59 protein-coding genes and 1 pseudogene (2 of these 60 running past the window's edge) are annotated in these 53205 nt (G+C 68.0%); 34 read left to right on the forward strand and 26 right to left on the reverse strand.

What is annotated here, in order from left to right:
- A protein-coding gene (locus tag AC1RVW_RS05210; protein WP_493198423.1) for an ELWxxDGT repeat protein crosses the window boundary here: on the forward strand, positions 1–194 show its 3' end. The gene continues 1234 nt to the left of window position 1, outside the view; 194 of the gene's 1428 nt are visible here — the last part of the coding sequence; its start codon lies off the left edge, out of view; its stop codon occupies positions 192–194.
- A 74-nt stretch (positions 195–268) separates the two neighbouring features.
- Here the strand turns inward: AC1RVW_RS05210 and AC1RVW_RS05215 are convergent, their stop codons facing one another.
- The 3 genes from AC1RVW_RS05215 to AC1RVW_RS05225 form a co-directional block, all read right to left on the reverse strand.
- Positions 269–2494 carry an outer membrane protein assembly factor BamB family protein gene (locus tag AC1RVW_RS05215; protein ID WP_493198425.1) on the reverse strand — a complete coding sequence of 742 codons (2226 nt, stop codon included), beginning with the start codon at positions 2492–2494 and terminating at the stop codon, positions 269–271.
- 30 nt (positions 2495–2524) lie between these two features.
- Complete coding sequence (locus tag AC1RVW_RS05220; RefSeq protein WP_234383088.1) at positions 2525–3586, reverse strand: ThuA domain-containing protein; 1062 nt, start codon at positions 3584–3586, stop codon at positions 2525–2527.
- Positions 3587–3891: 305 nt separating this feature from the next.
- Positions 3892–4335: a universal stress protein gene (locus AC1RVW_RS05225; protein WP_493198427.1), complete on the reverse strand. Its 444-nt coding sequence runs from the start codon at positions 4333–4335 to the stop codon at positions 3892–3894.
- Between the two features lie 104 nt (positions 4336–4439).
- On the opposite strand from AC1RVW_RS05225, the gene AC1RVW_RS05230 reads away from it, so the two are divergent.
- The 11 genes from AC1RVW_RS05230 to AC1RVW_RS05280 all read left to right on the forward strand — a co-directional run bounded on the left by AC1RVW_RS05230 (position 4440) and on the right by AC1RVW_RS05280 (position 14265).
- Positions 4440–6767, forward strand: coding sequence for a heavy metal translocating P-type ATPase (locus AC1RVW_RS05230; protein WP_493198429.1), 2328 nt, complete (start codon positions 4440–4442; stop codon positions 6765–6767).
- Complete coding sequence (ccoS, locus tag AC1RVW_RS05235; protein WP_081267749.1) at positions 6767–6904, forward strand: cbb3-type cytochrome oxidase assembly protein CcoS; 138 nt, start codon at positions 6767–6769, stop codon at positions 6902–6904. The genes AC1RVW_RS05230 and ccoS overlap by 1 nt, the downstream gene beginning before the upstream one ends.
- 65 nt (positions 6905–6969) lie before the next feature.
- Complete coding sequence (gene ccoN, locus AC1RVW_RS05240; protein ID WP_493198431.1) at positions 6970–8406, forward strand: cytochrome-c oxidase, cbb3-type subunit I; 1437 nt, start codon at positions 6970–6972, stop codon at positions 8404–8406.
- 8 nt (positions 8407–8414) lie between these two features.
- Positions 8415–9047, forward strand: coding sequence for a cytochrome-c oxidase, cbb3-type subunit II (ccoO, locus tag AC1RVW_RS05245; protein ID WP_106938439.1), 633 nt, complete (start codon positions 8415–8417; stop codon positions 9045–9047).
- Positions 9048–9066: 19 nt separating this feature from the next.
- The gene (locus AC1RVW_RS05250; RefSeq protein ID WP_081267746.1) at positions 9067–9207 is read left to right on the forward strand and encodes a cbb3-type cytochrome oxidase subunit 3; all 141 of its coding nucleotides are present in this window, start codon (positions 9067–9069) and stop codon (positions 9205–9207) included.
- Between the two features lie 12 nt (positions 9208–9219).
- Positions 9220–10158: a cytochrome-c oxidase, cbb3-type subunit III gene (gene ccoP, locus AC1RVW_RS05255; RefSeq protein WP_106938438.1), complete on the forward strand. Its 939-nt coding sequence runs from the start codon at positions 9220–9222 to the stop codon at positions 10156–10158.
- 12 nt (positions 10159–10170) lie between these two features.
- A complete protein-coding gene (gene ccoG, locus AC1RVW_RS05260) occupies positions 10171–11586 on the forward strand; it encodes a cytochrome c oxidase accessory protein CcoG (RefSeq protein ID WP_493198434.1) in 1416 nt (471 codons plus the stop codon).
- An 18-nt stretch (positions 11587–11604) separates the two neighbouring features.
- Positions 11605–11889, forward strand: coding sequence for a FixH family protein (locus AC1RVW_RS05265; protein WP_442805205.1), 285 nt, complete (start codon positions 11605–11607; stop codon positions 11887–11889).
- Complete coding sequence (locus AC1RVW_RS05270; protein ID WP_081267742.1) at positions 11886–12152, forward strand: hypothetical protein; 267 nt, start codon at positions 11886–11888, stop codon at positions 12150–12152. The genes AC1RVW_RS05265 and AC1RVW_RS05270 overlap by 4 nt, the downstream gene beginning before the upstream one ends.
- Positions 12149–13558: an oxygen-independent coproporphyrinogen III oxidase gene (gene hemN / locus AC1RVW_RS05275; protein ID WP_493198437.1), complete on the forward strand. Its 1410-nt coding sequence runs from the start codon at positions 12149–12151 to the stop codon at positions 13556–13558. The genes AC1RVW_RS05270 and hemN overlap by 4 nt, the downstream gene beginning before the upstream one ends.
- Before the next feature lie 2 nt (positions 13559–13560).
- Positions 13561–14265 carry a sulfite exporter TauE/SafE family protein gene (locus tag AC1RVW_RS05280; protein WP_493198439.1) on the forward strand — a complete coding sequence of 235 codons (705 nt, stop codon included), beginning with the start codon at positions 13561–13563 and terminating at the stop codon, positions 14263–14265.
- Between the two features lie 14 nt (positions 14266–14279).
- On the opposite strand, the gene AC1RVW_RS05285 is transcribed toward AC1RVW_RS05280, so the two are convergent.
- Positions 14280–14516, reverse strand: coding sequence for a hypothetical protein (locus tag AC1RVW_RS05285; protein ID WP_106938434.1), 237 nt, complete (start codon positions 14514–14516; stop codon positions 14280–14282).
- Between the two features lie 221 nt (positions 14517–14737).
- Positions 14738–15355 (reverse strand): LexA family protein, encoded by a 618-nt coding sequence (locus tag AC1RVW_RS05290; protein WP_493198441.1) that lies wholly within the window; start codon positions 15353–15355, stop codon positions 14738–14740.
- A gap of 320 nt (positions 15356–15675) precedes the next feature.
- Between AC1RVW_RS05290 and AC1RVW_RS05295 the strand changes: the two genes are divergently transcribed.
- Positions 15676–16245, forward strand: coding sequence for a hypothetical protein (locus AC1RVW_RS05295; RefSeq protein ID WP_493198442.1), 570 nt, complete (start codon positions 15676–15678; stop codon positions 16243–16245).
- Positions 16246–16288: 43 nt separating this feature from the next.
- Positions 16289–16498: a hypothetical protein gene (locus tag AC1RVW_RS05300; protein ID WP_081267737.1), complete on the forward strand. Its 210-nt coding sequence runs from the start codon at positions 16289–16291 to the stop codon at positions 16496–16498.
- A 31-nt stretch (positions 16499–16529) separates the two neighbouring features.
- Here AC1RVW_RS05300 and AC1RVW_RS05305 read toward each other — a convergent pair whose 3' ends face one another.
- Positions 16530–16811, reverse strand: a complete 282-nt coding sequence (locus AC1RVW_RS05305) for a hypothetical protein (protein WP_493198444.1) — start codon at positions 16809–16811, stop codon at positions 16530–16532.
- Between the two features lie 236 nt (positions 16812–17047).
- Positions 17048–18667: an oleate hydratase gene (locus AC1RVW_RS05310; RefSeq protein WP_493198445.1), complete on the reverse strand. Its 1620-nt coding sequence runs from the start codon at positions 18665–18667 to the stop codon at positions 17048–17050.
- A 196-nt stretch (positions 18668–18863) separates the two neighbouring features.
- Between AC1RVW_RS05310 and AC1RVW_RS05315 the strand changes: the two genes are divergently transcribed.
- Positions 18864–19688 (forward strand): universal stress protein, encoded by an 825-nt coding sequence (locus tag AC1RVW_RS05315; protein ID WP_493198447.1) that lies wholly within the window; start codon positions 18864–18866, stop codon positions 19686–19688.
- 10 nt (positions 19689–19698) lie between these two features.
- Positions 19699–21051, forward strand: a complete 1353-nt coding sequence (locus AC1RVW_RS05320; RefSeq protein ID WP_493198449.1) for an MBL fold metallo-hydrolase RNA specificity domain-containing protein — start codon at positions 19699–19701, stop codon at positions 21049–21051.
- A gap of 16 nt (positions 21052–21067) precedes the next feature.
- Here the strand turns inward: AC1RVW_RS05320 and AC1RVW_RS05325 are convergent, their stop codons facing one another.
- The 3 genes from AC1RVW_RS05325 to AC1RVW_RS05335 all read right to left on the reverse strand — a co-directional run bounded on the left by AC1RVW_RS05325 (position 21068) and on the right by AC1RVW_RS05335 (position 23392).
- The gene (locus tag AC1RVW_RS05325) at positions 21068–22063 is read right to left on the reverse strand and encodes a zinc-dependent alcohol dehydrogenase family protein (protein WP_493198451.1); all 996 of its coding nucleotides are present in this window, start codon (positions 22061–22063) and stop codon (positions 21068–21070) included.
- A 34-nt stretch (positions 22064–22097) separates the two neighbouring features.
- Positions 22098–22751, reverse strand: coding sequence for a BON domain-containing protein (locus AC1RVW_RS05330; RefSeq protein ID WP_493198453.1), 654 nt, complete (start codon positions 22749–22751; stop codon positions 22098–22100).
- 137 nt (positions 22752–22888) lie between these two features.
- Positions 22889–23392: a Rossmann-fold NAD(P)-binding domain-containing protein gene (locus tag AC1RVW_RS05335; RefSeq protein WP_493198455.1), complete on the reverse strand. Its 504-nt coding sequence runs from the start codon at positions 23390–23392 to the stop codon at positions 22889–22891.
- A 207-nt stretch (positions 23393–23599) separates the two neighbouring features.
- Between AC1RVW_RS05335 and AC1RVW_RS05340 the strand changes: the two genes are divergently transcribed.
- Entirely contained in the window at positions 23600–24331 is a 732-nt protein-coding gene (locus AC1RVW_RS05340) for a Crp/Fnr family transcriptional regulator (RefSeq protein WP_081267730.1), read from the forward strand.
- A gap of 19 nt (positions 24332–24350) precedes the next feature.
- Here the strand turns inward: AC1RVW_RS05340 and AC1RVW_RS05345 are convergent, their stop codons facing one another.
- The 3 genes from AC1RVW_RS05345 to AC1RVW_RS05355 all read right to left on the reverse strand — a co-directional run bounded on the left by AC1RVW_RS05345 (position 24351) and on the right by AC1RVW_RS05355 (position 28297).
- Positions 24351–26471, reverse strand: coding sequence for a PAS domain S-box protein (locus tag AC1RVW_RS05345; RefSeq protein WP_493198457.1), 2121 nt, complete (start codon positions 26469–26471; stop codon positions 24351–24353).
- Positions 26464–27195, reverse strand: a complete 732-nt coding sequence (locus AC1RVW_RS05350; protein WP_081267728.1) for a winged helix-turn-helix domain-containing protein — start codon at positions 27193–27195, stop codon at positions 26464–26466. Before AC1RVW_RS05350 ends, AC1RVW_RS05345 begins: the two co-directional genes overlap by 8 nt.
- 100 nt (positions 27196–27295) lie before the next feature.
- Positions 27296–28297, reverse strand: a complete 1002-nt coding sequence (locus tag AC1RVW_RS05355; protein ID WP_155742475.1) for a helix-turn-helix transcriptional regulator — start codon at positions 28295–28297, stop codon at positions 27296–27298.
- Positions 28298–28445: 148 nt separating this feature from the next.
- On the opposite strand from AC1RVW_RS05355, the gene AC1RVW_RS05360 reads away from it, so the two are divergent.
- On the forward strand, positions 28446–30425 hold the full coding sequence (locus tag AC1RVW_RS05360; protein ID WP_493198460.1) for a YadA family autotransporter adhesin: 1980 nt from the start codon (positions 28446–28448) through the stop codon (positions 30423–30425).
- 21 nt (positions 30426–30446) lie between these two features.
- Here AC1RVW_RS05360 and AC1RVW_RS05365 read toward each other — a convergent pair whose 3' ends face one another.
- Positions 30447–32816, reverse strand: a complete 2370-nt coding sequence (locus AC1RVW_RS05365; protein ID WP_493198461.1) for a phosphoketolase family protein — start codon at positions 32814–32816, stop codon at positions 30447–30449.
- Between the two features lie 151 nt (positions 32817–32967).
- Between AC1RVW_RS05365 and AC1RVW_RS05370 the strand changes: the two genes are divergently transcribed.
- Both AC1RVW_RS05370 and AC1RVW_RS05375 read left to right on the forward strand, forming a co-directional pair.
- Complete coding sequence (locus AC1RVW_RS05370; protein ID WP_493198463.1) at positions 32968–33378, forward strand: hypothetical protein; 411 nt, start codon at positions 32968–32970, stop codon at positions 33376–33378.
- Positions 33375–34214, forward strand: a complete 840-nt coding sequence (locus AC1RVW_RS05375; protein WP_493198465.1) for a universal stress protein — start codon at positions 33375–33377, stop codon at positions 34212–34214. The genes AC1RVW_RS05370 and AC1RVW_RS05375 overlap by 4 nt, the downstream gene beginning before the upstream one ends.
- A 12-nt stretch (positions 34215–34226) precedes the next feature.
- Here AC1RVW_RS05375 and AC1RVW_RS05380 read toward each other — a convergent pair whose 3' ends face one another.
- The 4 genes from AC1RVW_RS05380 to AC1RVW_RS05395 form a co-directional block, all read right to left on the reverse strand.
- Complete coding sequence (locus tag AC1RVW_RS05380) at positions 34227–34874, reverse strand: response regulator (protein ID WP_493198467.1); 648 nt, start codon at positions 34872–34874, stop codon at positions 34227–34229.
- 217 nt (positions 34875–35091) lie between these two features.
- Complete coding sequence (locus AC1RVW_RS05385) at positions 35092–35343, reverse strand: BON domain-containing protein (protein WP_081267811.1); 252 nt, start codon at positions 35341–35343, stop codon at positions 35092–35094.
- Positions 35344–35376: 33 nt separating this feature from the next.
- Positions 35377–35994, reverse strand: a complete 618-nt coding sequence (locus AC1RVW_RS05390) for a hypothetical protein (protein ID WP_106938416.1) — start codon at positions 35992–35994, stop codon at positions 35377–35379.
- A 48-nt stretch (positions 35995–36042) separates the two neighbouring features.
- On the reverse strand, positions 36043–36279 hold the full coding sequence (locus AC1RVW_RS05395; protein WP_493198469.1) for a universal stress protein: 237 nt from the start codon (positions 36277–36279) through the stop codon (positions 36043–36045).
- 272 nt (positions 36280–36551) lie between these two features.
- Between AC1RVW_RS05395 and AC1RVW_RS05400 the strand changes: the two genes are divergently transcribed.
- Positions 36552–36851, forward strand: coding sequence for a universal stress protein (locus AC1RVW_RS05400; protein ID WP_493198471.1), 300 nt, complete (start codon positions 36552–36554; stop codon positions 36849–36851).
- Positions 36852–36871: 20 nt separating this feature from the next.
- On the opposite strand, the gene AC1RVW_RS05405 is transcribed toward AC1RVW_RS05400, so the two are convergent.
- The 3 genes from AC1RVW_RS05405 to AC1RVW_RS05415 are packed head-to-tail and all read right to left on the reverse strand — an operon-like array spanning position 36872 to position 38080.
- On the reverse strand, positions 36872–37309 hold the full coding sequence (locus tag AC1RVW_RS05405; protein ID WP_493198473.1) for a DUF6691 family protein: 438 nt from the start codon (positions 37307–37309) through the stop codon (positions 36872–36874).
- 10 nt (positions 37310–37319) lie between these two features.
- Positions 37320–37754: a YeeE/YedE family protein gene (locus AC1RVW_RS05410; protein WP_493198475.1), complete on the reverse strand. Its 435-nt coding sequence runs from the start codon at positions 37752–37754 to the stop codon at positions 37320–37322.
- Complete coding sequence (locus AC1RVW_RS05415) at positions 37754–38080, reverse strand: ArsR/SmtB family transcription factor (RefSeq protein ID WP_493198477.1); 327 nt, start codon at positions 38078–38080, stop codon at positions 37754–37756. The genes AC1RVW_RS05410 and AC1RVW_RS05415 overlap by 1 nt, the downstream gene beginning before the upstream one ends.
- An 86-nt stretch (positions 38081–38166) precedes the next feature.
- Between AC1RVW_RS05415 and AC1RVW_RS05420 the strand changes: the two genes are divergently transcribed.
- The 6 genes and pseudogenes from AC1RVW_RS05420 to AC1RVW_RS05445 all read left to right on the forward strand — a co-directional run bounded on the left by AC1RVW_RS05420 (position 38167) and on the right by AC1RVW_RS05445 (position 43797).
- Positions 38167–39042 (forward strand): MBL fold metallo-hydrolase, encoded by an 876-nt coding sequence (locus AC1RVW_RS05420; RefSeq protein ID WP_493198479.1) that lies wholly within the window; start codon positions 38167–38169, stop codon positions 39040–39042.
- A 63-nt stretch (positions 39043–39105) separates the two neighbouring features.
- On the forward strand, positions 39106–40290 hold the full coding sequence (locus AC1RVW_RS05425) for a DesA family fatty acid desaturase (RefSeq protein WP_493198481.1): 1185 nt from the start codon (positions 39106–39108) through the stop codon (positions 40288–40290).
- A 240-nt stretch (positions 40291–40530) separates the two neighbouring features.
- Positions 40531–40797, forward strand: coding sequence for a hypothetical protein (locus AC1RVW_RS05430; protein ID WP_493198483.1), 267 nt, complete (start codon positions 40531–40533; stop codon positions 40795–40797).
- A gap of 58 nt (positions 40798–40855) precedes the next feature.
- Positions 40856–41892: pseudogene (locus AC1RVW_RS05435) on the forward strand (zinc-dependent alcohol dehydrogenase family protein).
- 208 nt (positions 41893–42100) lie between these two features.
- Positions 42101–42808, forward strand: a complete 708-nt coding sequence (locus AC1RVW_RS05440) for a VIT1/CCC1 transporter family protein (RefSeq protein WP_081267715.1) — start codon at positions 42101–42103, stop codon at positions 42806–42808.
- Positions 42809–42954: 146 nt separating this feature from the next.
- A complete protein-coding gene (locus tag AC1RVW_RS05445; protein WP_081267714.1) occupies positions 42955–43797 on the forward strand; it encodes a universal stress protein in 843 nt (280 codons plus the stop codon).
- A gap of 97 nt (positions 43798–43894) precedes the next feature.
- On the opposite strand, the gene AC1RVW_RS05450 is transcribed toward AC1RVW_RS05445, so the two are convergent.
- Positions 43895–44401: a universal stress protein gene (locus AC1RVW_RS05450; RefSeq protein ID WP_493198485.1), complete on the reverse strand. Its 507-nt coding sequence runs from the start codon at positions 44399–44401 to the stop codon at positions 43895–43897.
- Between the two features lie 166 nt (positions 44402–44567).
- On the opposite strand from AC1RVW_RS05450, the gene AC1RVW_RS05455 reads away from it, so the two are divergent.
- The 3 genes from AC1RVW_RS05455 to AC1RVW_RS05465 all read left to right on the forward strand — a co-directional run bounded on the left by AC1RVW_RS05455 (position 44568) and on the right by AC1RVW_RS05465 (position 46598).
- A complete protein-coding gene (locus AC1RVW_RS05455) occupies positions 44568–45152 on the forward strand; it encodes a hemerythrin domain-containing protein (protein WP_081267712.1) in 585 nt (194 codons plus the stop codon).
- Positions 45153–45238: 86 nt separating this feature from the next.
- A complete protein-coding gene (locus AC1RVW_RS05460; protein WP_081267809.1) occupies positions 45239–45970 on the forward strand; it encodes a Crp/Fnr family transcriptional regulator in 732 nt (243 codons plus the stop codon).
- 76 nt (positions 45971–46046) lie between these two features.
- Positions 46047–46598 (forward strand): hypothetical protein, encoded by a 552-nt coding sequence (locus AC1RVW_RS05465; RefSeq protein ID WP_493198487.1) that lies wholly within the window; start codon positions 46047–46049, stop codon positions 46596–46598.
- A gap of 16 nt (positions 46599–46614) precedes the next feature.
- Here the strand turns inward: AC1RVW_RS05465 and AC1RVW_RS05470 are convergent, their stop codons facing one another.
- Genes AC1RVW_RS05470 through AC1RVW_RS05480 form a run of 3 tightly spaced genes read right to left on the reverse strand, consistent with a single transcriptional unit; the run spans position 46615 to position 49052 of the window.
- On the reverse strand, positions 46615–46980 hold the full coding sequence (locus AC1RVW_RS05470; RefSeq protein WP_493198489.1) for a TraR/DksA family transcriptional regulator: 366 nt from the start codon (positions 46978–46980) through the stop codon (positions 46615–46617).
- 56 nt (positions 46981–47036) lie between these two features.
- Positions 47037–48497 carry a trypsin-like peptidase domain-containing protein gene (locus tag AC1RVW_RS05475; RefSeq protein WP_493198491.1) on the reverse strand — a complete coding sequence of 487 codons (1461 nt, stop codon included), beginning with the start codon at positions 48495–48497 and terminating at the stop codon, positions 47037–47039.
- Between the two features lie 3 nt (positions 48498–48500).
- Positions 48501–49052, reverse strand: coding sequence for a flavodoxin family protein (locus tag AC1RVW_RS05480; protein ID WP_493198493.1), 552 nt, complete (start codon positions 49050–49052; stop codon positions 48501–48503).
- A 113-nt stretch (positions 49053–49165) separates the two neighbouring features.
- Between AC1RVW_RS05480 and AC1RVW_RS05485 the strand changes: the two genes are divergently transcribed.
- The 3 genes from AC1RVW_RS05485 to AC1RVW_RS05495 all read left to right on the forward strand — a co-directional run bounded on the left by AC1RVW_RS05485 (position 49166) and on the right by AC1RVW_RS05495 (position 51519).
- A complete protein-coding gene (locus tag AC1RVW_RS05485; protein WP_493198495.1) occupies positions 49166–50644 on the forward strand; it encodes a trypsin-like peptidase domain-containing protein in 1479 nt (492 codons plus the stop codon).
- A gap of 9 nt (positions 50645–50653) precedes the next feature.
- Positions 50654–51037, forward strand: coding sequence for an NUDIX domain-containing protein (locus AC1RVW_RS05490; RefSeq protein ID WP_493198496.1), 384 nt, complete (start codon positions 50654–50656; stop codon positions 51035–51037).
- A 230-nt stretch (positions 51038–51267) separates the two neighbouring features.
- Positions 51268–51519, forward strand: a complete 252-nt coding sequence (locus AC1RVW_RS05495) for a high-potential iron-sulfur protein (RefSeq protein ID WP_493198498.1) — start codon at positions 51268–51270, stop codon at positions 51517–51519.
- Between the two features lie 26 nt (positions 51520–51545).
- On the opposite strand, the gene AC1RVW_RS05500 is transcribed toward AC1RVW_RS05495, so the two are convergent.
- A complete protein-coding gene (locus tag AC1RVW_RS05500; RefSeq protein ID WP_493198500.1) occupies positions 51546–52442 on the reverse strand; it encodes a LysR family transcriptional regulator in 897 nt (298 codons plus the stop codon).
- 80 nt (positions 52443–52522) lie between these two features.
- Between AC1RVW_RS05500 and AC1RVW_RS05505 the strand changes: the two genes are divergently transcribed.
- A protein-coding gene (locus AC1RVW_RS05505; protein ID WP_493198502.1) for an alpha/beta hydrolase crosses the window boundary here: on the forward strand, positions 52523–53205 show its 5' portion. 262 nt of this gene lie beyond the right edge of the window; 683 of the gene's 945 nt are visible here — the first part of the coding sequence; the start codon lies at positions 52523–52525; the stop codon falls past the right edge of the window.

The following is a 53205-nucleotide window of genomic DNA, read 5'->3' on the forward strand; positions in this document are numbered from 1 at the left end:
CGTCGGCCGGGACCCGCGCCGTGGCCGATGTCGCGGCGGGTCCGCGCAATTCGATGCCGCTGGGCTTTCGCGCGCTCGCGGATGCGGTGCTCTTCGTGGCCGATGACGGCCATGGCAACGAGCGCCTGTGGATCCGCCGTCCCGATGGCCGGGTCGCATTGGTCGGAGACCCGCTCGAGCAGCGGTTGCGCTGATCGCACTGCGCTGCTCCAAAAAAACACCGGCAAATGCCGGTGTTTTTTTGCATGGAGCCTGCGAACGACGCAGCTCAGTACACGACGATCTTGCCGGTGGGGCGCGGACTGTGGCAGTCGTTGTAGAAGTACTCGCCGGGCGCGTCGAACGTGTGGTTCGCAGACTGTCCAGGCGCCAGCCTGAAGTTGAAGCGACCCTCGAAGAACTGGGTGGCGCAATGCGTGTTGGCGTTGTCGGCCGGGTTGGTGAAGGTCACGGTGGTGTTCACCGGCACGCGCATGAAGGTCGGGGTCATGGCGTTGACCGCCGTCGACTCGGCAGCCCCTGGCGCATTCCCGGCGGTCTGCACACGTGCCAGGAACACCGTGTTGGGTGTGGGCAGCGCCGCGCCTTCCACGGCCGACCCCGACACCGGGCGACGCACGACAGGCGGAATCGGCGTTGCTGGCGGCTGCACCGTGCCACCGACCTTGAACGCCCACAGGCGGTCGCCGCGAGGGGCCGAGTCGCCATACGGAATGCTCGTACCGCCAGAGAACACGGCGACGTACTGCTCGCCGTCGATCTCGTAGGTGATCGGGCTGGCGCTGATCGCGGCGCCGGTCTGGAAGCGCCACAACTCGCTGCCGTCGTTGGCATCCATGGCCAGCAGGTTGCCGTCGGGCTGGCCGATGAAGAGGAGGTTGGACGCCGTGGTCAGGATGCCGTTGCCGTGCGCAAGGGAGTACGGCATCTGCTTCTTCCACTTGACGAGGTTGGTGCCCGGATCGACGGCCACCACGGCGCCCGTCATGTAGGTGCCCGGCGGGCGCAGGCCGTTGCTCGCCTCGGTCAGCGAGTGTGCGGCGGACACGTAGCCCATGCCCGTGTAGACCAGGCCGGTGCGCTGGCTGTACGACTGGTGGTTCCAGTTGGCACCGCCCCCGTGCCCCGGAATGGAGAGGATGGGCACGTCCCAATGCGCGTCGTACAGGCAACCCTTCACATAGTTCGGCACCGCGCGGTTGGGGTCGCCCGGAATCGCCGTGCCCAGCGGCTGGTCCACGATGCAGGTCTCGGTCCAGGCGCCCTGGCGCGGCATGGGCTGCGTGGGCCAGCTGGCCTGGCGGGCATCCTGCTTGACCGGCACTTCGTCGATGCCCAGCGGCGCGCTGCCGTCCTTTCGGTCGAGGATGTAGTACATGCCGGTCTTGCTGCCGTAGATCACGACCTTGCGATCACGCCCGTCGATCTTCACGTCCGCGAGCACCGGCGACATGACGTTGTCCATGTCCCAGATGTCGTGGTGGACGGACTGGAAATGCCACTTGTACTCGCCGGTCTTGAGGTCGAGGGCGACGATCGAGTTGGCGAACAGGTTCTGCCCGGGACGTGCGGAACCGTTCTGCGACGAGCCGCCGCGCACGTTGCCGAAGGTCCAGTAGACGAGGCCCAGCTCCGGGTCCACGGCTGGATGGATCCAGGGTGTCGCGCCCGTGCGATCGGAGTCGGCGGCACCTCCCCAGGTGTCGTAGCCGATCTCGCCGGCGCGCGGCACGCCCCAGAACGACGTCAGCACCTTGCCGGTCAGTGCATCGGCGGAGAAGGCGGCACCGCGATTGCCGTCGTTGGTGCCCAGGTAGAGGCGCTTGTCGTGATAGACAAGAGCCACCTTCTGCAGGGCGCCCTGATAGTCGGGGTCGGTGGTGCTGCTCGGATACTGCTTGATCCAGGCGATGGCGCCCGTGTCGGTGCGCAGGGCCACCAGGCGGTTGCCGGTGGCCACGGTGAACACCAGGCCCAGGTCCTTCGCGACGGCCACGCCGCGGCGGGTGATGCCGCCGTAGGGCGTGGTCCATTTCCATTTGGTGAGACCGGTCTTGCCGTCCACCGCGATCACGTTGCCGAGGGCGGACTCGATGTAGATGACGCCATCGACCACCACCGTCGTGCTCTGGTTGTTGCCGGTGGTCATGCCGCCTTCGATCTGGTTGACCCAGGCGCCACCCAATCGGCCGATCGCGGCCTTGTCGATCTTGCGCAGGCTGGAGTAGTTCTGGTTGCCGAGGTTGCCTCCCACCTTGGGAAAGTCCTTGTCGCCGGCGGTGCAGCAGTCCGACAGGTCGGCCGCGGGCGCGCCGGCCGCCGGGGGCGGCGCTGGCGGCGGCGGCGCGCTGGATGACGGTGGCGGCGCGGGAGCCGGCGCTGTCGGCAGGAAGGGTGCGCCGTCGCCGCTCGAGCCGCCGCAGGCAGTGATCAGCAATGGCGATGCGAGCACGCCGCAGGAAATCAGCAACGTGACCAATGATTTTTGCTTCATGGATGTCTGTCCCGTGAACGGTTGCCGGCGTTACTCGGTGCAGAAAGGCGTGAGGCCCATGGCCGACTTGACGCCCTGGACGACGAGCTTCTGGAACTCGATGGCACCGACGCCCTGCAGGTCGGCGGTGAACGAGTGGGCGTTGTGGCCGAGGGTCGTGAGCCATGCGCGGCCGCCGTCGTAGTACTGGCACCAGGCGACCGGATGGAAGTCGGCGTGGCCCGGGTGCGGCGCCGAGGTGAGCGGTTTCAGGGTCGAGGTATCGACCTTGGCCAGGAACTTCACCTTGGTGGGGAAGGGCATCAGGTTGTACCACTCGTCCTGGAAGGAGAAGCGCTTGGGCACGTCCTTCGTCGACGGGTCGTCCGAGACGATTTCGACATCGCCGCCGCGGTTCGGACCGTGGTTGTAGAAGTTCGCGTTGCCGAGCAGGCCTTCGTAATAGGGCCAGTTGTATTCCGCGCCGAAAGCGTTGTGCAGCCCGACGAAGCCGCCTCCGCGGCGCATGTAGTTGCGCAGCGCGGTGCGCGCTGCGTCCTGGCTCGTGCTGACCGCGCCGTTCCACAAGGTGTCCCGGTTCGAGCTCGCGAAGATGATCGCCTTGTAGTTGTTGATGCGGCCGCTGAGGATCGCGACGTCTTCCGTCCAGTCGACGGTGATGCCCTCGGCCGACAGCATGCGCACCAGGCCCGCCTGCATCACGTTGTCCGGGTTCATCACGGGGTTCAGGCCGGCCGCCATCGGCGTGCCCAGCACTGCATGCCGCGGGCCCGCCGTGCGCGAATAAACGAGCACCCGGTCCGGCGTGGTGGCAAAGGCGCCCCAGTCGTTGTAGCACTTGGGGTTCGTGCCTCTGCACACGTTGTAGTAGGTGTCGAAGCTGTCGTCGGGCGCCTCCGCGACCGGGTCCGCCGGCGCGGGCGGCGCCTCCTGGACGGGCGCCGCCGGGCTGCTGGGTGCGGCCGGCGAAGCGGGCAGGGCCGTGAAGGGGATGCCGCCGCCACCGCCGTCTCCTCCTCCGCATGCGGTCACGGCCAGTGCCAGGGCCGCGGTCGATGCAAGCCTGAAAGTCAAAGATTTGCCAAATTCCAAGGGAGTCTCCTCGTTCTGATCGATGGCGCAGAGGTGCGAGCGCTCTGCTGGTGCTGGCCGGCTGCTCCGCTGTCACGGAGTCGGCCGGGGGCGATCATATGAATTTTGTGGAAATAATTTCCATTATGGAAATCCCTTCCTATTTTGAAAACGAGCGAAAACCGCCGCTTCAGATGAGTCGGAAGGTTAGGCTGCCGGACGGCCGGAACGGTCGCGCGCAATCCCCGCGGCCAGGTGAGCGGGGAGGCAGGTTCGGGAGATCGCGCGGACGCGCGACTCCCTGACTCTCTATCTCCGGAAACGCACTAGCGAACCACCAGCACGGGCAGCGTCGAGTGCGCCAGCACGTGCTGCGTCTCGCTGCCCAGCAGCAGGCGCTTGATGCCCTTGCGTCCGTGCGAGGCCATCACGATCAGGTCGCTCTTGTATTTCTTCGCCGCCGCGATGATCGATTCCGCCACCAGGTCGGAGTTGGCCGTCGCCGTCTTGATCCGCACGCCGCTTTCCTTGGCGCGCGCGCTCACGGTGTCGAGCATTGCCTGTGCCTTCTCGGCCCACTGTTTCTCGATGCGCCCGATGTCTTCCGCCGAAAAAGTCATGGCGCCCTCCAGGTAGCTCCTGGGATAGCGCGGAATCACGTTGAGCGCCACGAGGTCGGCGTCGTTCCGGGCGGCGAGTGCGATCGCGCTCGTCACGGCCTTCTTCGAGAGCGTGGAGCCGTCGGTGGCAACGAGGATGCGTTTGAACATGGGGGGTCTCCGGGGAAGGTGTTGCGCGAGCTTAGGCAGGCCCGCGCCCCGCGCGTTGATGCAGATCAACAAGCACAACTGAGTCCGGCCTTAGCCTCGCTGCGATGCAAGCCGCGCTCGCCTCGTTCTCTCCGCATCCATCCTCCGCACCCGCTGCAACGGCCGCAGCCGAGAGCTGGCGGCTGCTCGACGACCCGCTGGAGTGGCCGGCCTTCAGCCAGCTGGAGCAGGGGGATGCGGCCACGGGCCGATGGGCCTCGCAGGTGGCGGTCGAGGGCATGCACTGCGCCGCCTGCGCCTTCACCGTCGAAGATGCGCTGCGTAAAGTGCCGGGCGTGATCGACGCGCAGGTCAACGCCGCGAGCAGGCGCGCGCGCGTGGTGTGGTCTGCCGCGGCCACGCGGCCCTCGCGCTGGTTCGAGGCCGCGGCCGCGGCCGGCTACCCGCTGCTTCCCGCCGACAGCCAGCCGGCGAGCCGGCAGCGCGCGCGTGAACTGCGCATGGCGCTCTGGCGCTGGCTGGTCTCGGGCTTCTGCATGATGCAGGTCATGATGTACGCCTACCCGGCCTACATTGCCAGGCCCGGCGACATGACGGCCGACGCGGCGCAGCTGCTGCGCTGGGCCTCCTGGGTGCTCACGCTGCCCGTCTTGCTGTTCTCCTGCGGTCCATTCTTTCGCAGCGCCTGGCGCGACCTGCGCGCGGGGCGCATCGGCATGGACCTGCCCGTGGCCTTCGGTGTGCTCACGACCTTCGCCGTCAGCAGCGCCGCCACCTTCGACAGCGGCGGCCCGCTGGGCCACGAGGTCTATTTCGACTCGCTGACGATGTTCGTCTTCTTCCTTCTGACCGGCCGCTGGCTGGAGGCGCGCCTGCGCGAGCGCACCGCCGGATCGCTTGAGGCCCTGATGCACCGGCTTCCCGACAGCGTGGAGCGATTGGCCCGCGACGGCAGCTGGGTCCGCGTGGCCGCGCGCGGGCTCACCGCCGGCGACGTGATCCGGGTGCGCCCCGGCGAGGTGTTCCCGGCCGATGGCGTGGTGATCGACGGCGACACCAGCGCGGACGAGGCCCTGCTCACCGGCGAATCACGCCCAGTGCCGCGTCCTTGCGGCGACCGGGTACTGGCCGGCAGCCACAACCTGTCGGCGGTGGTCCAGGTGCGCATCGAATCGGTGGGCGAGGGCACGCGCTTTGCCCAGATCGCGCGACTGATGGAAAGCGCGGCGCTGAACAAGCCGCGCCTGGCGCTGCTGGCGGACCGGGTGGCGCGGCCATTCCTCGTCGTGGTGCTGGCCTGCGCGGTGGGCGCCGCGGCGCTCTGGTGGCGGGTGGACCCGGGCCGGGCGTTGATGGTGGCGGTGGCGGTGCTGATCGTGACTTGCCCGTGCGCGCTTTCGCTGGCGGCGCCGGCCGCCATGCTCGCGAGCGCCGGCGCGCTGGCGCGCGGCGGGGTGCTCACGTCCAAGCTGCAGGCGCTGGAGGCCCTGGCATCCGTCGACACCGTGGTGTTCGACAAGACCGGCACCTTGACCGGCGACGTGCCGCGCCTGGAGCGCATCTATTGCCGGCAGGGCCTGCGACCCGGCGATGCGCTGGAGATGGCGGCCGCGCTCGCGGCGCAATCGCTGCATCCGGTCGCGCAGGCACTGGTGAAGGCATGGCATGCGCAGTTCCGCACCCCGCCCGGCTGGAACGTGGCGCATGCCGGCGAGACCGCCGGCCTCGGGCTCGAAGGTCTGATGCAGCGCGTGCGCGATCGCTCGGGCGCTCCGCGGCACGTGCGCCTCGGGTCGGCCGCGTTCTGCGGCGTGCCACCGCTGCAGGTGGAATCGGCGCAGGTCCATCTGCGCGACGCACAGGGATGGGTCGCCAGCTTCGTGCTGGCCGAGGAACTGCGCGCGGATGCCGGTGCGGCCGTGGCGGCCCTGCGTGCGCAGGGCGTGACGGTGCGGCTGCTGTCGGGCGACCGCGACAGCGCGGCGAAGGACGTGGGCGCGCAGGCCGGCATTGCCTTCGCACAGGGCGACTGCACGCCGGAGGACAAGCTCGACGTGCTGTGGCGGCTGCAGGCCGAGGGCCGGCGAATCGCGATGGTGGGCGACGGGCTGAACGACGGCCCTTCGCTGGCACGCGCGGACGCCTCCTTCGCCTTCGGCCGCGCCGTGCCGCTGTCGCGGGCGCGCGCGGACTTCGTCGTGCTGGGGGACCGGCTGTGCGCCATTCCGCAGGCGATCGCGCAGGCACGCCGGACCGTGCGCGTGGTGCGCCAGAACCTCGCGTGGGCCGCGGGCTACAACGCGCTGTGCGTGCCGCTCGCCGTCGCCGGCTGGCTGCCGGCGTGGCTTGCCGGCCTCGGCATGGCCGCGAGCTCGCTCGTGGTGGTCCTCAACGCGGCGCGGCTCGCCGCCACCAGCCCGGCGGTGCGCTGATGGACATCCTCTTCCTGCTCATCCCGCTGTCCGTGGTGCTGGTGCTCGCGATCCTCGGCGGGCTCTGGTGGGCGATCGAACGCGGGCAGTTCGAGGACATCGAGGTCGAGGGCGACCGCATCCTGCACAACGATTGATTTGCATCAAGGCTCGCGAGCGGGGCCCCGGAGAGACTTCCCGTCATCCAACAAGAGGCCCGACGATGCAAGCAACGCACCCACCCGCCGCGACATACGACGACACGGTCGTGCGGCAGTTCGCTCTCATGTCCGTGGTCTGGGGGGTGGTCGGCATGCTGGTCGGCGTGATCATCGCCTCCCAGCTGACATGGCCCGAACTCAACCTCGGCATTCCATGGCTCGGCTACGGGCGGCTGCGGCCGCTGCATACCAACGCGGTGATCTTCGCGTTCGGCGGCTGCGCGCTGATGGCCACGAGCCTCCACGTGGTGCAGCGCACCTGCCAGGTCCGGCTGTTCGCGCCCGCGCTCGCTTCCTTCGTGTTCTGGGGTTGGCAACTGGTGATCGTGGCGGCCGCCATCAGCCTGCCGCTGGGCTACACCCGAGGCAAGGAATACGCCGAGCTCGAATGGCCCATCGGCATCCTGATCGCCGTGGTCTGGGTGGCCTATGCGATCGTGTTCTTCGGCACCATCGGCAGGCGCAAGGTCCGCCACATCTACGTGGCCAACTGGTTCTACGGCGCGTTCATCATCGCGGTGGCGCTGCTGCACATCGTGAACGGCGCGGTGGTTCCCGCCGGCTGGATGAAGAGCTACTCGGCCTATGCGGGCGTGCAGGATGCGATGGTGCAGTGGTGGTACGGCCACAACGCCGTCGGCTTCTTCCTCACGGCCGGCTTCCTGGGGATGATGTACTACTACATCCCCAAGCAGGCGGGCCGCCCGGTGTATTCGTACCGGCTGTCCATCGTGCACTTCTGGGCGCTGATCTTCACCTACATGTGGGCGGGGCCCCACCACCTGCACTACACCGCGCTGCCCGACTGGACCCAGTCGCTGGGCATGGTGTTCTCGCTGATCCTGCTGGCGCCGAGCTGGGGCGGCATGATCAACGGCGTGATGACGCTCTCGGGCGCCTGGCACAAGCTGCGCACCGATCCGATCCTGCGCTTCCTGATCGTGGCGCTGTCGTTCTACGGCATGTCGACCTTCGAAGGGCCGATGATGTCCATCAAGACGGTCAACGCCCTGAGCCACTACACCGACTGGACCGTCGGCCATGTGCACTCCGGCGCGCTCGGCTGGGTGGGCTTCATCACCATGGGCTCGCTGTACTACCTGATCCCGCGCATGTACGGCCGCACCACCATGTACAGCGTGAAGGCCATCGAGGCGCATTTCTGGATCGCCACCATCGGCATCGTGCTGTACATCGCGGCCATGTGGATCGCCGGCGTGATGCAGGGCCTGATGTGGCGAGCCATCAACCCCGACGGCACGCTCACCTATACCTTCGTGGAGAGCGTGAAGGCCACCTTCCCGTTCTACGTGGTGCGCCTGATCGGCGGCCTGCTCTACCTGAGCGGGATGCTGGTGATGGCCTGGAACGTCTGGATGACCGTCATCTCGGGCTTCTCGGTGCGCGCCAGTGTTCCGCCCGCCATCGCCCACGCCTGAGGACATCCATGAACAACCCCAAGACACCCGCGTCCACCGGCTTCTCCCACGAGAAGATCGAGACCAACAACCTGTTGATGATCGTCCTGATCCTGGTGGTCGTGGCCATTGGCGGCCTCGTCGAGATCGTGCCGCTGTTCTTCCAGAAGTCCACCACCGAAGCGGTGCAGGGCGTCAAGCCGCTCACGCCGCTGCAGCTCGCCGGGCGCGACATCTACCTGCGCGAGGGTTGCTACAACTGCCACTCGCAGATGATCCGCCCCTTCCGCTCGGAGACGCTGCGCTATGGCCACTACTCCGTGGCCGGCGAGTTCGTCTACGACCACCCGTTCCAGTGGGGCAGCAAGCGCACCGGCCCCGACCTGCAGCGCGTGGGCGGCAAGTACAGCGACGAATGGCATCGCATCCACCTGAACAATCCGCGCGACCTCGTGCCCGAGTCGAACATGCCGGCCTATACATGGCTTGAAAAGAGCCTGGTCGACGCAGAGTCCCTGCCGGCCCACATGCGCGCGCTGCGCGTCGCCGGCGTGCCCTACACCGACGCGGAGATCGCCAAGGCCCGCGAAGAGGTCACGGGCAAGACCGAGATGGAGGCCACCGTGGCCTACCTGCAGTCGCTGGGCCTGGCGCTCAAGTAGGCAGGGAAGGAGCGAAACCATGATCGACATCACCACCTTGCGCGTCGCCGCCACCGTCGTCTGCTTCGTGCTTTTCATCGGCATCGTGATCTGGGCGTACTCGCGGCGCAATGCGCGCGACTTCCAGGAAGCGGCCCGCCTGCCGTTCGAGCAGGACTGAAGGAGACCCCACATGAGCGATTTCATCAGCCATTTCTGGTCGAACTACGTTGCCGTGGCGTCGCTGCTGAGCATCCTCGGCTGCGTGCTGCTGCTATGGCTGACGGCGCGAAAGCGCGTGCCGGCCAGCGCCGACAACACCACCGGCCATGTCTGGGACGAAGACCTGCGCGAAGCCAACAACCCTCTCCCCATGTGGTGGATCGGGCTGTTCGTGCTGACCATCGTTTTTTCTCTGGGCTATCTGGCTGTCTTCCCCGGCCTGGGGAGCTTCGGGGGGCGGTCCGGCTGGAGCTCGCGCAGCGCCTATGACGCCGAGGTCGCCCAGGCCACGCAGGCCCTCGCCCCGGTCTATGCCCGCTTCACGGCCATGCCTGTCGAGGAGGTGGCGCGCGACCCGCAGGCCAGGGGCATCGGCGAGCGCCTGTTCATGAACAACTGCGCCCAGTGCCATGGCTCCGATGCGCGCGGGAGCAAGGGATTTCCCAATCTCACCGACAAGGACTGGCTGCACGGCGGCACGCCCGACAAGATCGTCGAGACCATCACCAACGGGCGCATCGGCGTCATGCCGCCCATGGCCGCGGCGGTCGGGACGACGGAGGACGTGAAGAATCTGGCCAACTACGTGCTGAGCCTGTCGGGTGAGCCGCATGATTCGGTGCGCGCCGGCCTTGGCAAGTCGAAGTTCACGGCCTGCGCGGCCTGCCATGGGATCGGCGGCGTCGGCAACCAGGCGCTGGGGGCACCCAACCTCAGCGACAAGATCTGGCTGCATGGCTACGGCGAGGCCGCCATCATCCAGATGATCAACGAGGGCAAGCGCAACGAGATGCCGGCGCAGCAGGGCCGGCTCACCGAGGCACAGATCAAGCTGCTGGCCTCGTATGTGTGGGGCTTCTCGAACACGAACGCCACCTCCGCCGCCGCGCCCGCGGCGGCCGGACCCTGAGGCCGCGCGTCCATGCCGCGCAAGATCATTCCCATTGCCAGCGCGCCGGCAGCCGAGGAGGTCGGCCTCTACGAGGCTTCGAAGAAGATCTATCCCCGCACCGTGCGCGGCGTGTTCGCGCGCTGGCGCTGGGCCATGGTCTTCCTGACCCAGCTCGTGTTCTACGGCATGCCCTGGGTGGAGTGGGGCGGGCGGCAGGTGGTGCTGTTCGACCTGGCCGCGCGCCGCTTCTTCATCTTCGGCTTGGTGCTGTACCCGCAGGACCTGATCTATCTGTCGGGCCTGCTGGTCATCAGCGCGCTGTCGCTGTTCCTGTTCACCGCGGTGGCGGGCCGCCTGTGGTGCGGCTACGCCTGCCCGCAGACGGTCTACACAGAGATCTTCATGTGGGTGGAGCACAGGATCGAGGGCAACCGCACCGCGCGCATGCGGCTGGACGCCGAGCCGATGTCGCTCGAGAAGCTGGTGAAGAAGTGGGCCAAGCACATCATCTGGATCGGCATCGCGCTGTGGACCGGTTTCACCTTCGTGGGGTACTTCACGCCCATCCGCGAGCTGGGCATGGCCTTCCTGCAGACGCAGATGGGCTCCTGGGAAGTGTTCTGGGTCTTCTTCTACGGCCTGGCCACCTACGGCAACGCCGGCTTCATGCGCGAGCAGGTCTGCAAGTACATGTGCCCCTATGCGCGGTTCCAGAGCGCCATGTTCGACCGCGACACGCTCATCGTCACCTACGACCCCGCACGCGGCGAGCCGCGCGCGCCGCGCCGCAAGGGGCCGGACCCCCGCACGCTGGCGCTGGGCGACTGCATCGACTGCGGCCTGTGCGTCCAGGTATGCCCGACCGGCATCGACATCCGCGAAGGCCTGCAGTACGAATGCATCGGCTGCGGCCTGTGCGTGGATGCCTGCGACACCGTCATGACGAAGATGGGCTATGCGCCGCGGCTGATCCGCTACGACACGCACAACGGCATGGAAGGCCGCTGGAGCCGCCGCCAGCTGCTGCGCCGCGTGCTGCGCCCGCGCGTGCTGGTCTACGCGTCGATCCTCGCGCTGCTGGTGACCGGTTTGCTGGCCAGCCTCGTCACGCGCACGCCGCTGAAGGTGGACGTGGTGCGCGACCGCGCCTCGCTCGCGCGGATCGTGGAAGGCGGGCGCCTAGAGAACGTCTACCGGCTCCAGATCATGAACGCCACCGAGCAGCCGCAGCGCTACCGGATCGCCGCGCACGGCATCGAGGGCCTCAGTGTCTCGCCGGAAGAAGCGGTTGCGGTCGAGCCGGCCCAGTCGCGCTGGGTCGCGGTGCGTCTGCAGGTGCCTTACGGCGCAGCGCCGGCCGGCTCCCACACGGTGCACTTCGACATCCGGGAAGAGGGTGGCGCGGTGCAGGTCTCCGAAAAAGCGGTCTTCCTGGTGCCGCGCTGAAAGGTCGAGATGAACACGATGGCAACAACAACACCCGAACCCGCGGCGCTCGCATGGTGGCGCTACCCGATGGTCTGGATGGTGATCGCGGGGCCCGCGGTGGTGGTGGTCGCGGGCTTCGTGACGCTCTGGCTCGCGCTCTCCCGCCCCGAAGCACTGGTGTCCGAGGACTACTACCGCGAGGGCATCGAGATCAACAAGACGCTGGGCGACAAGAAACTCATGCCCGCGCTCGCAGGGCGAAACCATGCGCTCACGCCCGCCGAGGATGTGCCGCCGCCGTCGGGGAGGCCCGGGTCATGAACGGGTGGCGCCAGCTGGCGACCATCCTCTGGCCCTCCTTCCTGGTGGCTTGCGGCATGGAGGTGCTGGTGTTCGCGCTGTTCGATCCGCTCAACACCTTCTGCGGCGCCGATGCGCTGCGGATGTCCCGCCAGAGCCTGTACACGGCGGCGTTCTTCGTCTTCTGGCTGATGGCGGCGGCATCGAGCGCCTGCACCGTGCTGCTCGCCAGGCCGCCGGCGGCCGAGCGCCGAGGCGCGCCACCTCAAACATTTTCGGGATGAACATGTCCTCAGCAGCTGTCCTCGACGTTCCCGCGCCTGCCTTGCCGATCGAACTGCTGCGGCAGTTCGACGTTCCCGGGCCGCGCTACACCTCCTATCCCACCGCCGACCGTTTCGTAGAGGCCTTCGGCGAAGACGACTATCTGCAGGCCCTGCGCGAGCGACGCGACGCCGGCGCGCAAGCGGCGCCGCTGTCGCTCTACGTGCACATCCCGTTCTGCGAATCGCTGTGCTACTACTGCGCCTGCAACAAGGTCGTCACGCGCCACAAGGAGCGGGGACGCCAGTACCTGGCTTACCTGGCGCGCGAGATCGAGCTGCAGGCGGCGCAGCTGGGGCGCGGCGCGACCGTGAGCCAGCTGCACCTGGGCGGCGGCTCGCCGACCTTCCTGGACGACCAGGAACTGGCCGAGCTCGCCGCGCTGCTGCACCGCTCCTTTTGCTTCGAGCGCGGCGGCGAGCGGTCGATAGAGATCGATCCGCGCACCGTCGACGCGCAGCGGCTGTCGGACCTGGCAGCGCTGGGGTTCAACCGCCTGAGTTTCGGCGTGCAGGACTTCGACCCCGCGGTGCAGCAAGCCGTGCACCGCGTTCAGCCGGCGTCGCAGGTCTTCTCTCTGATGGCGGCCGCGCGTGCACTGGGGTTCGAGTCGATCAACGTGGACCTGATCTACGGGTTGCCGCGGCAGAACGATGCCTCCTTCGAACGCACGCTGTCGCAGATCCGCGAACTGCGGCCCGATCGCATCGCGCTGTACGCCTACGCGCACCTGCCGGAGCGCTTCAAGCCGCAGCGTCGCATCCTGGCCGAGGAACTGCCGGATGCGGCCGGGCGCGTGCGCATGCTCGCGCGAGCGATCGACGTGCTCACGGCAGCCGGCTACGTGTACATCGGCATGGATCATTTCGCGTTGCCAGACGATCCGCTTGCCGTCGCGAAGCGGCACGGAACGCTGCAGCGCGACTTCCAGGGCTACGGCACGCGGCCCGATGGCGACCTCATAGCGCTGGGCGTCTCCGCCATCGGACGCGTGGGGGCCACTTACAGCCAGAACGCCAAGACGCTCGACGAGTACTACGACCTTCTCGATCGGGGGCATCTGCCCGTGGTGCGCGGCCTCGTACTGTCGCGCGACGACTTGCTGCGCCGCGCGGTGATCATGGCGCTGATGTGCCGCGGCCGGGTCGACTTCGATGCCATGGGCGAGGCCCACGCCGTCGATTTCCGGCACTACTTCGCCACCGAATTCGCGGCGCTCGGGCCGTTGGTCGCCTGCGGCATGGTGCGGTTGAGCGATCACGACATCACGGTCACCGAGCAAGGCTGGTTCCTGGTGCGTGCCATCGCGATGGTGTTCGACCGCTACGCCCGCGCGAACCGCACGCGCTTTTCGCGCGTGGTCTGACCATGCAGGGCGCGCTCGCCGGTGCCGCGTTTGTCATGGGCCTTGCCGGCGGTCCGCACTGCGTGGCGATGTGCGGTGCGGCTTCGTCGGCGGTCATTCGCATCGTGCCGCTCGCGTCCACGGCGCAGCACGGCGCGATGGCGACGTTCGCGGCGCCCGGCGCTTTCCAACTGGGGCGCTTCGCGAGCTACGCTGCGGCAGGCGCCGTCGCCGCCGCCAGCGTCGACAGCCTCGCACTGGCCAGCACACAGGTTGCCGCGCTGCGGCCGTTGTGGGTGCTGCTGCATGTGTTCGTGTTCGCCTGGGGCGCGATGCTGGCCGCCACGGGCCGGCAGCCGCTGTGGGCACAGCGCATCGGCCGCTCGCTCGAAACGCGTCTTCGCTCGCATGCCGGCGGCACGTGGCTGGGCGTGCTTGCAACCGGGCTGCTGTGGGTGGCGCTGCCTTGCGGGCTGCTGTACTCGGCATTGATGCTGGCAGGCCTGGCCAACGGCGCCCTGGAGGGCGCAGCGCTGATGGCATTGTTTGCTGCCGGCAGCGGCATCTCGCTGCTGGTCGGGCCGTGGCTCTGGCAGCGTTTGCGGCTGGCTGGCGGCAGGACGCGCCAGGCCTGGGGCGCGAGGTTGGCTGGCGTGCTGCTGGCCGCAGTGGCTGTGCAGGCGCTGTGGTCGGACCTCGTTCGCCAAATCGAGGCCTGGTGCCGCTAACGCAGAGAGATGAATCAGACGCCCGCTTCGTCCTGAATCCGGAGGTCCGCCCAGCGGATGCAGCGAACCAAGACTGCATCGACGACTTCGAGCCGCGTGCGCTTCGTGTCCACGATCTGCAGGACGGCTTTGAGGACGGAATGCTCGAAGATCTCGGCCCTGCACACGACTGTCCGGCTATCGAAGCTCTGGTCAACGTTGAACACGAATTCGAACCGGTCCCGGTACTGTGGCGGCAGGATCAGCTTCATTGCCGCCTGCTTCCGCCAGGATTGCGGCAACCATGGTTTTCGACCGGTTCTTTCGGCCATCGAAAACTCGCGCCGGGGTTGACCCGCTGCGGGGGATCCATGTTCGATCCTTTCCACCGCAGCCGTCTTGCCCGAATGAGCCAGGCGATTGCCGCGCCAGGATGGAAAATGTATCGCTTTGTAGAAAATCTATCTACATACTTGCGATTTTTTTGCGCCCGCTACCGAAAACGCTTGGTGAATTCGCGCACGACGCCGATGACCCGCGCATTGCCGAGCGGCTTGATGGGATATCGGCTGTTCAACGGCTTGAGATACAGGTCTCCGCCGTCTTTCACGAGCTGCTTGAACGTGGTCTCGCTGGCATGGTTCACCGCGATGACATAGTCGCCGGGGAGGGCCTCCATCTCGGGTTCGACGATCAGGATGGATCCGGCGGGAAAGGAGTCGCCGCTTTCGCTGACCATGCTGTCGCCATGGACCCGCAGTGCGTAGGTGTGCCGCTTGACCGGCACGCTCACAGGGATGGCGTCGAATTGCGTCGTCGGCTTGAAGTTGTCGATGACGGTGTAGTTGCCCGCCTCGACCTCGGAGACCAGGGGAACTTCAGCACGCACGTCGACCCCTCGTGCGCCCGCCGACACACCCGAGACCAGTTCGGCGACGGAAATCCCAAGCAGCTTCGCCACGCGTGCCTGATTGGCCCGCTTCGGAGCTGTGCCGCCTTGCTTTTCCCATTGCTGTACTGCGCCACGGCTAACCCCCAGCGCATCAGCAAATTGCTGCTCGCTCATCTGGAGGCGCTTGCGTCCTTCGCGAATTAGTTGACGGCTATTCACAGCCCTAGGGTAGGCGCTGTTTGAGATAGAAAGAAAATCGATGATAGCTCTTCCATCACCTGGACAGGGGCTATCGGCGATGGTTCATGTGACCAGATGAGTCGTTCCGACTCTTGAGGCACTCCACCCATCCGACGCGGATAGTCTTGTGTCCACCAGACGAAATTTCTATCCTGGATTTAGTCGTTGCGCAGTCTTAGGATGAGTTCGCGCCGGCCCCCCAAAAAATCATTCGCTGCCGGCAGTTCTCGAGGGAATCCCATGCCAATGCCGTTGTTGCATCGTCTGGTCAGTGGCGCCGTGCGCGTCCGCTGACGGCCGTGTACCGCTATCTGCGCCTGGCAACCGTCAGCGAATTCGCTGCGGGCAGAACGCTCGGCGAGCGTGTGAGGGCCGCCTGCCTGGCCTCGCGTGCGTGGAAGTCCAACGGGTACGGGATCGCCTGGGTTCAGGACCGTGTCGACCGTCAGTTCCGGTATTTCGAGGCACTCGGGGAGTTCCGCATGTTCGCGCCCGGCGCGGTTTTCGTCGGAGCCCGCGTGACCTCCGTCGACGACACGAAGGCGCGCATTCGCTGGACGTCCGCTTTCTATCCCGGACCGCGTCATCGGCAAGTCGTCCGCGGGGGGCAGGGTGAATTGCTGCCGCTCGGTTTTCATGGACGCTTCGACCTGTACCTGCGGCGAGCGACCGAGATGCCGGTCGATGCGCATCAAGCCATCGGGGATGTTTCACCGAACGCCGAGAGCGACGTCATCGTCGTGCGATCGGATGAGGGCGAGACAACGACCTTCGACTTTCGACAAGCGGGCGGCATGCCTGCCGATGTTGTCGATGCGTTGCGCGAAGGCATGCTGCGCGCAAGGCTCCTGGCTGCCGGACCTTCGTAAGGGAACGGTTGGATTCATCGGGGATACGCAAGGGAAGTGAACCATGCAAAAGCAGACGATCCACAGTGCGACCATCACACTGAAACTGCCGCTCGACCTGAGCCTGCGCGATGAAATCGCGGCCTTGCGCGCCGCAGGCATTCCAGTCGACTCGCTGGGCAATGCGCAGTTCGGCTTCCTGTTCATCCGGACGGGAGGAAACTCGCAGAACCGGAAGAACACCTTTCGATGGTTCGCCTCCAGCATCCAGTAGTTTCGCGGGAGGCGCGGCGATGAGCCCGGCCTCAGTCTCCTGACCGGGCGGTCAAGGCATGACGCCTGTGCATGGCGGGCAATGGCGTTTCCTCTTCGATCGTCCCCGTGCTCAGGACCCTGCGCCCCCGAGGCGTGATCTCGAGCACGGTTGCCGGAGGCTGGCGCATGCAGTGATCGCAGTCCACATGCACGGGCGGGATCAGCACCCTGATATGGCCGGCGGCCTCGAGCACACGCAGCCTGTCGATCATCGCGGGATCGGCTTCGGTGCAGGGAAGCCGCACGCTGGCGAGCTTCCTCAGCAAGGCCATGCACATGAGCGTTTCTCCGCGCAGGGCTCAGTCGAGCGTGAGCCGAATGATGAGCAGCCGCAATGCCCACCACAGGATGGCCGCGCCCAGTGCAATGCACAGCGCAATGCGTAGCCAGAAGAAGAAGGCCATGGGAGTTTCTCGTTGAGCCAGATGAAGAAACATCTTGCGCGGTCGCACGGCCAAGCGCTTGAGATGGATCAATCTTCGCGCGCCGACGCGTGCCGTCCCCGGTGTCAGCCCATCAGCGTGCGAAGGCTGACCAACGCCACCTTCGGGTCGGCGATCCCGTGGTAGATGGCGGGCACCTCCGTGTCCAGGCCCATGAGCCCGTAGACACCGTGCATCGCGCCGCGCACCGAATACTCGACGGTGAAGACCACGTCCTCGGGAATTTCCACGTACTGGCCCAGCAAGGCGAAGTTGCGTGCGCCGGCGGGTATTACCGAAGGCCGGTCCGACGCGCTCCTGCATTCGAACTCGCTGGTGATGTAGGGCATCATCACCGGCACCACGGTCGTGGTGCGCCGGACTTCTTCGAGGATGTCCTCGAAGCCCAGGTGGTGCATGAGCTCCGTCAATATGTCCTGGCCGCCGGCTTGGGACATCGTCTTCTCGATGTAGTTGCCCTGCGTGTCCAGCAGCAGGCCGTAGCCCCACAAGGTGAAGACGCTTTCAGGCTGGTCCTCGAAATGCGGGGCGTGCGGCACCACGATCGACATCAGCCAGCTCGAGTCCTTGAAGGTCATGAGCCCGCCGGTGCCGGGGGCGTTGCCTGAGAAGGCCTGGATGCGCCGGATCAGCAGAGGGCTGTGCATCGTGAGGGTGAACGACTCCCACTTGCTCTCGTCGACATTGCCGCAGAAAACCTCGGGCCGGCCGAAGCACGGTGCCTTGCGCGCCATGTTCCGCCACAGGGTCCAGGCGCCGTCGCGCTGGTCGCGTACCAGCTCCGGTGCCTGGTGATCGTTGCCGTTGCGCGAGTCGGCCACCATCGACCCGATGGTGATCAAGGCGCACTCGTGCGCGCCCAGGCTGTAGGTGAACGGGCGTCCCTCCCGCAGGCAATGCAGCGTGTCGAGCCGCAGGCCCTGCGCGCCGGCGGTGAAGTCCGCATCGGACACGCGCGTTCCGTAGTCGAAGCGCACGCCGTGTTCCAGCAGCCACTTCACCATCGGGCGCACGATGGCGTCGTACTGGTTGAACTCGGTGCGCCGCACGCCGCCCAGCGTGTGGATGCGCGGCAGCTCCTGCAGGAAGCGCAGCATGTAGCGCTTGAGCTCGACCGCGCCGTGCCAGTTCTGGAACGCGAAGGTGGTGCGCCACATGGCCCAGAAATGGGTGTCCAGGAAGTGCGTGGAAAAGCACTCCTCGATGCGCTTCGTTCCCAGGGCGCGCTCGGGTGTGGCGAGCAGGCGCATGAGCTCCAGCCGGTCCTGGAAGTTGAAACCCAGGTCGCTGGCATCGAGTATGCGGCGGTTGCGGTCGATCAGCCGGGCATGCGCGTCGGAGCGCCACAGCGCGTTGAAGGCCAGGATCTCGTCGCGCACCGTGCGGTTCGGCGTGCCGGGCGAGGGAATGCTCTCCAGCACATTCCACAGGCAGGTGTAGGTCTCGTCGGTGAACATGCGCCCGCCGCGCGTCACGTAACCCTGGCGCGCATCGCCGCCGCCGTCGAGCGCGCCACCGGGCAGCGTGGACTCCTCGAGGATGCGGATGTGCGAGCCCGGCATGCCGGCATCGCGGATCAGCAGGACCGCAGCGGACAGCGCGCCGATGCCGCTACCCACGATGCAGGCTTGTTGGAAGGAGGTCATTTCGTCGTTCCTTTGGTGATACCGGCGGCGCCACGGCAAGCGCGATATCCGGATGCGGCTTCGAGGCCAAGCCGGGCACTCGCCCGAGGCTAGGCTGGAGTCCACGGTGCGGGTTTGCGCCCGATCAAGCATCACCGCGGTCACGCCTGAGCGCGCGGTTGATGCAGCGCAATGCCGCACCGCGAGCCACGGCCTAAGGTCTGCGCATCACAGGCCGCCGACCAAAGGAGCTTTCATGCAAACGCCCGGATCCATCCTGCTTCACCTCGACGGCTCCGCCCGCACGGTGGAGCGAATCAAGCTGGCGCGCCAGCTGGCCGAGACCTTCGATGCCGAGGTCACGGCCCGCCCGTGCACCCTGTCCGCGCTCATGCGCTATCCGTACGCCATCGAGGGTGCGGCCGAAGCCGTCGCGATCATGCAGGAGATCGACAAGGCGGCGCGCGACAAGATGCACGCCACGTTCATGGCCAACACTGCGGGCTCGCAGCGCCTTCATTGGGCGGAGCCCGAAAGCGATGGGCCCTGGGGGTTCGCGCGGCGCGCGCTCTATGCGGACCTGATGATCCTGGGCCAGCGCGACCGCGACGACCCGATGGACGGCGAGCTGCCCGGCGACTTCCTGCCCAGCGTGCTGGTGCAAAGCGGCCGGCCGGCGCTGGTGCTGCCCTATGCGGGGCCCGTCGGCCCCATCGGCCGCAACGTGCTGGTGGCATGGAAGGAGACCCGCGAAGCCGCGCGCGCGGTGACCGCGGCGCTGCCATGGCTGCGCACCGCAGCTCGCGTGCACGTGGTCACCTATGGCGAGGACGCCGAGGGCGCCATGCAGCGCCTGCAGGAGTACCTGCGGGCCCAGGGTGTCGCCAATGCCACCCTGCACCCGGGCGGCAACAAGGAGGACGACGCCGGCAACAAGCTGCTGTCCTTCGCGGCCGACCTGAGCGCGGACCTGCTGGTCATGGGCTGCTACGGCCACAGCCGGGCACGCGAATGGGTGATGGGCGGGGCGACGCTGTCGATCCTTCATTGGATGACGCTGCCGGTGCTGATGTCGCATTGAGCCGGACCCCATGCGCATCGATTTCCTCGGTGCCACCGGCACCGTCACGGGCTCGAAATACCTGCTGACGCATCAGGGCCGGCGCCTGCTGGTCGACTGCGGGCTCTTCCAGGGGCTCAAGCAATTGCGCCTGCGCAACTGGGAGCCGCTGGCCGTCGATGTGGCGAGCATCGATGCGGTGCTGCTGACGCATGCGCACATGGACCACAGCGGTTTCGTGCCGCGACTCGTCCAGCTCGGATTCAAGGGCAAGGTGTATGCCACGGCGGCCACGCGCGAACTCTGCGAACTGCTGTTGCCCGACTCGGGCCGGTTGCAGGAAGAGGAGGCCGCCTTTGCCAACCGCCACGGCCATTCGAAGCACAAGCCGGCGCTGCCGCTGTACACGGAGCAGGATGCGCGCACGGCGCTCAGGCGCCTCGAGGTTGTCCCCTTCGGCGCGGAATGCGCGCCTTGGCCTGGTTGGTCCTGGCGATTGCGCCGCGCGGGGCACATACTCGGCGCCGCCAGCGTACGGATCGGATGGGAAGGCGCAAGCTTGCTGTTCTCGGGCGACGTCGGGCGCACCGACGACCTGCTGATGCGCTCGCCCGAGGTCGCCGAACCGACCGACTACGTGGTGATCGAGTCGACCTACGGCAATCGCCGGCACCCCGAGGGCGACACCCTGACCACGCTCGCCGGCGTCATCAACAGGACGGCGGCGCGCGGCGGCATCGTGGTGGTGCCGGCCTTCGCCGTGGGCCGGGCCCAGACGCTGCTGTATGCGATTCAGCTGCTCAGGCAGGCGCGGCGCATTCCCGACATGCCCGTGTACCTGAACAGCCCCATGGCGGCGGACGCGACACGCCTGTACCAGCGCCACGCCGACGAGCACCGGCTGAGCGCACAGGAGTGCGCCGCCATGCAGCGGCAGACCATCATCGTCAATACCGAGGAGGAGTCCAGGCGACTGAACACGCTGGGCTTTCCTTCGATCATCGTGTCCGCCAGCGGCATGGCCACCGGCGGGCGGGTGCTGCATCACCTGAAGGCCTACGCGCCCGATGCGAGGAACACCATCCTGTTTGCAGGTTTCCAGGCCGCAGGCACGCGCGGTGCTTCCATGGTGGCGGGGGCCGACGCGGTCAAGATCCACGGTGCCTACGTGCCCGTGCGCGCGGAGGTTGCGAACATCGAGACGCTCTCGGCCCACGCCGACCGCGACCAGTTGCTCGACTGGCTCGATGTCCAGCGCGCGCCGCGCCGCGTGTTTGTCACCCACGGCGAGCCCGTGGCCGCCGACGCGCTGCGCCTGGCCATCGAGGAGCGGCACGGCTGGGCGTGCACCGTGCCCGACTACAGGGAGTCGCGGGAACTTTGAGAGCCGCCGTGCCGGCTCACGGCACCAGCACCGCCGCGCCCTCGATCCGCCCCGCGCGCAGATCGGCCAGGGCCTCGTTGGCCTGGGTGAGCGCATAGGTCTTCACGTGCACGCGCAGCGGGTGGGACCGGGCGAAATCCAGGAACTCGCGCGCATCGTCGCGCGTCAGGTTCGCCACGGAGGCCACGCTGCGCTCTTCCCAGAGCAAGCGGTAGGCGAAGGACGGGATGTCGCTCATGTGGATGCCGCCGCAGACGACCCGGCCGCCCTTGCGCACGGCACGCAAAGCGGCCGGCACGAGCTCGCCGGCAGGCGCGAACAGGATGGCCGCATCCAGCGGTTCGGGCGGGCGCTGGTCCGAGCCGCCAGACCATGCCGCACCCAGGCTGCGCGCAAAGGCCTGGGTGGCATGGTCGCCGGGCCGCGAGAAGGCGTACACCTCGCGCCCCTGGGCGACGGCCACCTGCGTCATGAGATGCGCGGCGGCGCCGAAACCGTAGAGGCCCAGCCGGCGCGCATGCGCGACCTCGCCCGCGGCCTTGAGGCTGCGCCAGCCGATCAGGCCCGCGCAAAGCAGGGGAGCGATGCGCGCTGCGTCGGTTTCAGGCAGCTCCAGCGGCAGGCAGAACGCCGCCTCCGCGATCACGTGGCTCGCGAAGCCGCCGTCGCGGTGGTAGCCGGTGAAGCGCGGCGCATCGCACAGGTTCTCGTGCGCGTCCAGGCAGAAGGCGCAGCAGCCGCAGCTGTGGCCCAGCCAGGGCACACCCACCCGCTCGCCGATGGCAAAGCCCTCGACGCCCGCTCCGAGCGCATCCACCACCCCGACGATTTCATGCCCCGGCACGATCGGCAGCACGGGCAGCGGCAATTCGCCGTCGACGATGTGCAGGTCGGTACGGCAGACCGCGCAGGCCAGCACGCGCAGGCGCAGTTCGCCGGGACCGGGCTGCGGAGTCGCGCGGCACTCCAGTTCGAGGGGAAGCCACGCCGCGCCGAGCACCATTGCACGCATGATGTTCAGGCGCTCACGAGCGCGACGCGCATGCTCAGGCGTCCACGAGCAGGTCGTTCACCACGACCGAGACGCCGGGCGTGGCCCACGCGGCGCCTTGCACCGCGTCGCGCTCGGCCCAGGAATGCACGACGCCGCGCAACGTGACCTGCGAACCGTCGACGCTGATGGAGAGCCGGCGGGCCTCGCGGTCGGCCTGGCGGGAAAGCGCGTCGTGGATCTTCTTTTCCACGTCGGCGGGGCTCAGCTTCGGCTTGACCTTCACGAGATTGGAAACGCCGGTCACGCCCATGAGGTCGCGCACCGCGGCTTCGGCGGCGCTGCGCTGGTAGCCCCACTCGACTTCGCCCTGGAGCGTGAGCCAGCCCTTTTCGACCATGGGGCGGATCCTGCCGTCCGGCACCAGCACGTTCCATTCGAGCGCGCGCTCGGCCGCCATGGCGATGTCGGCGTCGGTGCGCTCATTGCCGAACGGCAGCTTCACCGTCATTTCGACGGCCACCGCCTTCACGCCGTGCACGCGCTGCACGGCGCGCTCCGCGGCGTACTTCTCCGCATGGCTGGAGAGGTGGCCGGTGAGGGTCACCACGCCATCCTTGACGATCACGCCGATGTCGGACGCCTTGAAAGCCGGGTCCCAGCTCAGTTCGGCCTGGACATCGTCGCGCAATTGGGTATCGGTCTTCATGGGAATTCCTTGCGGTCAGTGGTTGGAAAGTCGGCGCGTCGCGCTGTCATCGAAACGGCCGTGCAATCCACTGTAGGAAGCAGCCCGCCCGGGTGCATTGCGCTGGATCAAGGCCGGCGCGGAATGCGCCAGGCGGCTCAGCCGATGTGCTCCAGCAGCAGGGCCTGCACCATGAAGCGCCGGTTGTCGGCCAGGGAGGTCCCGTCGCCGAGCAGTTCGGCAAGCCGGACGGCCGGATGGTCTTCCATGGCGGCGCCGTCGAACACCGGAATGCCCGCGTGCTCGCCGATCTGCCGCACCAGGGCCGGGTCCATGTCCTGGCACTCCACGGCCTCGTAGAGGCGCCCGAGCATGCGGGCGGTGTGCCGTACCTCCTGCGGCGGTGTGTCGAGCGACAGGCTCGAGCGCATCGTGGCAACGCGCGCTCCCAACCGCTCCGCGGCATCGCAGAACAGCGCCTGCGCCGCATCGCAGGGTGTTTCGTACAGCAGCCCCAGATTCTTGCCGCGCAGCGGTTTGGGCGTGGTTCCCTCCAACGCGGCGCGCTGCAGCATGCGCGCCCGGCACAGCAGGCTCGCCACGTCCAGCGGGGAAAGCTGGGGCCCGGCCTCGGGCTCGCGGAGTCGGTTCGGAAGGCGCATGGGAATGATCGGTATGTGACCCGTCGAGGCTAGTCAGACTGCTCGCACCGAACTTGATTCAGGTCAAGGCCGCGGCGCTGATACACGCCGGACACATTCGGTTCACCGAGCGTTACGCACCGATTCCGAACGTTGTCTCTGCATTGCCGTCGGCTTCCTAGCATCCATCCATCGAAAGACACGCGACAGACAACCCAGGAGTTCCAGATGCTCACGATCGCCACCAACGAGAAGACAGCAACGGCCATGACGGGCCAGCAGACGTCCGACAACCTCAGGCTGTTGGCCGAGCAGCTGAAGCCGCAGCGGCGTGTCGTGCATACGGGCGATGTGATCTACCAGGCCGGCGAGCGCTTCGGCAATCTCTACATCCTGAACTCGGGTTTCTTCAAGATCGTGAACCTCACGGCGGACGGCCGCGAACAGGTGGTCGGCCTGAAGTTCCGCGGCGACTGGCTTGGCTTCGACGGCATCGCCGATGGCAGCTATTCCTGCGACGCGGTGGCGATGGACACGGGCGAGATCTGGATGGTTTCCTACGAAGCACTGATGCGCGCCTGCGTCTCGCATCCTGCCTTGCTGCAGGTGCTGCACACCGCGATGAGCCGCGAGATCGCCCACGACCGCGATTCACTGATGTCGGTCTGCACACTGCCGGCCGATGCGCGCGTGGCCGACTTCCTGCGTTATTGGGCCGAATCGCTGGCCGAGCGCGGCATGCGCACCGACCAGATCACCTTGCGCATGACCCGCGCGGAGATCGGCAACTACCTGGGCATGACGCTGGAAACCGTGAGCCGGGCACTGTCGCGGCTGGCGCGCGACAACGTCATCGGCTTTGCCGAGAAGGGCCGCCGCGACGTGCAGATTCCAGACGTCGGGGCGCTGTCGGCCTTCGTGCAGCGCTGCCTGGCGCCGGCACCCGCGATGCTGCAATGAACGGGCGCAGCCGCCGCGCTCAGGCGCGGCCGGCCATCACCCTGCAAATCGCCCGCGCGAGTTCGGAACGCGTGTAGGGCTTGCGCAGCAACTCCCAATCCTGCGGGACGTCACGGTCCGCATCCAGCAACTCGGACGAAAAGCCCGACATCAGCAGCACCGCCATCTGTGGAAAGCGCTGTCGTGCCTCGGCGCCCAGCCGCGTGCCGCGCATGCCCGGGCCGAGCGCGATGTCGCTCAGGAGCAGGTCGAAGGCGACGCCGCCGGCGTCCATCGCCATGAGTGCCTGCTCGCCCGTGGCGGCCGTGGTGATTTCGCAGCCCAGCGTTGTCAGGAAGGTGTGCACCACGTTGCGGACCTCGGCGTCGTCCTCCACCAGCATCACGCGCAGGCCTGGCGCGATGGTCTCGTCGGGGCGCTCCTCATCCTCGACGCCGGGCGGGTCGGCCGCTTCGTGCAGCGGCAGATACAGCCTCACCGTCGTGCCCTGGCCCGGCTTGCTGTCGATGACGATTCCTCCCCTGGACTGCTTGACGAAGCCATAGACCGTGCTCAGGCCCAGGCCCGTGCCGCGTCCGGCCTCCTTGGTGGTGAAGAAGGGCTCGAAGGCGCGCTCCTTCACTTCTTCGTCCATGCCGGTGCCGTTGTCGGCGACGGATATCGCCAAGAAGCGGCCGTGGGCAGGGTTTTGCAAGTCGCTGTGAGCGCTGTGCAGGACGGCCGGCAGCGCATCGCACATCTCGGTACGGAACCGAAGCATGCCGCCTTCAGGCATGGCGTCGCGCGCATTGATCGCGATGTTCAGCAGCGCCGACTCCAGTTGTCCGGGGTCCGCAAGCACCGGCGGGCAGCCGGGGGCGGTATCGATCTCGATCCCGATGCGCTGATCGAGCGTGCGGCGCAGCATGTCGGCCAGCGAATGCAGCAACGCATGGGTGTCCACCGCCATCGGCTGCAGCACCTGCCGCCTGGAAAACGCCAGCAGCTTGCCCGTGAGTTCGGCGCCGCGCCGCGAGGCGCGCGTGGCGGCGTTCACCAATTGCTGCGCGTAGGCGTCCTGCGCCAGCGCGGGCAGTTCCCCCAGCACCTGCAGGTTGCCCTGGATCACGGTCAGCAGATTGTTGAAGTCGTGCGCGATGCCGCCGGTGAGCTGGCCGACGCTTTCGAGCCGCTGCGCATGGTTGAGTGCCTCCTCGGTCTGCACGCGCTGCAGGCTGGTGGCGAGCAGGCTGGACAGCGACTCCAGGAAGCGCAGCTCCTCGTCGCCGAAGCGCTTGGCCTCCTTCGAGCGCACCGACAGCATGCCGATCACTCGTCCCCGATCGGACAACGGCACCGCCAGCGCGCTGGTCAGGCCGGCGTCGAGGTAGGCCTGGGGCACCGCGAAGCGCTGCTCGGTGCGGTAGTCGGGCACCACGACAGGCCGGCCCTGTGAGAGCACGAAGCCAGGGGGCGTGTCGGGCCGGTTGGCCAGCCGCATCCCGACCTCCTCGCCGGCGATCAGGCCGACGCCGCTGGCCACGCGGAATTCAAGACGGTTGTTGTCGAGCAGCCAGACCACCGCCACTTCGACCTGCAGCGCCGTGGTGATGATCTCCGGCACATGCTTGAGCACCACCTGCAAGTCGCGCGTGTCGACGGCGAGGCGCCCCAGCTGGGCGAGATGCTCGCTGTACCGGGCGCGCTGCAGTGCCTGCTTCACGCGGGGATAGGCGCCGATGTCGCGGATGGCCGCCACCACGAAAGGCAGCCCGTGGTCCTGCAGCGGACTCAGCGCGATCTCGACCATGACCTCGCTGCCGTCCTTGCGTTTGGCCACCAGTTCCATGTGCGTGCCCATGGGACGCGGACGCGGGGCGCGGCCATACGCCTCACGGTAGGACGCATGTCGCGGACGGATGCTGTCGGGCACCAGCACGTCCACGTTCAGCCCGACCAGGTCGTCGACGGTGTAGCCCATCAGCGCCGCGGCCGAGGGGTTGGCCAGCATGATGTGGCCCGACTGGTCCACCAGCAGCAGCGAATCCGGATAGGCGATGAAAAGCGAACGGAACACGCTGCCTTCCTCGATGCCCGACGGCAGACCCGGGATGGGCAGCCGGCCGGGCCGCAAAGGCGGGGTGTTTCCGGAATCAGTCATTGGAAACGGGCGGTACCAGGATGTAGCCCGCGCCGCGCACCGACTTGATGAGCTGCGGGTCGTCCACGTCGGCCTCGATCTTCTTGCGCAGCCGGCCGACCTGAACGTCGATCGTGCGGTCGAAGGGAGCGGCCTCGCGGCCGCGTGTCTGCTCGAGCAGGAAATCGCGCGACAGCACGCGGCCGGGGTGCCGGGCAAAGGCGCACAGGAGATCGAACTCGCCGCCCGTGAGCGGCACCTCTTCGCCCTGCGGGCTGTGCAGGCTGCGCGCGGCGGTGTCCAGCCGCCAGCCGGCGAAGCGCAACCGGTCGGGGGAGGCGGTGGCGGCCGCGGCCGGCGCGGCGGGCGCATCCGGCGTCAGGCGCCGCAGCACCGCCTTGACCCGCGCGACCAGTTCGCGCAGGTCGAAGGGCTTGGTGACGTAGTCGTCCGCACCGACTTCCAGGCCCACGATCTTGTCCACGGCGTCGCCGCGGCCCGTGACGATGACGAGGCCGCACCGCCAGTTTTCGCGGATGCGGCGGGCAATGGAAAAGCCGTCTTCGCCGGGCAGGCCCAGGTCGAGCAGCACGAGGTCCGCCGGGTCCGTGCCCATGAGCGTCGTCAGCGAGCGGCCGTCGTGGACCTGGGTGACCCGGAAGCCGTGGCCTTGAAGGTAGTTGGCCAGCAGCAGCGTGATGTCGACTTCATCGTCGAGCACCGCGATGTGGGAGGCTTGTTTCATGCGATGGCAGGAGGGAAATGGAATGCGGATGCCGTGGGCATCCTGTATCGCTGGGAGCGTAGCACGCATGCCGCGCCGCGGCACCCCCGGGATGGGTACCTCAGATGGCCAGCCAGGCCCGCAGCGCCGCGCGGCTGCCCACGCCCGCGCGGTCGTAGGCGTTGCGCAGATGCACCCGCACCGTGGCCGGCGACAGGCCGAGCCGCAGGGCCACATCCTTGCTGGAATGCCCCGCGCAATACAGCCGCGCGATCTCGGCCTGCCGGGGCGTGAGGGTGGCGACGCCGTCGCGCGAGGGGCGACGGCGCAAGGCGACGCGCAGGCCGCTGTCGTCGCGGCCGACCTCGATCGACCAGCCGGCGGCCTCCAGCCGCCGCAGCGCCCCGCGCCTGCCCGACAGCCAGGCATCGGGCAGGCGCGGCGAGGTCGCGCCCGCCAGTTCCGCGAGCGCAGGCCAGGCTGCGCAGAAGGCGCGGTTGGCGAACAGCACCCAGCCCTGCGAGTCGGTGAGGGCCAGCGGCTGCGCCTCCTCGTCCAGGCCCTGGCGGGCATGCGCGTACAGCCGGTTGACCAGCATGGCCTCGCGGATCTGCGGTGTGAGTGCGGTCAGCGCGCGCGCATCGCGCTCGGTGTGCGCCGGTGAACCCGGGCCACGGTTGAGGTAGAGGTGCACGAAGGTGTCGCTGCCCTCGAAGGGAATCGCCACGCCCATCTGGTGGACGATGCCGTGGCGCGACAGGAATTCGCGCCATGCCGGCGGCGTCTGCTTCCAGCGCGGGTCGTCGTCGTTGGCGAATGCGGCCTGCTCAGGCTGCGCGCGCATGGCGAAGGTGATGAAGTCCAGCTCCGCACCGTTGATGCGGTTCCATTGCTCGCTCATCGCGGCCAGGTCGTAGCCGATGCCCACCGACGAGACGAAGCTGCGCGGATGCCAGGTGTTGATGGCGCCATGGTCGGCACGGAATTCATCCAGCAGGCGGCGCAGCAGCTCATGCTGGAAGCGTTCGCTGCCGGTGGTGCGGGCCAGCCGCAGCAGCGGCAGCGGCTCGGCGCCGGAAGAGGTCAGGGCGGCTGGATCGGAGGGTGACGTCCGTGGAGGCATGGCGCGCGGGCTGTGCACAAGGGCCGGGCAGGGGCCGGGCAGGCGGGGGCGCCGCAGGCTACCACAAAGCGTGGTAGGGGCCAGGCGCTTCGCGCACGCAGCATCGCCGTGTTGGCCCACGGAGCCGCTTCAGCGAGGAGAAACCATCATGCAACGTCATCCATCACCGCGCCTGCTGACTGCGGCCTCGGCGCTATGCGCGCTGCACCTTTGCACGCCGCACGCGCAGGCGCAGGTGCTCAATCCCAACGTGTGCCCGGGCGGCACGCTCTACAGCAGCCGCGACGAAGGCGCCTACTCCGGCTTCAGCACGGCCCGCGATGTGGTGCAGGCCGACTGCCAGAGCAACATCGCCGGCGGCGCCGAGTCGCAGGCCGGCATCGACCTGACGTCGGGCAACACGGCGATCGGGCGATCGGCCACGGCCAGCGGCGGCTCGGCTTCGGCCTACGGGCTCCGTGCCCAGGCGGCGGCCAACGGCGCCACTGCGATAGGCCTCTCCAGCAAAGCCAGCGCGAATTCGGCCACCGCGATCGGCTCCTTCACCGAGGCCAGTGCCGGCTCGGCCCTGGCGGTGGGCAACGTCGCCAAGGCCAGCGGGGAGTCATCGGTCGCCCTGGGCTACCGCAGCGCGGCGTCGGCCGTGGAGGCGGTGTCGATCGGCGCGGACAGCGCGGCCAGCGCGGAGAGGGCGGTCGCGGTGGGCAACGACAGCCAGGCGAGCGGCGTGCGCGCCAGCGCCTTGGGCGTCAACAGCAAGGCCCGCGACGAACGCAGCGTGGCCGTCGGCGCCGACAGCGATGCCAGCGGCTACGGCAGCGCGGTGCTGGGTTCGGCGGCGCGCGCGTCCGGCTACGGCGCCCTGGCGCTGGGCTATGCCAGCTTCGCCAATGCCGACGGCGCGCTGGCGATGGGCCGCAGTGCATTGGCCAGCGGCCTGGGTTCCATGGCCCTGGGGGCGCTCAGCGAGGCGCGGGGGCAGAACTCGGTGGCCATCGGCGCCCAGAGCAGCGACGGCGGCCGCAGCGACGTGGTGTCGTTCGGCAGCCCGGGCAGCGGGCGCACGCTGACCAACGTCGCGGGCGTCGAGGCCAGCGGCCAGGTCAGCGCCGGCTCGCTGTCCGTCGGTGGGGGCGCGGTGGTGAGCGGGCGGCTGGTCACCCAGGGCGGCATCGACAACCGCGGCGCCGGCATCGCCAATGCAGGGCGCATCGGCGGCGTCACCGCGGGCGATGTCAGCGCCACATCCACCGATGCCGTCAACGGCGCTCAGCTCCATGGCGTGCGCACCACTGCCGAACAGGCCCTGACCCTCGCGACCACGCAGGGCTCGCAGGTGATCGACATGACGCAGCAGCTGCAGGCGCACACCACGCAGATCCAGGCGCAGTCGGTGCAGCTGCAGGCAGTGGTGAACGGCCAGCTGGGCGTGTGCACCGTGGACGGTGGCGCGCTGCGCTGTTCGGTGGCCGGGCAGGCCGCTGCCACCGCCACCGGGATGGGCGCCGTCGCGGTGGGCATCGGTGCCTCGGCGCAGGGCGACGGGGCGCAGGCGATCGGAAGCAATGCGCAGGCGCTCCATGCGGGTTCGCTGGCCATCGGCGACGGCGCGCGGGCGCTGGCCGACCCGACCGTCGCCATCGGCGCGGGTTCGCTGGCCAACGGGGTCAACGCGGTGGCGCTGGGCGCGAACGCGCAGGCACTGGCGCCCGAGTCGGTAGCGCTCGGCCAGGGCTCGGTGGCCGACCGGCCCTCCACGGTAAGCGTGGGCAGCGCGGGCGCGCCGCGCCAGGTCGCCAACGTGGCCCCGGGCACCCTGCCCACGGACGCCGTCAACCTCTCGCAGCTGGAACGCTCGAGCGCACAGCTCGGCGCCCAGGTGCAGTCCGTGCGCGAGTTCGCGGCGCGCGGCATCGCGCAGGCCATGGCCATGCCCTCGGTGCCGATGCTGCAGGCCGGCCGCCGGTGGGTGGGTGCGGCGGCTGCGAACTACGCGGGCCAGAGCGCGGTCGGTGTGGGCTTTGCGTACCAGTTCGACGAGCACTGGCAGATCGGCGGTGGCCTGTCCGTCGCCACCGGCTCCGGCGCGCAGGTCGGAGGACGGGTGCAAGCCGGCTATCAGTGGTAGCACTGGCGGGCCGGGTGCCGGCTAGCCCTTCCAGCGCCACGTCTCGATCTCGGGCATGTCGCGGCCATGGCGGGTGATGTAGGCCCGGTGCTCCAGAAGCCTGTCGCGCAGGTGCTGCTGCACATGGCCCGTGCTGTCGCAAAGCCTGGGCGTGCGCGAGATGGCATCGGCCGCAAGGTGAAACCGGTCCAGCCGGTTGAGCACCGTCATGTCGAAGGGCGTGGTGGTGGTGCCTTCCTCGCAATAGCCGTGAACGTGGAAGCCGGGGTGGTTGCGCCGCTTGTAGATCAGCCGGTGGACCAGCGCAGGGTAGCCGTGGAACGCGAAGATCACGGGCCTGTCGGTGGTGAAGATGGCGTCGAACTCCTCGTCCGCGATGCCGTGGGGATGCGCCGAGGGCGACTGCAGCGCCATCAGGTCGACCACGTTCACCACCCGCACCTTCAACTGCGGCACTTCGTCGCGCAGCAGGTCGACGGCCGCCATCGTCTCCAGCGTGGGCACGTCGCCGGCGCAGGCCATCACCACGTCGGGCGCGCCACCTTCGTCGTTGCTCGCCCAGTCCCAGATGCCGAGGCCCGCGGCGCAGTGGCGCGTCGCGGCGTCGATGTCCAGCCACTGCGGCGAAGGCTGCTTGCCGGCCACGATCACATTCACGTAGTCGCGGCTGCGCAGGCAGTGGTCGGTCACCGAGAGCAGGGTGTTGGCGTCCGGCGGCAGGTACACGCGCACGACCTCGGCCTTCTTGCTGACCACGTGGTCCAGGAAGCCCGGGTCCTGGTGGCTGAAGCCGTTGTGGTCCTGCCGCCAGACGTGGCTGGTCAGCAGGTAGTTCAGCGAGGCGATGGGCCGGCGCCAGCCGATGCCGCGCGACACCTTCAGCCACTTGGCATGCTGGTTGAACATCGAGTCGATGATGTGGATGAACGCCTCGTAGCAGGAGAAGAAGCCGTGCCGGCCGGTCAGCAGGTAGCCTTCGAGCCAGCCTTGGCAGAGATGTTCGCTCAGCACCTCCATCACGCGGCCGTCGGGCGAGAGATGGTCGTCTCCCGGAAGAATCTGCGCGCTGGTGGTGCGCTGCGTCACCTCGAACAGCGCGCCGAGCCGGTTCGATGCGGTTTCGTCTGGCCCCATGACCCGGAAGTTGCCCGCATCCGCGTTCAGCCGCATCACCTCGCGCAGGAACTCGCCGGCCACGCGCGTGGCCTCGGCGTCGGTGGCGCCGGGTGCATCGAGCGCCACGGCATGCGCGCGATAAGGCGGCATCGCCAGATCCTTCAGCAGCAGGCCGCCGTTGGCGTGCGGGTTGGCGCTCATGCGGCGGGCGCCCCGCGGCGCGAGTGCGGCGATCTCCGCACGCAGGGTGCCGGCCGCGTCGAACAGTTCCTCGGGGCGGTAGCTGCGCAGCCAGTCCTCCAGCAGGCCGATGTGCTCGGGCTTGGCACGGAAGTCGGCCAGCGGCACCTGGTGCGCACGGAAAGTGCATTCGATCTGCAGGCCGTCGACCCGGCGCGGTCCGCTCCACCCCTTGGGCGAGCGCAGCACGATCATCGGCCAGCGCGGCCGCTCGCGGAAGCCGCTCTCGCGCGCCTGCGCCTGGATCGACCGGATCCGGTCGAGCGCGCTGTCGAGCACCTGCGCCATCAGCGGATGCATCAGCGCCGGATCGTCGCCCACCACGAAGTACGGCTCGTGTCCGTAGCCGCGCAGCAGCTGGACCAGCTCCTCGTCGCCGATGCGCGCAAGCACCGTGGGGCCGGCGATCTTGTAGCCGTTGAGGTGCAGGATCGGCAGCACCGCGCCGTCGCGCGCGGGGTTCAGGAACTTGTTGGAGTGCCAGCTCGCCGCGAGCGCGCCGGTCTCGGCCTCGCCGTCGCCGATCACGCAGCAGGCCAGCAGCGAGGGGTTGTCGAACACCGCGCCATAGGCGTGGAGCAGCGAATAGCCCAGCTCCCCGCCTTCGTGGATCGAACCGGGTGTTTCCGGCGAGACATGGCTCGGAATGCCGCCCGGAAAGGAGAACTGGGTGAACAGCCGGCGCAGGCCGATGGCGTCCTGCCCGATGGCCGGATACACCTCGCTGTAGGTGCCCTCGAGGTAGGTGTTGGCGACCACGCCCGGTCCGCCATGGCCCGGGCCCGCGATGAAGATCGCGTCGAGATCCCGGGCATTGATGGCGCGGTTCATGTGCGCGTAGATGAAGTTCAGGCCAGGGGTGGTGCCCCAGTGCCCCAGCAGGCGCGGCTTGATGTGCGAGAGCGTGAGCTTCTCGCGCAGCAGCGGGTTGTCCATGAGGTAGATCTGGCCGGCCGAGAGGTAGTTGGCGGCGCGCCACCAGGCATCGAGCAGCCGGAATTCGCTCGGGACCGCCGGTGTGGATGAGGAGACCATGTCGGGCCGCTTTCTTGATGGAAGAGCGCCACAGTATGCGGAGCCGGCCGTGCATCGGCTTGCGCTCGGTCAATGTTGATCCCGCGCAAGCCCGGCGCGCCGCCGCGGCTTCAGCATTCGTTCCTGCAGGCCTTGGCCGAGAGGACACACCATGAGCACCGAGATCACATTTCCGCTGGCACTGTGCAAGGCGCAGTGGAGCATCTGGCTGCATGCGCTCGAAATGCTGGAGACCATCGGTGCCAGCGCGCTGCAGCGTGGCATCGAGGAGACCCGCGCCGGGACGGATGCGGTCATGCGCGCCGAGGACTGGCAAGCGCTGGCCCTGGCGCCGCTGCACGCGTTCTGGCCCGATGCCGCCTTCGGAACGCGGCAGGAACGGGCCTTGAGCGCAGCGCCGGAAAGCAAGGGCGCTCAGGCGCATGCGGCAGATGCCCCGGCCTCCCGTAACGACGTGGTACACGACGCGCTGTGCACCCTTCACACGGCGCTGGCTGCTGGATCGGCGCCGCGCCGATCCAGGCCCAAGGCCCCTGTGGCCGCGGCGCGAGGAAAGGCATGACGCTCCCGACCATCGCCGTTCACCTGGACCACACCGAGCGTTGCGAGGTCCGCACCCTTCTGGCGGCGCGGCTCGCCAGGCGGCATTCCAGCCATCTCGTGGGCATCGTCACGACCGGCATCGAGGGCATCCCGGCACCCATGCCGGCGCACGCCGAGCTGGAGGACTGCATCGCCGGCGCGTCGCTTCACCTGCGCAGGAGAGCCGAAACCGTCGCGCATGTGTTCCGCTGCCGTATCGCGGAGCCGACACTGGCGTCCTTCGACACCCGGCTGGTCGACGGCGAGCCTGTGGGCGCCGTGATCGGCCTTGGCCGCGCCAGCGACCTCGTCGTCGTGGGCCAGGCCGACGAATGCGCCGTTGTCGACCACGCGGTGCGCCAGCTCCCCGAAGAGGTGATGCTGCAGGCGGGACGGCCCGTGCTCATCGTTCCGCGCGCCGGCCGCTTCGACGGTGCGCTGGACAGGGTCCTGGTGGCCTGGGACGGCAGCAGGGAGGCCGCGATCTCCGTGCACCATGCACTGCCGCTGCTGCGCAAGGCAGCCAAAGTCACCCTGATTTCGTTTCTTCGGGAAGGCGACGCCAGTGCCGAGCGCGCGCTGTGCCCCGGCGAGATGAACAACTGGCTGCTGCGGCACGGCATCCAGGCAGACATCGAGCAGGTCGAGACCTCCTGGCATTTCTCCGATGCCCTGCTGGACAGCGCCGCCGCGCTGGAAAGCGACCTGCTCGTGATGGGCGGCTACGGTCACGCCCGGATGCGCGAGCGCATGCTGGGCGGCGTGACACGCGACCTGCTGGCGCGTGCCACGGTGCCTGTCCTGATTGCCCACTGAGGCGAACGGGCCCTAGATCAAGCCGCGGCTGACGGCGGCGGTCACCGCATGCGCGCGCGTGCGCACCTGCAGCTTGTGGCAGATGCTCTTCACATGCGCGCATACGGTTTGTGCGCTGATCGAAAGCTCCGTCGCGATGTCGCGCGTGAGGCGGCCCTTGGCGACGAGCAGCAGCACTTCGCGCTCGCGCATCGACAGGGCCTTTGGAGGCGTGCTGCCGGCCTGGCTCATCTCATCGGGCATGGATCGCCGCAGCCGCATGAGAAAGTGCCGCACCACGTTCGGCGATACGGCCGCGCCGCCATTGACGACCTGCAGCACCGCCTGCGTGAAGTTCTGGAACCACGAGTTCTTGAGCAGATAGCCCGAGGCGCCCGCCGCGAACGCACGGCGCACATGGGCCTCGTCCTCCAGCGCCGAGTGCACGATGATCTCCGCCGCGCTGCAATGGCGCTTGGCGCTCTCGATCAGGTCGAAACCCTTGCCTCCCCCCAGGCGCACGTCGAGGATCAGCACGTCGAACTCGAGCTGCGCCAGCAGCCGCTTGCATTCCAGCATGCTGCCCGCCTCGCCGACGACACACACGCGCGGATCCATCACCAGTTCATGAGCGATCGCGCGCCGTGTGCCGGCGTCCTCGTCGACCAGCAACACCCGCACCGGCTTTTCTGCCTGGCCGGCCAGAAAACTCGGCCATGGGCTTGGCGATGGCCTGTTGCCTGCGCTGGCGGAGGCCTTCTCGAGCCTTGAAAGCCATGGCGGGGATCCGCGCGTCAGCGGTGATGTGCCGGACTGGAACGCATCCAAGATCAACCTCCCTCTGTCTTGCTGCGGATTTCATTCTTCGGGCGTGCCTTCGGACGCGCCTTGACCCCCGTCAAGCGGTGCGTTGAGTCAGCGTGTGCAGGCCAGCGGAGTCACGCACGATGAGCCTGTTTTGCAGCGTGGTCAGGCCCTCGGTGCGGCGCGCGGCACGTTCGGCGGCCTGCCGCTGGGCTTCGTCTGCGACCTCGCCGCGCAAGGTCACGACGCCGTTCTCCACGCACACGTCGACGTCGCATGCGTTGACGGCAGGGTCCCAGTTGAGCTGGGCGAAGACGTCGTGCCTGAGTTGAATGTCCGGGTTCATGGCGATCCTTTCGGAAAAAGCAGGCGAACGAGATCAGGTCTTGTCGGCACCCGCGGGGCGGGTGGCACGCTTCATGGCTTCGAGCGTGCGCGCAGAGGCGTCCGCAGCGGCCTTGGCGGCGGCGCGGGTGGCTTCCTCGGCCTTGTCGAGTGCCTCGCGCGTCGCACGCGCTGCCTTCTCGGCCTCTTCCTTGCTCGCCTGCGCGGAGCGTGCGACCGACTCCTCGGCCCTGGCAAGCGCTTCACTGGTCGCGGCGGCGGCCTTGCGGCCTTCTTCCTGGGCGGCGCGCGCGGCGTCCTTGCTTTCATCGAGCGCGCGGGCGCTCGCGGCGGCGGTCTTTTCCTCCACCCGGGTGGCGGCCTGCGCGGCCTTTTGCGCGGCGCGGCGGATGCCCTCGGCCACGGCACGCGACACCTTGCCCGCACCGACCTTGCCTTTCTCTGCCGCGTCCCTGGCGGCGTCGGCGGCCTTGCGGGCCGCCCGTTCCGCATCCTGTGCGGCCCTGTGGGCGGCATCACGGGTCTTTTTCTGCATCGCGCTTTCGGGCGGAGTCAGTTGGGCGGGGGCCGTGTAGTCGGCTGCGAAAGCCGTGGCGCTGAGCGCGATGGCGATCGGCGCCAGCAAGGTGCGAAGCGGGTGGGTGCTTGTCATGGGGGTCTCGCTTGAATGAAGGTTGGAGGGGAGCGGTCCGGGGGATGCTCAATCGGCCGCTTCCATGCGCACCAGCAGCACCGGCACGGCACTGCCCCTGACGACGCGCTCCGCGTCGCTGCCCAGCGCCAGCCTGCCCAGGCCACGGCGGCCATGGGTGCCCATCACGATCAGGTCGCAGGCGGTCTTGGCGGCCTCGTCGATCACGGCATCGGCCACGCGGCCCTGCGTGATCTCGCGCAGCACGGTCTGCGCCTGCACATCGGCCGCCGTGGCCTCCGACAAGGCCTTCGTCGCTGCCGTCCACCGGGACCAGGATGTGCGCGTACAGGGACATGGCGTTCTCTCCTTGGGGCCGCATGGAACACTTGCCTGCCGCCGGCCTAGCGCGACGGGCAGGTGCATTCTTCGGCCGCGCGGACAAAGCGGACTTGCGCCACGTCAACATCGCTCGAACTCACCGGCGGCTTGATGCGCGTCAAGCGGGCACGAAAGGGTGCGCGACACAGTGGATGCACACCGATTCGATCCGATCGGAGCCACGACTGGAGCCCGCCATGTTTTCACGCATTCTTGTTCCCCTGGACGGCAGTCCGACCTCGCTGGCAGGGCTGGACGAGGCCATCCGCCTGGCCCGGATCGAGGGATCGACGCTGCGGCTGCTGCACGTCGTGGACGAACTGAAGTACGCCTGGAGCTTCGACAGCCTCGCGGGCTGCGGCAGCGATCTGATCCCGCTGTTGCAGGAGGCCGGCGAGCAGATCCTGCGCAGCGCCCCGGTACCCGTGCTGCTGGTGCATGCGCTGCGCGCGGGAGCCGTCGCACCGGCGGCCTCCCGCGTCGCGGCCAAGGCCTGAGCCGTCGCAAGCCGCCCGTTTCAGGTCCTGTGCGATCCTGCCGGCCGCACCCGACGCTCGAGCAGTTCGAAGATGCCCATGCCGGCCAGCATCGCGGCCACGAAGACCAGGGCCTTGGGCTCGCCCATTCCGAGGGCGACAAGCCCGGGCCCGGGGCAGAAGCCGGCAACGCCCCAGCCCACGCCGAAGAGCAGGCTGCCCAGGACAAGGCGGCGATCGATGCGCCGCGCGGAGGGCACGCGCATCTGCGCGCCCAGGATCGACAGCGTGCGGCGCCGGGCCGCCAGGAAGCCGACCATGGCGACGGCGATGGCACTGACCATCACGAAGGCGAGCGAGGGATCCCATGTGCCGGCCAGGTCGAGGAAGCCCAGCACCTTGGCCGGATTGGCCATCCCGGAGACGATCAGCCCGAGGCCGAAGACCAGCCCGGCGAGCAACGAAGCGAGAGCGATCATGACAATCTCCTCAGGCGCCGAACAGATGGCGCACCACGAACACCGTCGCAAAGCCGGCGCCCATGAACGCCACCGTGGCCACGAGCGAGCGAGGCGACAGGCGGGACAGCCCGCACACCCCGTGGCCGCTGGTGCAGCCCGCCCCGTAGCGGGTGCCCACGCCCACCAGCAGTCCGGCCAGGATCAAAGCGCCGTAGTCCGCATCGATGCGAACCCTCGGCAGCGGCGCGAAAAGCAGATAGACGCACGACGCGCCGACCAGTCCGAGCAAGAAGGCGACACGCCAGACGACGTCGCCACGGGACGGCCTGAGCAGGCCGCCAAGCACGCCGCTGATACCGGCGATGCGCCCGTTCAGAAGCACGAACATCGCCGCGGAGAGGCCGATGAGCGCGCCCCCGGCGAGCGCGGCGAGCGGCGTGAAATGGGCCCAGTCGATGGACATCATTCCTCCCTGGGACAGTAGAGGCGGTAGAGAACCGCGAGGATTTCCAGCATCGCCGGGTCGGCCACGCTGTAGAAGATGTTCTTGCCCTCGCGACGTGTGTCGACCACGCCTTCGTTGCGCAGCACGCCCAGTTGCTGCGACAGCGTGGGCTGGTGGATGCCCAGCTTCTGCTCCAGGTCGCTCACGCACATCTCGCCCTGGGACAGCTGGCACAGCAGCAGCAGGCGGTCTTCGTTGGCCAGGAGCTTGAGCGCTGCGACCGCACGGCCGGCGGCACGGCGCAGCGCTTCGGGATCGATGGTCATGGGGGAGGAGGGATTCATGGCTTTCCGATTTCGCTTTCTGCAGATATATTATATTTAAATATATATTGTTTTCGACCCTACCGAACATCCATGGATGGAGCGCCATGACAACCCGCACGACGACCCAAGGTTTCTTCGATCCCGCGACATGGACGATTTCCTATGTCGTGTGGGAACACGCAACGAGGCACGCCGCCGTCATCGACCCGGTGCTGGACTACGACTTCAAGTCCGGGCACACGCGCAAGGTGTCGGCCGACAGGCTGCTCGCCCACGTCAGGGACCATGGCCTGCAGGTCGAATGGATCCTGGAGACCCATGCACACGCCGATCACCTGTCCGGCGCCCGCCACGTCCAGGCGCAGGTGGGAGGACGAATCGCCATCGGCGAGAACATCCGTGTCGTCCAGTCGACCTTCAAGAAGCTCTTCAACTTCGAGCAGGGGTTCTTGCCGGACGGCAGCCAGTTCGATCACCTGTTCAAGGACGGCGAGGTCTTCAGCATCGGCGAGGTCGAGATCACCGCGCTTGCGGTGCCGGGCCACACGCCGGCCGACATGGCGTATCTGGTGGACGGTGCCGTCTTCGTCGGCGACACGCTTTTCATGCCCGATGTCGGCAGCGCCCGCGCCGACTTTCCCGGCGGTGACGCCCGGCAGCTCCACGCGTCGATGCGCAGGCTGCTGGACCTGCCGCCCGACACCGTCATGTACGTCTGCCACGACTACCCGCCCGCGTCGCGGCAGGCCTGCTGGCAGACCACGGTGGCGAAGCAGCGCGCGCACAACATCCACGTGCGCGACGGCATCGGTGTCGACGAGTTCGTGGCGATGCGCACGGCCCGCGATGCGACTCTGGAGGTGCCGACGCTCATTCTTCCGTCGATCCAGGTGAATGTGCGCGGCGGGCGCTTTCCTCCCGCCGACGACAACGGCGTCTCCTACCTTCGCATCCCATTGAATGCACTCCCGCTGCCTTGACCTGCGTCAAGGTCCCGGCCGGGCGCGGTCCGCAGAATGCTGCGCACTGTTCATGAGGTACGAATGCAATCCTTGCTCTATTCCGGCGTGTTTGATCTTCCCTGGTGGGGTGCGGTGCTGGTCGCGCTGGCGCTCACGCACGTCACCATCGCGTCGGTCACCATCTTCCTGCACCGCCACCAGGCGCATCGCGCGCTCGAGCTGCACCCCGTGGCCAGCCATTTCTTCCGCTTCTGGCTGTGGCTGACCACCGGCATGGTGACCAAGGAATGGGCCGCCGTGCACCGCAAGCACCACGCCAAGTGCGAGACCCCCGAAGACCCGCACAGTCCGCAGGTGTACGGCCTCAACCGGGTGCTGTGGGGCGGTGTGTTCCTCTACGTGCGCGAGGCGGCGCATGCCGAAACGCTGGAGCGCTATGGGCACGGCACGCCCGACGACTGGATCGAACGGCGCCTCTATTCGAGATACAAGATCCTCGGCATCGTGCTGATGGGCGCAGTGGACATGGCGCTGTTCGGCGCGGTGCCGGGCGCCCTCATTCTGCTCACGCAGATCGCTTGGATCCCGTTCTGGGCGGCCGGCGTGGTCAACGGCATCGGCCACTACTGGGGCTACCGCAACTGGCCGGCGATGGACGCCAGCACCAACATCTCGCCGATCGGCATCCTGATCGGCGGGGAGGAACTGCACAACAACCACCATGCCTTTCCTTCCTCGGCCAAGCTGTCGAGCAAGTGGTTCGAGTTCGACATCGGCTGGCTCTACATCCGCGTGCTGCAGGCCCTGGGCCTGGCGAAGGTGAAACATGTGGCGCCGAGCCCGCGCCTCGTGGCGCCCAAGGCCGACATCGACCTTGCCACGGTGCAGGCCGTCATTCGCTGCCACTACGACGTGCTGTCGAACTACACGCGCTCGCTGAAGCAGGCTTGCGTCGCCGAACTCGAGCGCCTGCGCCGCATGTCGCCGGAGGCCGCGCGCGCCCTGAAGACGGTCAAGCCGCTGCTCGGCAAGGACCAGGGGGTGCTGGGCCCGTCGCGGCAACAGCAGGTGATGCAGGCGTTGAGCGCATCGCAGGCGCTGTCTACGATGTATGCGATGCGCGGGGAGTTGACTGCCTTGTGGAGCCGATCCGCAGCCACCGGCGAACAGCTCGCAAGGCAACTGCAGGACTGGTGCCAGCGCGCCGAGGCGAGCGGCATCACCCCCCTGGCGGACTTCTCCCGACGCCTGCGCTCCTATGCCTGAACGAAGCTGAATCCCGGGAGGTGCGAATGAAGCCCGTGCCGTTGCTCTGCGCCCTGTGCGCCGCGCGGCGAGCGCGCTGGAAACCTTGCCATTCGCGAGCGCGCACTGGGCCGAGCCCCGAGCTTCCGCTTGATGCAGCGCAACGCGCCGGCTTAGCGGCATGCCTACGATGAGTGTCTGGCTCGGGCCGCCGCAGGCTCGCCCGCGTTCCGGCAGGCACGCTCCATGGAGGCATCCACCATGTTTGAAACACTCTATCGGCTGTCCCTTGCAAGGTTTCCGGTCAACGTGGCGGACCGGCGGCAGATCGAGAACCTCAGGAAGCTAGATGCGGCGGGATACGTTCGCGCCTTCATTCCGCCTCCGCATGTCGATTGCGACGACTGCATGCGCCAGGATCCGGCGACCGTTCTCGGCATCACGCCGCAGGGGTGGTCGATCCTCGGACGCGGTTCGATTTCGGGAAACTCGCGCAGGCGAGGCCGCGGTCTGGTCGATGGGCCGTGAACGGCTTTCCTTGCGCTATCTCAAGGAATGCGCGCTCGGATGCACCTAACGTCGGGCCATGAAAGCACTCGTATACCAAGGCCCCGGCCTCAAGTCGCTCGAAGACCGTCCCAAGCCGCAGATCCAGGCAGCGGGCGACGCCATTGTGCGCATTCTCAAGACGACCATCTGCGGCACCGACCTGCACATCCTCAAGGGTGACGTGGCGACCTGCACGCCGGGCCGCATCCTCGGGCACGAGGGCGTGGGTGTCGTGGAAGCCGTCGGCGACGGCGTGACAGCTTCCATCCGGGCGATCACGTGCTGATCTCGTGCATCTCGTCGTGCGGCAAGTGCGAGTACTGCCGGCGCGGCATGTATTCGCACTGCGCAACCGGCGGCTGGATCCTGGGCAATACCATCGACGGCACGCAGGCCGAGTACGTGCGCATCCCGCATGCGGACACCAGCCTCTATCCGATACCGCCGGGCGCGGACGAGGAGGCGCTGGTGATGCTCAGCGACATCCTGCCGACCGGCTTCGAGTGCGGCGTGCTCAACGGCAAGGTCGCGCCCGGCAGCACGGTGGCGATCGTGGGGGCGGGCCCGATCGGGCTGGCCACGCTGCTCACCGCCCGGTTCTATTCGCCTTCGCAGATCATCCTGATCGACCTGGACGAGGGCCGTCTCGAGGTCGCGCGCCGCTTCGGCGCGACGCACACGATCAACAGCGCCGACGGCAGGGCGGCCGAGGCCGTGCTCGCGCTCACGGGCGGGCGTGGCGTGGACGTGTCGATCGAGGCGGTTGGCATACCGGCCACCTTCGTGCTTTGCCAGGACATCGTGGCGCCCGGCGGCACCATCGCGAATATCGGTGTTCACGGGCATCCGGCGGAACTTCATCTGGAGCGGCTGTGGTCGCAGAACATCGCGATCACCACGCGGCTGGTCGACACGGTGTCGACACCGATGCTGCTGAAGACGGTGCAGTCGCGCAAGGTGGATCCGAAGTTGCTGATCACCCACAGGTTCAGGCTCGACCAGGTCCTGGAGGCCTACGACACCTTCGGTCGCGCGGCCGAGACGCATGCGCTGAAAGTGATCATCGAGGCGTAGGCCCGCGCGGCTGCCGCTTCGGAAGGCAATAAGAAGACTGATTCTCTTTGGCATCCCGGGCACATTGCGACGCGCTTCTTTGCTCCTGCGCTCAACCTGCTTACCCTTGGCGCAGTCGTGTGGTGGCTGCTGTTCGCCATGATGGTGGTAGGACGAGCCCGGCTTTCGCATGCTGCCCGGGCGCTCTGCACGCTGACTGCCAATTCCCATGAAATCATTCCACTATCGCGCGCACGCCGAGCGTCATCGCACCGAACACATCGGCTGGCTGCGCGCCGCCGTGCTGGGCGCCAACGACGGCATCATCTCCACCGCCAGCCTTGTCGTGGGCGTGACCGCCGCCCACGCCAGCCACGAGGCCATCCTGACGACCGCCATCGCGGGGCTGGTCGCGGGCGCGATGTCGATGGCCGCCGGCGAGTTCGTGTCGGTGCATTCGCAGGCCGACACCGAGAAGGCCGACCTCGAGCGCGAGCGCATCGAACTCGCCACGGAGCCGGACGCGGAGCACCGGGAGCTCACGGCGATCTACGTGCGGCGCGGTCTCGAGTACAAGCTCGCGCAGCAGGTCGCCGCGCAGCTCATGGCCCACGACGCGCTCGGGGCGCACGCGCGTGACGAACTCGGCATCTCGGAAACGCTCAGCGCACGGCCGTTGCAGGCCGCGCTGGCCTCGGCGGCGAGTTTTTCCGTGGGCGCCGCACTGCCCCTCGTGGTGGTCGCCTGTGCGCCTTCCGGCGCGCTCCTTCCCTGGACCGTGTGCACCGCGATCGCATTCCTCGCCTTGCTGGGGGCTGCGGCCGCCAGGATCGGGGGCACGCCGATCGCGCGAAGCGTCTGGCGCGTGGCCTTCTGGGGCACGCTGGCCATGGGAGTCACCGCCGGCGTGGGAGCCCTGTTCGGCGTGCAGGCGTGAACCTCGCGGCTTGGCGGCCGCGCGAGCCGCAACCGAGATGACGCCGGCTTGATCGCCGTCAATGCCGCGATCCTTTCACGGCATGAACATCAGCCCTGCCGTCCATCCACTGCGCCGCTTGCGGTGCGCCATTCCGCGGGGCACGCATGAATTTCAAGACCATCCTCGTTCACCTGGATCACTCGCTCAGGAGTCCCGCGCGCGCCGCCATGGCCGCCCGTTGGGCACGGGCGCACGAGAGCCATCTTGTCGGGCTCCTGCCTTCGGGGCTGTACGACGGCATCATTCCCGCCGGTGCCATCGCCACCGGCATGACCGACTACATCGCGGAATCGAGCGACTATCTGCGACGGCGCGCCGAGGCCGTCGCCCGGGAGTTCAGGACGGACATCGCCAGATCGGGGCCGCTGTCGTACGAGGTGCGCATGGTCGACGATGTGGCGGCCGACGCCGTGGTGCGGTACGGACGCGCGAGCGACCTGGTCGTGCTCGGTCAAAGCGACGCCTCGAACCGGGGCGACACCACGACCCGCGGACTTGCCGAGGACGTGCTGATGGAGGTGGGGCGGCCGGTGCTGGTAGTGCCTTCGGCCGGTGTCTTCGAGGGCCGCCCAAGGACCATCGTCGCGGCGTGGGACGGCTCGCGCGAATCCGCCGTCGCGCTTCGCTCGGCGTTGCCGGCGCTGCGCCAGGCGGCGCGCGTCACGCTCATTTCGCTGCGCCACCCGCATGACGAAGACAACACGCAACGGCTGCTGCTGTCGGACATGATCCAGTTCCTGCTGCGCCACGGCGTGCAGGCGCGTGCTGAATCCGAGGTGACCGAGATCGACATCGCCGATGCGCTCCTGTCGCGGCTCTCTGACCTGGGTGCCGACCTGCTCGTGATGGGCGGCTATGGTCATTCGCGCCTGCGCGAGCGAGTGCTGGGCGGCGTGACGCGGCAGATACTCGAGCAGATGACCGTGCCGGTCCTCATCGCGCATTGAACCGCCCGGCGTGGGCCTGTCGGCGCAGTTGGCCGCGCCGCGCACGCCACGCTGCGCTCCCGTGTGGCTGAGCGCGCTGCGCCCCGCTGACGACGAATCACTGGCTGGCAAGCATCCCGCTCGGCAGCGTGAAGTGCTCGGACTCGGCCTTCGCGCTCTCGGGCGCACGTATCAGCAGCACCGGCACCGGCGACATGCGCAGGATGTGTTCCGCGCTGCTGCCCATGACCCAGCGGCCGATTCCACGCCGGCCGTGTGTCCCGATCACGATCAGATCGGCCTTCGACGACACCGCTTCGGCGATCACCTGGTCATGCACGGCGCCCCTGAAGCTGTCGAGCAGCACGGCGTCGGACGCGACGCTTGCCGCGGCGGCTTCGGCGCGCGCGTCCTCGAGCAGCTTCCTGGCATCCTTGCGCAGTTCCTCGAGCCAGTTGCCGGCGTAGCCGGAATAGGCATCCATGGCCAGTGCGAACGACAGCTCGTCGATGACGTGGACGAGGCGCAGGCGCCCGCCGGTGAGCTTCGCGAGGCGGATGGCTTCGCCCAGGCCCCGGGCGGACGTGGAACTGCCGTCGATGGGAACAAGAATTTTCTGGTACATGGCAAGACTCCGATGGGCTGATGGGATCGGCCCAGTATCCGGACGGAGCTGCCGCGCGGATTGACATGCATCAAGCGCGAGGCCCGCCCAGGGCCCGTCCTTGATCTGGAGCAACCCCGCGCACTGCCGAACGCGCGACCCTGCGGGCATGCACAGGAAGCCCCCCATGATCCACGCCACCACCCGCATCATTCGCCAGGAGCATGCCGCGCTTGCGGCCATGCTTCGCTCCATCGTCATGCTGCTCGAGCAGCACCGCAAGAAAGGCACACTGCCCGATTTCGCGGCACTGCGGGCCATGCTCTTCTACGTCGACGAGTTTCCCGAGAAGCGGCATCACCGCAAGGAAACCGACCTGCTTTTCCCCAAGCTGCGCGCCAGGACGCCGATGTCGCGCGAGCTGATGGACCGGCTCGACAGCGACCATGCCTGGGGCGAGCGCCGGATCCGCAACGTCGAGCATGCGCTGCTGGCATTCGAGATGCTGGGCGAGCCGCGGCGCGAGGCCTTCGAGAGCGCGGTCAACGACTATGTGGACTTCTACCTGAACCACATGGCCCTGGAGGAGCGGGAGATCCTGCCCCTGGCCGAGCGCGTGCTGACCGAGAACGACTGGCGCGACCTGGACGAGGCCTTCTCGCAGAACCGGGATCCGCTGACCGGGCACGTGGCGGATCTCGAATACAACGCGCTCTTCACGCGCATCGTGAACATCGTGCCTGCGCCCATCGGCCTGGGGCCGGAGCTATAGGGCCTGTACGTGCGCGTGCGCGCGTCGCTGAAAATCCCATATCCGGGTGATTGATGTTCAGGCGCAGGCCCTCCATGATGCGCGCCATGTACCTGAATCCCCTGACTGCCGGCCTGCCGGCCGCAGAGCGCGAGGCGCTCATCAAGTGCAGTGAACTTCGCGAATACAAGCGCAACGAAACCTTGCTGGACGTGGGAGAGTCGACCGATCAGGTCTATTACGTTGCAAGCGGCCTGCTGCGGGTCGTCACGCCGGCACGCGACGATGGCTTCGATGTGACGACCGAATTCGTCGCACGCCAGGACTTCTTCTTCGACCTGTCGATCCGGGAAGACAGCTACCTCTCCAAGCACAAGCTGGTCGCCGCGCTTCCCTCGGCGGTCTACTTCGTGCCGATAGCCGCGATGCGCGAAGTTTGCGCACGGCACCCCGAGGTGGTCTTCGGTCTGCTGGGGCTGGCAATGAAGCGCACGAGCATGTTGCGCACTCAGATGCGCCGCATCTCCTCGCTGCCGCCCGAAGCCGTGGTGCACCGCGTCCTGCACCAGCTCACGGATCTGGCGCCTTCTTCCGGCACCGGCGGTTTCGACAAGCGGATTTCGCAGTCGGTGATCGCGTCCTACGCGGGCCTCTCGAGAGAGGTGGTCAACAAGACCATGCGCGACATGGAGAGCCGGGGCCTCGTGCGCCGGGACAACGAGGCGGTCTACGTGACCGGCGAGGCGGCGGTGACCGATTTCGGCGTGCTGATGGACGGGGCAGCCTTGGCATCGTCCGCGAGCCGCGCGTCGACACCACCGGGCGGCCACAAGCACTAGGCGAATCGCCATTCGGGCCAGGGGCGGGGCGTCCGGCCGTTGGCGCCGCGTCCGCGGGGTGCACTCACCCCGCGCCTTGACCAGCGTCAAGGCGGCACGGGCAAGTGTCCCTACGCTATGGACAACGCGCCTTGCACCCCCACCGGAGCCGCCCATGCCAACCAGAGTCGTCGATTTTTCCGCCCGGTCCGAAGTCATTCGGGCCGAACCTTTCAACGCGCATTTCTGGGCCTGCACGCCCGCCGAGTTCCGCGCCTACCTGGGACGGCCACGCGAATTCCTGCGCAGGCTCGGCATCGTGGTGCCACGCGAATGCCGCATCGAGACGACGATCGAGAACCACGGCTGGCTCGAAGACGAGGCCCCCGATTTCGAGAACGACAGCGCGAGCAGGAACGACACGGTCATCTGCAACCTGGGCTGCGGCGGCGCCAACCGCTCCGTGTACCGCGTCGTGAGTTACGCGCGAGACGAAGCCGCGACAGGCAATGTCAAGAAGTCGTTGCTCCATGGCGCGGGCCGCCAGCAGGTCGCGGACGAAGTGCATGCGCCGGACGGAAAGAAAAAGGACAAGAAGACAAAGAGAGCGAAGAAGGCGAAGGATCGCCGCAAGGACGATCACGAATGAGGGCGGCCTCGCTTCTTCAGGTCCGATGCCGCGCCTCGGCCGCCGTCTGGCATGCAGTGCAGCGAACGGCGGTGGGCTGCGCGAGCAATCGCGCGCGCGGAATTTCCACGCCGCAGTGCTCGCAGATGCCGTAGCGACCGTCCTCCATGCGCGCGAGCGCCCGCTCGATTTCTTCGAGCCTGGTGTAGTCGACCTCCACCTCGGCCATGTACACGTCGGCGGCACGCTCCGCTTCGGCCTCGTCGGCATGTGTCTTCACGTCGTGCGCGTCCTCGGCGGGCATGAGGTGCGCCGATGCACGGAGTTCCTCGAGCACCTGCTCCTTCAGCAGATCGAGTTGCTGGCGAATCGCGAGGCGATCGCTTGCGTTCAGATGTCTCATGGTGTGTCCTTGCAGAAAAGTGAAGAGAAGACCGCCGAGATTCCGCTCGGGCCGGGTCAGGGGCGCCCGCGCGATGCCGGCATGCGCACCGCCAGGTAAGCGAGCCGCCGGTCGCGCAGCACCAGCAGCGCGACCATGCCCCCGGCAGGCTGCTGCGACAGGCCTTGCCTGAAATCCTCCAGGCGATGGAGCTTCACAGTGTTCAGCGCGACGATCACGTCGCCCCCGCGAATGCCTTCGCTGCGTGCAATGCCGTCCGCCTCCCTCACGATCAGGCCGCTGTCGATGCGCAGCTGCAGCCGCTGCGCAGGCGAGAGATCACCCAGGCTCAGGCCCAATCCGTCGTTCCATTCGGGTGCCGCGCTCGTGAGGGATGTCTCCGGCGTCCCGGGCTGCGCCGCCAGCGACACCTGGAGCAGGCGGCTCTTGCCGTTGCGCCACACCTCCAGCTGCATGCGGCTGCCCGGCTTGCGTTGCGCGATCTGCTGCGGCAGATCGATGACATGCGCCAGAGGCTTGCCGTCGAACTCCAGCACTGCATCTCCCTGCGCGAGGCCGGACGCGTCCGCGGGGCTGCCTTTCTCGACCCGCACCACCAGCGCGCCGGTGGTCGCAGGCAGGCCGAAGGACTGGGCCAGCGCTGGCGTCACCTCCTGGAACTCGGCGCCCAGATAGGCACGCCGGACCATGCCATGCGCGCGCAACTGCTGCGCAACCTGCATCACCAGGTTGATCGGCACCGCGAAGGACAGGCCCATGTAGCCGCCGCTGCCGCTGTAGATCAGCGAGTTGATGCCGACCACTTCGCCCCGGCTGTTGAGCAGAGGGCTACCCGAGCTGCCCGGATTGATGGCGACATCGGTCTGGATGAAGGGAATCTCGCCTGCGCCGCCCATGACGCGTTCCACGGCGCTGACGACACCGGCCGTGACGCTGCCGTGGAACCCGAAGGGCGAGCTGATCGCGGCGACCCAGTCGCCAGCGGCCAGCGACGCGGAGTCCCCGATCACGGCCACGGGCAACGCGTGCGCATCGATCTTCAGGAGCCCGACGTCGGTGCGCTTGTCGACGCCGACCACCTTCGCCGTGAAGCGGCGCCCGTCATCCAGCTGGACCTGTGCCTCGTCGATGTTCGCGACCACGTGGGCGCTCGTGAGAATCAGCCCGTCGCTGCCGATGATCAGGCCCGAGGCGAGGTCGCGGATCTGGCTGATCCGGGCGCTCGTCGGCAGCGGCCAGGCCAGGCGATCGGCGAAGTCGCGCTCCGGGGCGATTTCGAGTTCGATGTCTTGCGAGTTTTCGTCGCGCCCGACGCGCAGCGTGCTGATGTCGACCACCCACGCCCTGCGACTGGCCACGAGGGACGCGAAATCGAGAAGGGCCGGCGGGGTGGCAGGGCTTGCCGCTGTCGCGGTCGACGCATGGGGCTGCGCCACCGTCGGCCCGCTCGCGCAGGCACTCAGGAAACAGCCGCAGGCCAGCAGGGCCGCCGTGCGGATGGCGCCGGGCGAGCGCATGCGTCAGACCGCCTGTGGCGACAAGGTGGCAGGGCGCACCACGGCGCGCGAATCCTCCGCGCTCTGCACCGCGGTGCCGAATGCCTGCAGCCGGGCGGCACAACTGCCGTCGTCGACCTCGTGCGTGGTGAATGCGGTACTCAGGATGGGCGCGCGGCCGAGCCGCTTGCCGACTTCGGCCACGGCGTTGGGGGCACCGCGTCCGCCCATGACGGAGATCAGTGCCACGTCGGGCAGGCGGGCACCCTTGCGGTCCACGAACGTGCGCATCGGGCCGGCCAGCCGGAGGCCCCAGATCGGCGAGACCAGCACCACGGCCTTGTAGTCGCCGGGCGGCGGCCCGTCGTAGCGGATGGCGGGCATCCGCCGGAAGAACGAGTCGATCAGGCAGCGCCAGTTGCCGAGTGCGCCGCTTCTCGGGTGCAGGTCGTGGATCTCGGCCATCTCCCAGCCCTGCTGGCTGCAAAGAAGCTGGGCAAGACGGCGGCAGGTGCCGGTGTAGGAATAGACGATCACGAGGACGTTGTTCATGCTGGCCTCTGCTGCTGCATTCATGGAGGGCAATTTAGGCCTCGCGGCCCGTGGCCGGCTTGATGTGGCGCAAGGCGGTGCGAAGGCGTCGCGGCGACCATCCGGCCATCGGGAATGTCCCCGTCGAAAGAACCGTCATGAAGATTCCGCCTGCCTTCGATGGTGGCGACCACGCGAAGCGCGGGCCGGCCGGCCGCGCCGCCGCAATCGTCTTGGGCATGCTCGCGCTGCTCGGGCCCCATGTCGCATGGTCGCAAGACCAGGCGTGCGCGCAGCGGACGCAGCCGTCGTCGCAGGGCGTGGACTTCGCCGCCGCGGCGGCTCGCCAGGCACCGGCCGTCGTCGGCGTGAGTGTGATCGGGCAGCGCGACGACTGGCCGACCGTCGACACCTCGGCGCGCGTGCCGGCACCGTTCGACCAGGCCCCGGGCCGTGGCCTGGCCTCGGGGTTCATCTTCAGCCGCGACGGTTATGTCCTCACCAGTGCGCATGCCGTGCTCGGCGCCCAGCAGGTCGTCGTGTCCACGGCCGACAGGCATCGCTTCGACGCCGTGATCGTCGGGCTCGACCGGCGCACCGATGTCGCGCTGCTCAAGATACCGGGCGGCGACCTCCCGACGGTGGCCGTCGACCGGACAGGCAAGCTCTGCCCTGGGGAATGGGTTGCCGCCATGGGCGCGCCCTTCGGATTCGAGCGCAGCGTGACGGCGGGCGTCGTCAGCGCGAATCCGCGCTACATGCCGGGCGGCGGCGGCGTGCCGCTGATACAGACGGACGTCGCGCTCAACCCGGGAAATTCGGGCGGTCCGCTGTTCGACGAACGAGGCGAGGTCGTGGGAATGAACTCGATGATCTACGCGGTTGGCGGCGGCTACATCGGCCTGTCGTTCAGCCTCCCGATCGATACGGTCATGCGCATCGCCGAAGAACTTCGCGCGACGGGGAAGGTCATGCGGGGACAGATCGGTGCCAGGACGCAGCCGCTGACGGACGAACTCGCCCCGGCCTTCGGCCTGGCGGCGGCGACAGGGGCCCTGATCGTGCGTGTCGATGCGGCAAGCCCGGCGGAGATCGCGGGCCTTCGCAGCGGGGATGTGATCCTTTCCGTCGACGCGGCGCAGCCGATGTCCTATGAAGACATCCAGAACCGCGTGTCCTCGGCCCGTCCCGGCAGCCGGCTGGCATTGAACGTCTGGCGCCACAGATCCGCGTTGCCGGTGCAGGTGGCGGTGGCACAAGGCGTGGCGGACGCCGTGCCGCAGGTCGCGCGGCGAACCGACATGCACGAGGTCCGGTTCGGCCTCGAACTCGCGGAGCGCAAGGGTCCGCCGGGCGTCGGGTTGCTCGACCCCGGGCTCTACGTCAAGTCCGTCACGGGCTCGGCGCAGCGGGCGGGACTGAGGTTCGGCGACATGGTGCTCGCGGTCAACGACGTGAGCGTCTCGGGACAGGCCGAGTTCGATGCGGCGATCAAATCCATCGGCGACGACGAGACCGTCGCATTGCTCATCATGCGCGGCAACGCCAGAGGCTTCGTGCCCATCGCGCCGCGCAGGTCGGGCGCAGTGTCGACGGCGCGCCGGCTGGATGCCGCCGGGCCCGCATCGGCCAACTGACAACCGGCGATGAAATCGATCAGCCACGGCGTCCTGATCTTCAATGGCGACGCGCAACTGCTGCTCTGCCACGCCACCGGCAGCCCGTACTGGGACATTCCCAAGGGCGGCGGCACGCTGACGGAAACCGGCCGGCAGACGGCTGTGCGGGAGACCTTCGAGGAATGCGGCCTGCGACTGCCGCCCGAAGACCTCCTGCCGCTGGGATGCTTCGCCTATCGAGCGGGAAAGGACCTGCAGCTCTACGCGGTCCTGAGCGGCAACTTCGATGCGCATGCGTGCACATGCGCCAGCCAGTTCGTCGACCGCCGCGGCCGGAGATGGATGCCTACTGGTGGGCGGGGTTCGACGAATTGCCGCAATGGTGCGCGAAGAGCCTGGTCGCCGTGCTGACGCGAGCACTCTCGCTGAACGCGATTCTGGCGCAACTGCAGGCGCTGAAACAGCAGCACACCGATGTTGATCCCGCGCAAGGTCACCAGGACTTCATCGCACAAGAATGAAGGCACGGACCGCCCCCCGCGCGGCGGAGTAGATCCGCTTTTTTTCCTCTCAATGCGAGAACGACAATGCCCTCACATCGCCGCACCTTTCTTCTGACCCTTGTCGCAACCGGTGGACTGATGTCCGTCACCGAGGCCTTCTCCCAGGCCGCGCTCGAAGAAAAGGATCCGCAGGCCGTGGCCCTCGGCTACGTCGCCGACACGACGAAGGCCGATGCCAGGAAGTACCCCAAGCACGACAACACGCAGGTCTGCAACGGCTGCGCGCTGTGGCAGTCCAAACCCACCGACGCCATGGGCAACTGCGCGCTGTTCGCGGGCAAGCCGGTCCACGCGAAAGGCTGGTGCAGCGCCTGGTCCAGGAAGGCCTGAATCCGGGTGGACCGGCGACACCTCACTCAGGCGTCACGAAGGGCGGAAGACACCAGGTCGGCCAGGAAGGCACCATGCGGGGACAGCGAGGCGTCCCGGCGTTTCACCAGAAAGAGCTCGCGCTGGATGTCGGGCGCCGTGATCGGAATGGCTCGCAGGCCGATGGCCCGCGCATCGAAGATCGATGGCAACACGGCTGTGAACCCCCAGTTCTGAACGAGGCCGAGCAGCGTCGACAGCTGGTCCACCTCCATATGCCAGGGTGTCGGCAATGAACGTCCTGCCAACTCGTCGTCGACCTGCAGCCGTGTGGAACTGAGCCTGTTGAGGCTGACGACACGGAGGTCCGGCAGGTCGGTCCACGCCAACGACTTTCGCCGCTTCAGGCGAGGATGCGAAGCACCGGCGATCAGGTTGAAGCCGTAGGAGGCGATGGGCCTTGCCTCGAGTGCCGGCCCGAACGACATGTGCGTGGACACGCCGAACTCGGCCACGCGCTCCTCGACCAGCGTCGCGATCGATGCCGCGATGCCGTCCCGGATCGACAGGAAAACCTTCGGATAGCGCTTCGAGAAATCCGGCAGCACCTGCGGCAGCTTCGAATAGGCCACGGTCGCCACCGTGGCGATCACCAGGGCGCCTTCCTCGCCTCTGGCAACGCGCGCGGCTTCGGTCAGGCCGCTGTCGAGCTCGCTGAGCAGCGGCACGACGCGTTCGTAGAGCGCCGCACCCGCAGGCGTCAGCAGCACCTTCCTGGTCGTGCGGTCGAACACCCGTCCGCCGATGGCGCGCTCGAGATTCTGGATACGCCGGCTGAGTGCGGACGGCGTGATGCAGAGCTGTTCGGCAGCGTCGGTGTAATGCCCGAGCCGTACCAGGCTGCAGAAGCCGCGAAGGTCATCGACGCTGTATTGGATGCGCATAACTCAACAATCGGTGCGTTTTATGCGTTTGACTCTATCAGAGGGCACTTCTAACCTCGGCAGCGACGACTCGATTCCTCATGAAGACTTCAGCAATCAATCTCAAATCGATAGGCAGCCTTTTCGTCGGCGGCAAGACGGCGGTACTGTCCGGTCTGCCAGTCGAGCACCGGAGCATGGTGCTCAACGGAGCGCCCCGCGAGGTCAACCCCAACGGCCATCACGTGTACGGGCAGATGTATGCCCAGCACTTCCAGCTGGCATCGCCCAGGCAAGCGCTGCCGGTCCTGCTGTGGCACGGCGGCGGCATGACGGGCGCGACATGGGAGACCACGCCCGACGGCCGCCCCGGCTGGCTCTGGCGCTTCCTCGAGGCCGGCTACGACGTGTTCTGTTGCGACGCGGCGGAGCGCGGGCGCGCGTCCTTCGCCATGTCGCCGCACATCTATCGCGAGCCGCCAGTCTTCCGGACGGCCGAGGAGGGATGGAAGACTTTCCGGATCGGCCGGCAATACGCGCGTGACAGCTCCGAACGCCACGTGTTTGCCGCCCAGCGCTTTCCGGTCGACTGCTTCGACGAGTTCACCAGGCAGTGGGTCCCCCGATGGCCGGCCCACGAGGACATGATCCTGGAGGCCTACGAGGCACTGGTGGCGCGCGTCGGAAAATGCATCGTCGTCGCACACAGCCAGGGCGCCGGCTTCGCCGTCGAGATTGCCAGGCGACGCCCGGACCTGGTGCAGCGCGTGGTCGCCGTCGAGCC

It is taken from the genome of Variovorax sp. MPBD4-3 (genome assembly GCF_058809745.1).

Excerpts from the sequence above, each read along its gene's own strand:
- AC1RVW_RS05355 (WP_155742475.1), bottom strand. The coding sequence starts at position 28,297 with ATGCCTCCACGGACGTCACCCTCCGATCCAGCCGCCCTGACCTCTTCC.
- AC1RVW_RS05410 (WP_493198475.1), bottom strand. The coding sequence starts at position 37,754 with ATGTCCATCGACTGGGCCCATTTCACGCCGCTCGCCGCGCTCGCCGGG.
- AC1RVW_RS05270 (WP_081267742.1), top strand. The coding sequence starts at position 11,886 with ATGAACGGGTGGCGCCAGCTGGCGACCATCCTCTGGCCCTCCTTCCTG.
- AC1RVW_RS05470 (WP_493198489.1), bottom strand. The coding sequence starts at position 46,980 with ATGAGACATCTGAACGCAAGCGATCGCCTCGCGATTCGCCAGCAACTC.
- AC1RVW_RS05485 (WP_493198495.1), top strand. The coding sequence starts at position 49,166 with ATGAAGATTCCGCCTGCCTTCGATGGTGGCGACCACGCGAAGCGCGGG.
- AC1RVW_RS05280 (WP_493198439.1), top strand. The coding sequence starts at position 13,561 with ATGCAGGGCGCGCTCGCCGGTGCCGCGTTTGTCATGGGCCTTGCCGGC.
- AC1RVW_RS05460 (WP_081267809.1), top strand. The coding sequence starts at position 45,239 with ATGTACCTGAATCCCCTGACTGCCGGCCTGCCGGCCGCAGAGCGCGAG.
- AC1RVW_RS05365 (WP_493198461.1), bottom strand. The coding sequence starts at position 32,816 with ATGGTCTCCTCATCCACACCGGCGGTCCCGAGCGAATTCCGGCTGCTC.
- AC1RVW_RS05500 (WP_493198500.1), bottom strand. The coding sequence starts at position 52,442 with ATGCGCATCCAATACAGCGTCGATGACCTTCGCGGCTTCTGCAGCCTG.
- AC1RVW_RS05430 (WP_493198483.1), top strand. The coding sequence starts at position 40,531 with ATGTTTGAAACACTCTATCGGCTGTCCCTTGCAAGGTTTCCGGTCAAC.
- AC1RVW_RS05335 (WP_493198455.1), bottom strand. The coding sequence starts at position 23,392 with ATGCGCCTTCCGAACCGACTCCGCGAGCCCGAGGCCGGGCCCCAGCTT.
- AC1RVW_RS05215 (WP_493198425.1), bottom strand. The coding sequence starts at position 2,494 with ATGAAGCAAAAATCATTGGTCACGTTGCTGATTTCCTGCGGCGTGCTC.
- AC1RVW_RS05405 (WP_493198473.1), bottom strand. The coding sequence starts at position 37,309 with ATGATCGCTCTCGCTTCGTTGCTCGCCGGGCTGGTCTTCGGCCTCGGG.
- AC1RVW_RS05315 (WP_493198447.1), top strand. The coding sequence starts at position 18,864 with ATGCAAACGCCCGGATCCATCCTGCTTCACCTCGACGGCTCCGCCCGC.
- AC1RVW_RS05370 (WP_493198463.1), top strand. The coding sequence starts at position 32,968 with ATGAGCACCGAGATCACATTTCCGCTGGCACTGTGCAAGGCGCAGTGG.
- hemN (WP_493198437.1), top strand. The coding sequence starts at position 12,149 with ATGAACATGTCCTCAGCAGCTGTCCTCGACGTTCCCGCGCCTGCCTTG.
- AC1RVW_RS05495 (WP_493198498.1), top strand. The coding sequence starts at position 51,268 with ATGTCCGTCACCGAGGCCTTCTCCCAGGCCGCGCTCGAAGAAAAGGAT.
- AC1RVW_RS05230 (WP_493198429.1), top strand. The coding sequence starts at position 4,440 with ATGCAAGCCGCGCTCGCCTCGTTCTCTCCGCATCCATCCTCCGCACCC.
- ccoO (WP_106938439.1), top strand. The coding sequence starts at position 8,415 with ATGAACAACCCCAAGACACCCGCGTCCACCGGCTTCTCCCACGAGAAG.
- AC1RVW_RS05390 (WP_106938416.1), bottom strand. The coding sequence starts at position 35,994 with ATGACAAGCACCCACCCGCTTCGCACCTTGCTGGCGCCGATCGCCATC.
- AC1RVW_RS05455 (WP_081267712.1), top strand. The coding sequence starts at position 44,568 with ATGATCCACGCCACCACCCGCATCATTCGCCAGGAGCATGCCGCGCTT.
- AC1RVW_RS05490 (WP_493198496.1), top strand. The coding sequence starts at position 50,654 with ATGAAATCGATCAGCCACGGCGTCCTGATCTTCAATGGCGACGCGCAA.
- AC1RVW_RS05425 (WP_493198481.1), top strand. The coding sequence starts at position 39,106 with ATGCAATCCTTGCTCTATTCCGGCGTGTTTGATCTTCCCTGGTGGGGT.
- AC1RVW_RS05330 (WP_493198453.1), bottom strand. The coding sequence starts at position 22,751 with ATGAAGACCGATACCCAATTGCGCGACGATGTCCAGGCCGAACTGAGC.
- AC1RVW_RS05320 (WP_493198449.1), top strand. The coding sequence starts at position 19,699 with ATGCGCATCGATTTCCTCGGTGCCACCGGCACCGTCACGGGCTCGAAA.
- AC1RVW_RS05225 (WP_493198427.1), bottom strand. The coding sequence starts at position 4,335 with ATGTTCAAACGCATCCTCGTTGCCACCGACGGCTCCACGCTCTCGAAG.
- ccoP (WP_106938438.1), top strand. The coding sequence starts at position 9,220 with ATGAGCGATTTCATCAGCCATTTCTGGTCGAACTACGTTGCCGTGGCG.
- AC1RVW_RS05415 (WP_493198477.1), bottom strand. The coding sequence starts at position 38,080 with ATGAATCCCTCCTCCCCCATGACCATCGATCCCGAAGCGCTGCGCCGT.
- AC1RVW_RS05360 (WP_493198460.1), top strand. The coding sequence starts at position 28,446 with ATGCAACGTCATCCATCACCGCGCCTGCTGACTGCGGCCTCGGCGCTA.
- AC1RVW_RS05285 (WP_106938434.1), bottom strand. The coding sequence starts at position 14,516 with ATGAAGCTGATCCTGCCGCCACAGTACCGGGACCGGTTCGAATTCGTG.
- AC1RVW_RS05475 (WP_493198491.1), bottom strand. The coding sequence starts at position 48,497 with ATGCGCTCGCCCGGCGCCATCCGCACGGCGGCCCTGCTGGCCTGCGGC.
- ccoN (WP_493198431.1), top strand. The coding sequence starts at position 6,970 with ATGCAAGCAACGCACCCACCCGCCGCGACATACGACGACACGGTCGTG.
- AC1RVW_RS05480 (WP_493198493.1), bottom strand. The coding sequence starts at position 49,052 with ATGAATGCAGCAGCAGAGGCCAGCATGAACAACGTCCTCGTGATCGTC.
- AC1RVW_RS05400 (WP_493198471.1), top strand. The coding sequence starts at position 36,552 with ATGTTTTCACGCATTCTTGTTCCCCTGGACGGCAGTCCGACCTCGCTG.
- AC1RVW_RS05305 (WP_493198444.1), bottom strand. The coding sequence starts at position 16,811 with ATGGCCTTGCTGAGGAAGCTCGCCAGCGTGCGGCTTCCCTGCACCGAA.
- AC1RVW_RS05340 (WP_081267730.1), top strand. The coding sequence starts at position 23,600 with ATGCTCACGATCGCCACCAACGAGAAGACAGCAACGGCCATGACGGGC.
- AC1RVW_RS05325 (WP_493198451.1), bottom strand. The coding sequence starts at position 22,063 with ATGCGTGCAATGGTGCTCGGCGCGGCGTGGCTTCCCCTCGAACTGGAG.
- AC1RVW_RS05265 (WP_442805205.1), top strand. The coding sequence starts at position 11,605 with ATGGCAACAACAACACCCGAACCCGCGGCGCTCGCATGGTGGCGCTAC.
- AC1RVW_RS05445 (WP_081267714.1), top strand. The coding sequence starts at position 42,955 with ATGAATTTCAAGACCATCCTCGTTCACCTGGATCACTCGCTCAGGAGT.
- AC1RVW_RS05385 (WP_081267811.1), bottom strand. The coding sequence starts at position 35,343 with ATGAACCCGGACATTCAACTCAGGCACGACGTCTTCGCCCAGCTCAAC.
- AC1RVW_RS05420 (WP_493198479.1), top strand. The coding sequence starts at position 38,167 with ATGACAACCCGCACGACGACCCAAGGTTTCTTCGATCCCGCGACATGG.
- AC1RVW_RS05345 (WP_493198457.1), bottom strand. The coding sequence starts at position 26,471 with ATGACTGATTCCGGAAACACCCCGCCTTTGCGGCCCGGCCGGCTGCCC.
- AC1RVW_RS05440 (WP_081267715.1), top strand. The coding sequence starts at position 42,101 with ATGAAATCATTCCACTATCGCGCGCACGCCGAGCGTCATCGCACCGAA.
- AC1RVW_RS05350 (WP_081267728.1), bottom strand. The coding sequence starts at position 27,195 with ATGAAACAAGCCTCCCACATCGCGGTGCTCGACGATGAAGTCGACATC.
- AC1RVW_RS05300 (WP_081267737.1), top strand. The coding sequence starts at position 16,289 with ATGCAAAAGCAGACGATCCACAGTGCGACCATCACACTGAAACTGCCG.
- AC1RVW_RS05375 (WP_493198465.1), top strand. The coding sequence starts at position 33,375 with ATGACGCTCCCGACCATCGCCGTTCACCTGGACCACACCGAGCGTTGC.
- ccoS (WP_081267749.1), top strand. The coding sequence starts at position 6,767 with ATGGACATCCTCTTCCTGCTCATCCCGCTGTCCGTGGTGCTGGTGCTC.
- ccoG (WP_493198434.1), top strand. The coding sequence starts at position 10,171 with ATGCCGCGCAAGATCATTCCCATTGCCAGCGCGCCGGCAGCCGAGGAG.
- AC1RVW_RS05450 (WP_493198485.1), bottom strand. The coding sequence starts at position 44,401 with ATGTACCAGAAAATTCTTGTTCCCATCGACGGCAGTTCCACGTCCGCC.
- AC1RVW_RS05250 (WP_081267746.1), top strand. The coding sequence starts at position 9,067 with ATGATCGACATCACCACCTTGCGCGTCGCCGCCACCGTCGTCTGCTTC.